Origin of the sequence: Propionibacterium freudenreichii subsp. freudenreichii (genome assembly GCF_000940845.1) — a bacterium.
Taxonomy (GTDB): Bacteria; Actinomycetota; Actinomycetes; order Propionibacteriales; family Propionibacteriaceae; genus Propionibacterium; species Propionibacterium freudenreichii.
Genome location: NZ_CP010341.1, coordinates 1,148,772 through 1,206,442 on the forward strand (window position 1 = coordinate 1,148,772; position 57,671 = coordinate 1,206,442).

Sequence of the window (57,671 nt, forward strand, 5' to 3'; positions counted from 1 at the left end):
AGAATTCGACGACGGCGCCTGCGTGCTGCGCGCGAAGATCGACATGCAGTCCGACAACATGGTGATGCGCGATCCGGTGATGTACCGGATCCGGCATGCCACCCATCACCAGACCGGTAACGACTGGCCGATCTTCCCCACCTATGACTGGGCCCACGGGCAGTCGGATGCCATCGAGGGCGTGACACATTCCCTGTGCACCCTGGAGTTCGATTCGCACCGTCCGCTGTACAACTGGTTCCTCGAGCACCTGCCGTTGCCCGGGGACCAGCCACGCCAGATCGAGTTCGCGCGACTGGAGCTGACCTACACCGTCACCTCGAAGCGCCGACTGGCCAAGCTGGTGGCGGACGGCGTCGTTTCGGGCTGGGACGATCCGCGCATGCCCACCCTGCGTGGCCTGCGTCGCAGGGGATACCCGGCGGCCGCAGTGCGTGACTTCTGCCGCGATATCGGCACCACGCGCACGAACTCGCGCCACAACATCGAGGAGCTCGAGTCCTTCGTGCGCCGGGAGCTGAACAAGACCGCCCAGCGTCGCATGGTGGTGACGCGTCCGCTCAGGCTCGTGATCGACAACTGGCCGACCGACGAGCACGGGGCCCCCGAGGTCGACTGGTTCGACGTGACGAACAACCCCGAGAACCCGGCCGACGGGACGCGCCGGGTGCCCTTCAGCGGGGAACTGTTCATTGAACGCGACGACTTCGCCGAGGTGCCGCCACCCAAGTTCTTCCGGCTATCCATCGGGCGCGAGGTGCGCCTGCGCGGTGCCTACTTCGTCACCGCCACCTCCGTGGTCACCAATGAGGCCGGTGAGGTCACCGAGGTGCATGCCACCTATGATCCGGCGACCCGCGGCGGGGACGCCCCGGATGGCCGCAAGGTGAAGTCGACGATGCACTGGGTCAGCGCGGCCCACGCCGTCGACGTGAAGGTGGCCCTGTACAACCGGCTGTTCACCACCCCGGCCCCCGGCGAGCGGACGGGCGAACCCCTCGACGACCTGAACCCGGACTCCGTCGAATTGCTCACCGATGCCAAGGGCGAGGGCGTGATCAATGAGGTGGAGCCGGGACAGGTGGTGCAGTTCGAACGCCTCGGGTACTTCTGCGCGGACCTCGACGAGCCCCGCCTGTTCCACCGCACCGTGGGACTGCGCGACGAGTGGGCCGCCCAGCAGCGTCGTGCCGCCAAAGCAGCCAAGAATGGTTGAGCCGGCCAGGAGGGGTTGAGCCGGCGGGGCACCTGCGGGCGCGGTCAGACCCCGGAGGCCACCAGGGTGCTCACTGCCGCCAACGGCTCCACGTCACCGACCAGCTCGACCCGGGCATGGCGTCCGAACATCCACAGGGCCAGCTGCGGTGCGGAACCCCTTGCGGTGACGATCGGCAGGCCGCGCCGGGCGATGATCCGGGACGGGTGCGGGGCATCGAGGCGCTCCAGCTGCACCCCGGCGGGGGAGCCCCTCAGCAACATCGTGGCCAGCGGCGGCATCCGGTGCCACAATTCGTCGCGCAGGCGCTGCGATAGCCCACGGTCGGATCCCACCGGGTCGTTGCCGCCGTGGGGGACCGCGTCGGTCACGTCGTGGAGGTGCACGAAGTACTCCAGCGCGTTGCCGATGCGATCGAGCTGCGGCGCGCGCCACACGGACCATGGCCGTGGACCGGCCCGGAACAGGTCCACCACCCCCTGATAGCCATGGCGCGTCAGGGCCCGCTCCATGCTCCGGGTGGTCAGCCGCTGGGCTGCCGGCCCGGCGGGGCCGGGTAGTCCGGCGATGCCGGGCAACGACAGCGGGTCGTTCTCGCGAACGTACAGATGGGCCGCCAGGTCGGCCGTTGTCCACCCCGTGCACAGGGTCCTGGCGTCCGGTCCCGCCTGGGTCAGGGCGTCGGCGAGCGCCAGCCGGAAGACATGGGCAGCGTCATATCGAGGATGGATTGCCACGTAATCACTGTAGGCGGGTCGGGACGTCCACCGGCCGCCATCTGGCGTGGACATCGGAGGGCTGGCCCGATGGGGAACAATGGAGGCATGTCGACCAACTCCGCCCGATCCACTCGTCTCGACGCGTCCGCCCCGACGCAGGCGGACACGGGGGTGCCGACCCTGGACCCGTCGATAGCGCAACGTCTGAAGCGCAACGAGGCCGGTCTCGTGCCGGCGATCGCCCAGGAGGCGACCAGTGGTCGCGTCCTCATGATGGCGTGGATGAACGACGATGCCCTGGCCCGCACGCTGGCCACCCGCAAGGCCACCTATTGGTCCAGGTCGCGACAGGAGTTGTGGGTGAAGGGTGAGACGAGCGGGCACACCCAGGCCGTCCGCGACGTGTGGCTGGACTGCGACGGCGACACGGTGCTGCTGAGCGTCGACCAGGTGGGCGCCGCCTGCCACACGGGTGCCGATACATGTTTTGATGCCGGCGGTCCGCTGCCGCTGGCGGGGGAGTCAGTGATCGCGTCGTGAGCAGGCAGTTGCGCATCGAACCGTCCCTGGAGGGCTTTCGCGAACAGGCCGTGGACCGCCGCGTGGTGGGTGTACGCACCCGCCTGCGGGCCGACGACCTGACGCCGATCGCCCTGTACGAGCAGCTCACCGGCGAGGCCGAGGGCAGCTTCATCTTCGAATCAGTGGAGCAGGGCACCTGGTCACGCTGGTCGTTCATCGGCGTGCGGTGTCCGTCGATGCTCGTGGGGCGTGGCAACACCAGCGAATGGTTGGGCCGACCGCTGGAGGGCATCCCCCGCCACGGTCCGTGCCTCGATGTGCTCGCCGCGACGCTCCGTGCACTGCACACCCCCGCCGATCCGGAGCTGCCACCGTTCAGTTCGGGCCTGGTGGGCTATCTCGGGTGGGACGTCAAGCGCCAGGTGGAGCCAAGCCTGGGCGAGCCCAATCCCGATGACATCGGCGTACCCGACTCCGTGATGATGCTCGCCACCGACATGGCGGTGCTGGACCATCACCGTGGCGAGGTCTGGCTGATCGCCAATGCCATCAACTTCAATGACACCGCCGAGGGCGTCGACGAGGCATACCGCGACGCCGTCGAACGGGTGCACCGGATGGCCACCAGGCTGACCAGCCCGCGGCCCGCCCTCCTGGCGAGCATCGAGCCCGATGCACGTCCACAGGTGACCGAACAGCGGGCACCCGGCGAGTTCGAGGCGATGGTGGAGAAGGCCAAGGAATACGTGATGGCCGGCGACATCTTCCAGGTCGTGCCCGGGCAGCGCTTCGATGTGGACGTCACCGCCTCGGGCTTCGACATCTACCGGGAACTGCGGGTGGCCAATCCCAGCCCCTATCTGTTCCTGCTGAAGCTGCCCGGCTTCGACCTCATCGGGTCCAGCCCGGAGGCCCTGGTCACGGTCAAGGACGGCGTCGCGACGACGCATCCGATCGCCGGGACACGTCCCCGCGGCGACACCGAGGCAGAGGACCGGCGCCTTGAGGATGAGTTGCTGGCCGACGAGAAGGAACGCGCGGAACACCTGATGCTCGTCGACCTGGGACGCAACGACCTGGGTCGGGTCTGCATCCCGGGGACCGTGACCGTCACCCAGTTCATGCACGTCGGGCGCTACAGCTATGTGATGCACCTCGAAGCCGCCGTGACCGGCAGCGTCGAGCCGGGATTGTCAGCGCTCGACGTCGTGATGGCCTGCTTCCCGGCAGGCACCCTGTCGGGCGCACCCAAGCTGCGGGCCATGCAGATCATCGACGAACTCGAGTCGACCGCCCGGGGACCCTACGGCGGAGTGGTCGGCTACTTCGACTTCGCCGGAAATGCCGACACCGCAATCTGCATCCGTACCGCCCTGGTCAAGGACGGCGTGGCCCATGTCTCGGCCGGGGCCGGCATCGTGGCGGACTCGGTGCCCGCCAACGAGAATGCGGAGAGCCACAACAAGGCCGCCGCAGTCCTCGTGGCGCTGGCCCGGGCCAATGCCTCCCACCGGATCACCCCACAGACACTTCTGGAGCAGTCATGACCACCGTGCTCGACGACATCATTACCGGCGTGCGCGCCGACATGGCGGCCCGGATGGCCGTGGTGGCGCCCAGCCAGCTCAAGGAACGCATCCGATGGATGGGGCCGACCCTGGACCCGCGCCCCGGGTTCGGCGGGGACACGATCTCGGTGATCTCAGAGGTCAAGCGCTCGAGTCCCTCCAAGGGCGCCCTGGCGACCATTGAGGACCCGGCGACGATCGCCTCGGCCTATGAGGCCGGCGGCGCGGCAGCCATCTCGGTGCTCACCGAGAGGCACCGCTTCAATGGCACCCTGGACGACCTGCGCGCCGTGCGTGAGGCGGTCGGGATCCCGGTGTTGCGCAAGGACTTCGTCGTCGACCCCTACCAGGTGCTGGAAGCCCGCGCCTTCGGTGCCGACCTGGTACTGCTGATCGTGGCGGCACTCGATGACAAGCAACTCGCCGGCCTCTACGACCTGGCCCTCTCGTTGGGCCTGCTGCCCCTCATCGAGGTGCACACGGCCGAGGAGATGCGTCGGGCCGCACTGCTCAAGCCCGAGCTGGTGGGCGTCAACAACCGCAACCTCAAGACCCTGGACGTCGACCTCGCCCAATTCGAGCGCCTGGCACCACTGGCGCCCCACGATGCCATCGTGGTGGCCGAGTCGGGCATCCGCGATGCCGCCGATGTCCAGCGGGTGCGTGCGGCCGGAGCCGATGTGGTGCTGGTGGGCGAGGCCTTGGTGACCAGCGGTAATCCGCGTGAGGCCGTGCAGACGATGATCGAGGCGACCAGGCCGGGCCGCGGGCCCGCAGGATCGCCGGGGAGGGCGACAGTGATGAACGACGACAGGCAGGGGGAGAGCAATGAGTAGCACTGCAAGGGAGCTGCCTGATGAGCTCGGCCACTTTGATTTCTTCGGTGGCCAGTTCGTACCAGAGGCGTTGAAGGCCGCCCTGGAGGAGCTGACGGCGGCCTTCCGCGACGCCCAGGACGATCCGTCGTTCGCCGAGGAGCTCAAGGACCTCCAGGTCAACTACGCGGGACGCCCCAGTCCGATCACCGAGGCCCGGAACTTCGGTGACAAGTACTGCGGCGGGGCCCGCATCCTGCTCAAGCGCGAAGACCTGAACCACACCGGCTCACACAAGATCAACAATGTCCTGGGCCAGGGGCTGTTGACGCGTCGCATGGGCAAGAAGCGCGTCATCGCCGAGACCGGCGCCGGCCAGCACGGCGTGGCGACCGCCACGATCGCAGCCCTGATGGGCTTCCAGTGCCGCATCTACATGGGCAAGGTCGATACCGATCGACAAGCCCTCAATGTGGCACGGATGCAGCTGCTGGGTGCCGAAGTGGTGGCCGTCGAGGCCGGCAGCGCCACCCTGAAGGACGCCATGAACGAGGCATTGCGTGACTGGGTGACCAATGTGGCCACCACGCACTACCTGATCGGCACCGCATCGGGCCCCCATCCCTTCCCGATGATGGTGCGCGAATTCCAACGCATCATCTCCACCGAGTCACGCGCACAGATGCTCCAGCGCTTCAGCCAGCTGCCCGATGCCATCTGCGCATGCGTGGGTGGCGGATCGAACGCCATCGGCTCGTTCGCCGACTACATCCCCGACGAGAACGTCGCCCTGTACGGATTCGAGGCCGGTGGGGAGGGAGTCGAAACCGGCCGGCATGCCGCCTCCATCAACGGGGGCTCCCTGGGGGTGCTGCACGGCACCCGCACCTTCGTCCTGCAGGACGATGACGGTCAGACGATCGAGTCCCATTCCATTTCGGCCGGACTCGACTATCCCGGCGTGGGCCCCGAGCATGCCTATCTGTCACGCACCGGACGGGCCCACTACGAGCCGGTCAACGACGACGAGGCCATGGAGGCCCTCGACCACCTGACCCGCTGCGAGGGCATCATGCCCGCGATCGAGTCCGCGCATGCGGTGGCCGGCGCCGAACGCGTCGCCAAGCGCATGCTGGCCGAGAACCCCGACCATCGCCCCACCTTGCTGGTCACCATCTCGGGACGTGGCGACAAGGATGTGGACACCGCCATGAAGTACTTCGGGGTCCGGGGCACCGTCGACGCGACGACAGGGAGCATGTCATGAGCACTACCGACCTCACCAAGCCCTTCCCCGACGAGAACCGGTTGGGCATCTCTGGCAAGATGGTGGCCGCCTGTCGCGAGCAGGGCAGGCCCGCGCTGGTCGGCTACCTGCCGGTCGGCTATCCCGACGTCCCGGGATCCATCGAGGCCATGCAGGCCCTCACCAGCGGAAGCCAGGGACAGGGTGTCGATGCCGTCGAGATCGGCATGCCCTACTCGGACCCGATGATGGACGGCCTGGCCATCCAGCATGCGACGACGAAGGCCCTGGCACGGGGAGTGCGCACCAGGGACGTGTTCACCGCCGTCGAGGCCGTCGCCCACACCGGCGCGACCCCCATGGTGATGATCTACTGGAACCTGGTGGAGCACTACGGCAGCCACGGTCGGACCACCCACCCGGAGGAATCCGTGCGTGGCTTCGCCCGCGACCTGGCCAATGCCGGGGGAGCCGGACTCATCACCCCCGACCTCACGCCCGATGATGCCGCCATGTGGGCGGCCGCCTCCGACGAGTTCGGCCTCGACCGGGTCTACCTGGTCGCGCCGTCGTCGACGGAGCGTCGCCTGAAGATGACCACCGACGCCTGCCGCGGATGGGTCTACGCCACCAGCGTGATGGGAGTGACCGGGGCCCGTGCCAGCACTTCTTCGGCGGCACCACAGCTCGTGGAGCGGGTGCGCCGCGCGGCCCCCGACCTGCCGGTTGGCATCGGACTGGGCGTCTCCAATGGCGAGCAGGCCGCCGAGATCGGCTCGTTCGCCGACCTGGTCATCGTCGGGTCCGCGCTGGTCAAGCGACTGCTGGACGCCGAGGACGCTGGGACACGCGACTTGGGTCCGCTGCGGGCAACTGTCGACGACCTCGCCGCAGGGGTGAGGAAGGCTTGGTGAGCCCGCTGTTCATCCCCAGCCCGCCGATCAGCAGCTTCTCGCTGGGACCGCTGACGATCCACTTCTACGCCCTGTGCATCCTGGCCGGCATCGTGGTCGCCGCCGTGCTGGGCAATCGTCGCCTGGCGCGCCAGGGCGCAACGCGTGAGCAGTTCGAGTCGATGCTGCTGTGGGTGGTGGTCATCGGGATCATCGGGGCACGTGCCTACCACGTGATCACCGATCACGAGCTGTACTTCGGACCCGGACGCCACCCGATCGACGCCCTCAAGATCTGGAACGGCGGACTCGGCATCTGGGGCGGGGTCGCCGCTGGCGCGCTCACCGCCTGGGTGTGGTGCCGACGCAACGGAATGCGATTCGGCGTGGTGGCCGATGCCCTTGCCCCGGCCGTGATCTTCGCCCAGGCCCTGGGGCGCCTGGGGAATTGGTTCAACCAGGAATTGTTCGGCCGCCCCACGACCCTGCCCTGGGGCCTCCTCATCGATCCCGAGCACCGGCCCGTGGGCTATGAGCAGTTCGCCACCTTCCACCCGACCTTCCTCTACGAATTGATCTGGGACGTGCTGGGTGGCTTCCTGCTGTTGTGGTTGGGACGCCGGTTCGCCATGGGGCGGGGCAAGCTGTTCACCTGCTATGTCATGTACTACTGCCTGGGTCGGTTCTTCATCGAGGCCCTGCGCATTGACCCGGCGAACACCATCGGTGGATTCCGCATCAACAACTACACCTCGGCCATCGTGTTCGTGCTCGCCACGATCCTGTTCATCTGGCAACTGCGCTTCCGTCCGGGCAACGCGCCCGACGTGTGGCGCGCCTCGCCTGACATGGCAGTGCCGACAGGCGACCACCCGGCGGGGCCCGCACCGATCGCGGACGACGCCCCCACGCAGGTTTCCCCGGGCCCTGACGCGTCCGGGAGCGGGACCCACGTGCCCAACGTCCCACGGGGCGAGTCCTTCAACTGAGCCGCGCGCTCGCCGGCGCGGACACGATCACGGTGCCATCGGGCATGCCCTGCGGGGGTTGCCCGGCCCGTCCGCTCCGTAATCGCCGTGATCAGCACCACGCAGCAGCGATTATTCTCGCGTCGAGACGGAGGGAACATCACATGGCGCTACCAGAAAAGCAGGGTCTGTACGATCCGGCCTACGAGCACGACTCCTGCGGTGTGGCATTCGTTGCCAAGCTGGATGGACACCCGAGCCATGCCACCGTCGAGCAGGGGCTGGAAGCACTGGTCAACCTCGACCATCGCGGGGCCACCGGGGCCGACCCGGCAGCCGGCGACGGCGCGGGGATCCTGGTGCAGATGCCCGATGCCTTCTTCCGCGGCGCGGTGGACTTCATGCTGCCCCCCACCGGACAGTATGCGGCCGGCATGGCCTTCCTCCCCACCGATGAGGAGGAACGGGAGATGGCGATGATCTCCATCGAGAAGATCGCCATCGAGGAACGACTGAAGGTCCTCGGCTGGCGCACCGTGCCGGTGGCAACGTCGACGCTGAGCCCGATCTCCTTGGGGGTCATGCCGCACATGGCCCAGTTGTTCGTGTCGGCCCGTGACGGTTCGGCCGGCATTGACCTCGACCGCAAGGTGTACATGGTGCGTCGCCGCGCCGAGCATGAGACCAACACCTATTTCGCGTCACTGAGCGCACGCACCATCGTCTACAAGGGCATGCTCACCACCACCCAGCTCACGGAGATATATCCCGAACTCCATGATCCGGTGTTCGCCTCGGCCCTGGCGCTGGTGCACTCGCGATTCAGCACCAACACCTTCCCGTCATGGAAGCTCGCCCACCCCTACCGGATGATCGCCCACAATGGAGAGTTCAACACCGTCAAGGGCAACCGCAACTGGATGCGGGCGCGCGAGGCCCTGCTGCACTGCGATGTCATCCCCGGTGACCTGGAGCGTGCCTTCCCGATCTGTACCCCGGGCGGGTCCGATTCGGCCAGCTTCGATGAGGTGCTTGAGCTGCTCCACCTGGCAGGACGCTCGTTGCCCCACGCCGTGATGATGATGATCCCGGAGGCTTGGCAGCACAACGATGCGATGCCTCCCTCGCATCGTGATTTCTACTCGTACCACGCCAGCCTCATGGAGCCCTGGGACGGCCCGGCCTGCGTGGCCTTCACCGATGGCACCCTCATCGGGGCCACCCTGGACCGCAACGGCCTGCGTCCGGCGCGGTACTGGATCACCGACGACCGGGTGATCTTCGCCTCGGAGGCAGGCGTGCTGCCGGTGGAACCCGGCGACATCCGCCAGAAGGGACGCCTGCAGCCCGGCCGGATGCTGCTCATCGACCTGGCCAAGCACCAGGTGATCGATGACCAGCAGGTCAAGGACGAGTTGGCCCGCCAGGAGCCCTACGGCAGCTGGCTGCGCGACGGGCTGGTCAGCATCAACGACCTACCCGAACGCACCCACATCGTGCACTCCCACTCGTCGGTGACCCGTCGCCAGGAGGTCTTCGGATACACCCACGAGTTGTTGCGCCGCATCGTGGCCCCAATGGCCAACCTCGGGCGCGATGTGATCGGCTCCATGGGCAATGACGCACCGCTGGCCGTGCTCTCCGATCGGCCCAAGAGCCTGTTCGACTTCTTTACCCAGCAATTCGCCCAGGTCACGAATCCTCCCCTGGATGCCATCCGCGAGCAGATGGTCACCAGCCTGGAGAGCCGCATCGGCCCCGAGGACAATCTGCTGGATCCGACCGGCGACAGCTCACGCCAACTCGTGATCCCCTACCCGATCATCGACTCCGAGCAGCTCGCCAAGATCGTCCACCTGGGCGAGGCCCCGGACCACACCGGTGGCCAGACCCGCACCATCCACGGACTGTACGAGGTGCGCGGTGGAGCTGACGCCCTGGCGGCCCGCCTGGACGAGATTCGTCGCGAGGTAGATCAGGCGATCGCCGACGACATCCGGGTCATCGTCCTGTCCGACCGGCACGGCAATGCCGAACTGGCGCCCATCCCGTCGCTTCTGCTGACCAGCATGATGCACCAGTACCTGGTGGAGAAGCGTCAGCGCGCACGCATCGGCCTGGTCGTCGAGGCCGGCGATGTGCGGGAGGTTCACCACGCGGCGTTGCTGTTCGCCTATGGTGCGGCGGTCATCAACCCCTATCTGCTGTTCGAGAGCGCCGAGGACCTCGCCCGCCATGAGCTGTACGTGAACGTGTCGCCCGAGCAGGCCATCGAGAACGTGTCTCAGGCCCTGGGCAAGGGACTGTTGACGATCATGAGCAAGATGGGCGTCTCGACGTTGGCGAGCTACCGGGGCGCGCAGCTGTTCGAGGCCGTGGGCCTCAACCATGAGCTCATCGACAACTACTTCGCCGGCACCTCGAGCCGGGTGGAGGGGATCGGCCTGCCGGAGCTGGCCGAGGAGATTCGTTTCCACCACGAGCGCGCCTACCCCGAGAACGGGAACTCCCTGCCCCACCGCACCCTTGAGGTGGGCGGCGAGCTCCAATGGCGCCGTGAGGGCGAGCAGCACCTGTTCGATCCCGAGTCGATCTTCCGCCTCCAACAGGCCACCCGGCGCGGCGACTATGAGCAGTTCAAGCGCTACACCGAACGCATCAACGACAACTCATCGCGGCTGATGACCCTGCGCAGCCTGCTCAAGTTCAGCCACGATCGTCCGGCCGTGCCGCTCGACGAGGTGGAGCCGGCCAGCGAGATCATCAAGCGCTTCAGCACCGGTGCCATGAGCTATGGGTCGATCGGACAGGAAGCCCACGAGACCATGGCCATCGCCATGAACCGGCTGCACGCCCGTTCGAACACGGGCGAAGGTGGGGAGGACCCCGAGCGCCTCCATGACATCGAACGGTGCAGCGCCATCAAGCAGGTGGCCTCGGGCCGATTCGGGGTGACCAGCGAGTACCTGTCCTATGCCAGCGACCTGCAGATCAAGATGGCGCAGGGGGCCAAGCCCGGCGAGGGCGGTCACCTGCCCGGCGAGAAGGTCTACCCCTGGATCGCCCGGACGCGTCACGCGACGCCCGGCGTGGGACTGATCAGCCCGCCGCCGCACCATGACATCTACTCCATCGAGGACATCAAGCAGCTCATCCACGACCTGAAGTGCGCAAATCCCTCGGCGCGCATCCACGTCAAGCTCGTGAGCGAGGTGGGTGTGGGCACGGTCGCGGCCGGCGTCAGCAAGGCAAAGGCCGATGTGGTCCTCATCTCCGGACACGACGGTGGCACCGGCGCAGCACCATTGACGTCCATCAAGCACGCCGGCGGTCCCTGGGAGCTCGGCCTGGCCGAGGCGCAGCAGACCCTTCTGCTCAATGGCCTGCGCGATCGGATCGTCGTCCAGTGCGACGGCCAGCTCAAGACCGGTCGTGACGTGGTGATCGCCGCGTTGCTGGGTGCCGAGGAATTCGGCTTCGCGACCACCGCGCTGGTCTCCATGGGCTGCGTGATGATGCGGGTGTGCCATCTCGACACCTGCCCCCAGGGAATCGCCACCCAGAACCCCGAGCTGCGCAAGGTGTTCGACGGCAAGCCCGAATATGTCATCAACTTCATGGAGTTCATGGCCGAGCAGACCCGCGAGATCCTGGCCGAGCTGGGATTCCGCTCCATCCAGGAAGCAGTCGGCCACGTCGAGGCTCTGGACACGGCACCGGCCGTGGACCACTGGAAGGCGCGCGGCATCGACCTGGCCGCCGTGCTGCATCGCGTCGACGTTCCCGAGGGGACGTCGCTGTACCGCACCACGATGCAGGACCACGAGCTCGCCGGCACCGTGGATGAGCAGCTCGTCGAGCTGGCCCGTCCGGCGCTGGAGCGCGGCGAGCACGTGCACGCGGAACTGGCAGTGCGCAATGTGAACCGCACCGTCGGCACCGTGCTCGGCCATGAGGTGACGATGGCCACCGATGGCAAGGGACTGCCGGACGACACGATCGACCTGGACTTCCACGGCACCGCCGGACAGAGCTTCGGGGCATTCCTGCCGCGCGGGATCACCATGACGCTGGTCGGCGACGCCAACGACTACCTGGCCAAGGGCCTGTCGGGGGGACGCATCATCGTGCGGGCTCCCGCCGAGTCGACATTCGACCAGTCCACCCAGATCATCGCCGGCAATGTGATCGCCTACGGGGCCACCAGCGGCGAGATCTTCCTGCGGGGCCTGGTGGGGGAGCGCTTCTGCGTGCGCAACTCCGGCGCGACTGCGGTGGTCGAGGGGGTGGGCGACCACGGATGTGAGTACATGACCGGCGGCGAGGCCCTGGTGATCGGCCCGACGGGACGTAACTTCGCGGCCGGCATGTCAGGGGGCGTGGTGTGGGTGCTCGACCTGGCGCCCGAGCACTTCAATGCCTCGCTGGCCGACGCGGTGGCGGTGAACGAACTCGACATGGCCCGAATCCGCGAGCTGCTGGCCCGTCACGTCGAGCTCACCGGGTCGGATGTCGCGGCCGCCCTGTTGGAGGATCCACGGTTGGCGGAGCGCATGACCAAGATCGTGCCGCGTGACTACGCCAGGGTGCTGGCCGCCCGTCAGGATGCCGAAAAACGTGGCGCAAGCGAAGAAGAAGTGACCGACGCAATGATGGAGGCTGCTCGTGGCTGACTTCAAGGGATTCATGAAGTACCCGCGCGAGGTCGCCGTGCGCCGACCGGCCGACGAGCGCGTGGACGACTGGGATGAGGTCTACCCGGGCACTCCCGGCGAGGCCGTGCTCCCGCTGATCACCACCCAGGCCGCCCGGTGCATGGACTGTGGCGTTCCCTTCTGCCACAACGGCTGCCCGCTGGGCAATCTCATTCCGGAATGGAATGACCTCATCTGGCGTGGTGAGTGGCAGGTGGCACTTGACCGCCTGCATGCCACCAACAACTTCCCCGAGTTCACCGGACGGCTGTGCCCGGCGCCGTGCGAGACCGCCTGTGTGGAGGGAATCCACCGCGATCCGGTGACCATCAAGAACGTCGAGGTCGCCACCGTCGACAAGGGCTGGGACGACCTGCGGGTCACCCCCCAGATGCCCAACTGGCACACCCTGAAGACGGTGGCCGTGGTGGGATCGGGGCCCTCCGGACTGGCCGTGGCCCAGCAACTGACCCGGGCCGGGCATTCCGTGGTGGTCTATGAGCGTGCCGACGCGCCCGGCGGCCTGCTGCGCTACGGCATCCCCAATTTCAAGCTCGAGAAGTCGGTTGTGGACCGGCGCCTGAAGCAGATGCGACTTGAGGGGACCACCTTCAAGACCGGCGTGACCATCGGCGAGGACATCACCGGTGAGCAGCTGCTCGAGCGCTTCGATGCGATCGTGTTGGCGATCGGCTCGACAACCCCCAGGGAGCTGCCGATTCCCGGCCGCGAGCTGCGCGGCGTCCACCAGGCGATGGAGTTCCTGCCCCAGGCGACCAAGGCGCTGAGCGGCGAGGTTCCCGACCAGATCATGGCCACCGGAAAGGACGTCGTCGTCATCGGGGGCGGCGACACCTCCAACGACTGCCTGGGCACCGCGCTGCGGCAGGGTGCCCGATCCGTGCTCCAGCTGGAGATCATGCCCCATCCGCCCACGACGCGTCCCGACTCCCAGCCGTGGCCCACCTATCCGATGATCTACCGGGTCTCGAGTGCGAACGAGGAGGGCGGGGAACGGCTGTATTCCGCCAGCTCGAGCGAGTTCCTGGGTGACGACCAGGGCAACGTCAGGGCCGTGCGGTTGTCCGAGGTGCGTCGTGAGGCAAATGGTCGCTTCGCCCCGGTGCCCGGCACCGAACGTGAGATCGACGCCCAGCTGGTGTTGTTGGCGATGGGCTTCGTCGGACCCGAGAAGTCGGGACTGGTCAGCGAATTGGACCTTGAACTCGACCGTCGCGGCAATATCGTGCGTGATGAGGACTTCCAGACCACCGTGCCCGGCGTGTTCGCCTGTGGTGATGCCGGACGCGGACAGTCACTGGTCGTCTGGGCCATTGCGGAGGGCCGCAGTTGCGCCCACGGCGTCGACGCCTTCCTGAACGGTCACCCCTCCCCGTTGCCCAGGCCGATTGGCCCCCAGGTGCGCCAGTTGATGCTGTGACGCCCCGACACCCGCGCGGTCAGGCGCGGGTGATCGGCGGGTTCGCGGGTCCCCCGGCGTCGGGCCCCTCATCGGGGACGACGCTGCCCTCGACGACCGTCGGGCCGCCGAATCCGGCATCCCGGGCGGCCCTGCGCACCCCGGCTGCGAAACGACGCAGCTGCACGCCGGCCGCGATCAGCGCGAGGCCGAAGACCAGGACGCCGATGCCCAGCAACATGCCCAGGGCGTCGGCGCCGAATCCGGGACGTGCCAGGAACACCAATCCCAGGACCCCGGCCACTGCACCGGCCGGCAATGACCATGCCCAGCGGCCCGTGGCCCGGCGCACGGCCAGGGAGATCGCCACCACGAAGATGCCGAACATCACCAGGCAGGCCCCCATGAAGCTCACCAGGATGCGGGTGCTCATGCCGGGATGCCACAGCATCACCAGCGACAACACGACGCCCAACACCCCGACGGCCGTCATCAGGCCCGACCCGGGCAGGCTGCGCAGCCGCAGGCTCGTGACCACGGTGCCGGCCCCCGAGAGCAGCAGGTAGAGGCTGAGGATCACGACGATGGAGGTGACGGTGCCACCGGGCCAGAACAGGGCCACGGCGGCGAAGACCACCGCCAGGATGCCGCTGATCAGGGGCAGCAGGCCCAATGTGCGCAGGGACTCGGTCAGGGCGTCGGACAGGTTCATGATGGGCTCCTCGGTGGTCCGTACATCGATCGTGACGCCCCGGGTCCACTGATTCAAGTCGGCGGGCGGCGCGTGCCGCCACGAGCCGCCCCGGCGGTGCCGGGCCTGACTTCGGCGGACTGGATCGGGTGGGTACCCTGTGACCAGCCGACGAGCACCGTGCCCGGGTCCTGTGACGGATCGGGGACGGGCCGCCCGGCCGTGGCGCTCAAGGATTGGAATTCGATGGCTTCGAAGAACTTCGCTCACCTGCACGTGCACACCGAGTATTCAATGCTCGATGGTGCGGCGAGCAACGACAAGCTGTTCGCCGAGGTGGCCCGCCAGGGTATGCCCGCAGTCGCCATGACCGACCACGGCAATATGTTCGGGGCCTACGAGTTCTACCAGACGGCCAAGAAATATGACGGTGAGCAGAACCCGCTGGTGAAGCCGATCATCGGCATCGAGGCCTATGTGGCCCCCTCCACGAGGCTCTCGCGCAGCCAGGAGTTCTGGGGAAACCGTCGCGACACCGGTTCACCCGACACCGAGGGTGGTAAGGATGTCTCGGGTGGTGGGCGCTACACCCACATGACCATGTTGGCCGCGAACGCCACCGGCCTGCACAATCTGTTCAAGCTGAGTTCCCTGGCCAGCTACGAGGGCTACTACATGAAGCCCCGCATGGACCGCGAACTCATTGCGAAGTACTCCGAGGGCATCATCGGGTCCACCGGGTGCCCGTCGGGTGAGGTGCAGACGCGACTGCGCCTGGGGCAGTTCGAGGAGGCCTGCGAGGCCGCGGCCGCCTATCAGGACATCCTCGGCAAGGAGAACTACTACTGCGAGCTGATGGACCATGGGGTCGACATCGAGCATCAGGTGCGCGCCGACCTGCTGCGCCTGGCGAAGCGGCTGAAGCTGCCGCTGCTCGCCACCAATGACTCGCACTATGTCACCGAGGACCAGGCCGACGACCACGACAACCTGTTGTGCATCGGCGTGGGCCGCAACAAGGATGATCCTGATCGCTTCCGGTTCAACGGTTCGGGCTACTACATCAAGACCGCCGCCGAAATGCGGGCCCTGTTCCCGGGTCTCGAGGAGGCGGCCGACAACACCCTGGCGATCGCCGAGCGCATCGAATCCTACGAGGAGGTCTTCAGCTACGTCGATCGCATGCCGCAATTCGACGTGCCGGCGGGCGAGACCCAGGAGAGTTGGCTGCGCAAGAAGGTCAAGATCGGGCTGAAGAAGCACTACGGCGATCATCCCAGTGACGCGGTGATGGAGCGTGTCGAAACGGAGCTGAAGGTCATTGAGCCGCTCGGGTTCAGTTCCTACTTCCTGGTGGTTTCCGATATCTGCGATGCCGCCCGCAAGATGGGCGTCCCGGTGGGGCCCGGACGTGGATCGGCCGCCGGTTCGATCATCGCCTATCTCACCGACATCATCGCGATTGACCCCCTGGAGCACGGCCTGCTGTTCGAGCGGTTCCTGAATCCCGAGCGGGTCAACCCGCCCGATATCGACCTCGACTTCGATGATCGCCAGCGTGACAAGGTGATCGACTATGTGACCCACAAGTATGGCGAGGAATACACCAGCCAGGTCAACACCTTCAACAAGATCAAGGCAAAGGCTGCCGTCAAGGACGCCAACCGCATCCTGGGCTATCCCTTCAGCCTGGGCGATCGCATCACCAAGGCCATGCCACCGGATGTGATGGGCAAGGGGGTTCCGCTCAACAAGCTCTTCGATGAGAGCAACGGGCGCTACTCGGAGGGCCAGGAATTCCGCAATCTGTACAACTCCGACCCCGATGTGAAGCGCGTTGTCGATACCGGTATGGGTATCGAGGGCCTGATCCGTGGATCCGGCGTGCATGCATGTGCCTTCATCCTGTCCAGCGAGAAGCTGCTCAACCTCGTGCCGATGCACAAGCGGGACAAGGACGGCATGATCATTGCCGGCTTTGCCTACCCGCAGCTCGAGGAAATGGGCCTGATGAAGATGGACTTCCTCGGCCTGCGCAACCTGGGCATCATGGATCATTGCGTGAAGAACATCAAGCGCAACCGTGGCGAGGACGTCGACCTGCAGAAATTGCCGCTGGACGATGCCGCCACCTATGAGCTGATGGCCCGGGGCGACACCCTGGGCGTCTTCCAGCTCGATGGTGGTGCGATGCGTTCGCTGCTGCGTCAGATGGGGCCCACCTGCTTCGACGACATCATCGCCGTGCTCGCCCTCTACCGTCCCGGTCCGATGGGTGCCAATGCCCACATCGAGTACGCCGACCGCAAGAACGGTCGCCGTCCGATCGTGCCGATCCATCCCGAACTCAAGGATGACCTGGACGAGATCCTCGCACCCACGTATCACCTGATCGTCTACCAGGAGCAGATCATGGCGATCGCGCGCAAGCTGGCGGGTTACACCCTGGGTGGTGCAGACCTGCTGCGGCGTGCCATGGGCAAGAAGAAGAAGTACATCCTGGACGAGAACTTCAAGCCCTTCCAGAAGGGAATGCGCGACAACGGCTACTCCGATGAGTCGATCCAGGCCCTGTGGGATGTGATGGTTCCCTTCGCCGGCTACGCATTCAACAAGTCACATGCCACCGGATATGCCCTGGTGAGCTATTGGACCGCCTATCTCAAGGCGAACTATCCGGCAGAGTACGGGGCTGCCCTGCTCACCTCCGTGGGTGACGACAAGGACAAGATGGCCCTGTATCTGTCCGACATGCGCGCACAACGCATCAAGGTGCTGGCCCCCGATGTGAATGCCTCGGAGAAGGAATTCACCGCCGTTGGTGAGGACATCCGCTTCGGCTTGGGCGCAATCCGTAATGTCGGCGATTCGGTGGTCGGGGGGATCGTCGAGGCTCGCACCGATCACGGGCCGGCCCACGAATTCTTTGAGTTCCTGGACAATGTGCCGCTGTCGGTGTGCAACAAGCGGTGCATCGAATCGCTGATCAAGGCGGGTGCCTTCGATTCCATGGGCCATTCACGGCGGGCGCTCATGGACGTCTTCGAGACGGCCGTGGACGGGGTGATCGACCTCAAGCGCAACCAGGCCAACGGACAGGATGACCTGTTCGGCGACCTGGGCGGGGGCGATGCCGAGTCCGATCCCGCCATGAACCACACGGTTCCCGATATCCCCGACTGGGACAAGCGCACCAAGCTGGCCTTTGAGCGCGAGATGCTCGGCCTGTACGTCTCCGACCATCCGCTGCGGGGGTTGGAGCATGTGCTGTCCGCCGAACGCACGATCGGGCTGGGACAGATCGCGGAGCAGGGTGCCGAGGCCGACGGACATGTCGAGGTGATCTGCGGCATGATCACCCAGGTGCAGCGCAAGCAGACGAAGAAGGGTGCCTTCTGGGCAATCATCGACGTCGAGGACCTGGACGCCAGCATGCAGGTGCTCATCTTCCCGAAGGTCTACGAAACCTGCCTCACCCAACTGTCGCCCGACACGATCGTGCGGATCCGGGGTCGGGTGGTCAACAAGGATGAGTCGCTGGAGATGCAGGCCGACGAGCTGACCCTGCCCGACATCCGCCAGTCCAGTGGGGGGCCGGTGACGATCAGGTTGCCGCTGGTGCGCTGCACGCCGCCGATCGTCGCCGAGCTGCGGCAGGTGCTCACCGCCCATCCCGGTTCCACCGAGGTGCGGGTGCAGCTGGTGGGGCCTCAATCGGACACCGTGCTGCGCGTGGGTGACGGCCTGCGGGTGACGAACGAGCAACCGCTGGTGGCCGACCTCAAGGCCCTGCTCGGACCCGCCTCCGTGGCCGTATAGCCTGAGCACGATGGCCCCGACTGCCCGTCGGGTCGATCGGGGCCAGCCATGGTGAGCGAAGGGAACGCGTGAGTGAGTGAGTCGGTGGGGACAGCGCCCGAGGCGCCCGGACCAGCCGCGCGGGATGCCGGCGGGCCGCCGCCCGGGGCCGGGCCGTCGCGCGGTCGGGCGTGGCTTGCCTCCCGTCGTCGCGAGCTGGGCTTCCTGGCCCTGTTCGTGGTCATCTGCGCGGTGGCCGGTGCCGTCTGCGCGGTGATCTGGAAGCTCACCGCCCCGGTGCCGACGATCACCGTGTCAAACGACGGCAGCGCCGCGGTGAGCAACCAGGCGCTGTCGGAGTTCTTCGGCGCCGACGCGGACTTCATGATCATCGGCATGTTCGGCGGTGTTGCGCTGGGCACACTCGCCTGGCATTGGTTCAAGGGCTGGGGCTGGCCGGTGGCCATGGTCGCGATCGTCGGGTCCGCCCTTGCTGCCCTGATCACCTGGCGGCTCGGCACCTTGTTGGGGCCCCATGACTTCGCCGGACGGCTCGCCGGGGCGCCGGGGGGGGCAACGATCCCCATTGACCTCACCCTGCGTTCGGCCACGGCCTGGCTGCTGTGGCCATTCGGTGCAACCGTTCCGGTGTTGCTCTACAGCGCGCTGGGTCGCGACGAGGAGAAGGACGAGCACCAGGCGGCCGATCACGACCAGGACGCCGTTGGTGCCCGGGAGGCCCCCGGCCCGAAGCCTGCCACCGGCCTCACCCGCAGCGGACATCGCCTGATCCGCTTCCCGGCATTCGGCAGGCACTGAGCCCCGGCCGGGCTCCCGGTGCTGCCCGGCGGTGCCTCAGCTCCAGTGGAGTCCCGGCCTGGAAATGGTGCCCAGCCGGCCGTGGGTCGCGCGCACCAGGTCATCGGGGGCCATCTCCACGCTCAGCCCGCGACGCCCCCCTGACACGAAGATGGTCGGCGCCGCCGCGGCCGACTGGTCGATGATCACCGGCGTCTGGCGCTTCTGACCCAGCGGGGAGATCCCGCCCCGCACGAACCCGGTCACCCGCTGCGCCACCGCGGGATCGGCCAGCGCCGCCCGCTTGGCCTTGGACAAGGCGGCGATCTGCTTGAGGTCGAGGTGGTTGTCGGCAGGGATCACGGCCGTCACCAGGGGCTCCGGCCCCGACGTCAGCTCGACCACCAGGGTCTTGAAGACCCGTGCCGGATCGACGTGCAGCGCCGCGGCGGCCTCCTCGCCGAAATAGCGTGAGCGCGGGTCATGGACGTAGGGGTGCAGCGTATGGGGCAGCCCCGTGCGGGCCAGCGCCACCGTGGCGGGAGTACCGGTTGACTTGTTCGCAGACTTCGACATCCCTGAACGATTCCTTGGTGGGCGGACACTGATCGGCGGGTCCGGTCAGGTGACCAACCCCACGATAACGACCCCCACCGGGGCCAGAACGAGGGCCGGCACCATCTCGGCGACCGCAAGCCGTGCGATCCCGGCCAGCCGCAGGCCGAGCGCCATCAGGATGATCCCGCCGGTCGCGTCCAGGACGTTCAACTCGGCGGGGGGCAACAGTCCACCCAGCCACCAGCCGAGCACGGTCAGCAGGCCCTGGTAGACCAGCACCACCGCGGCGCCGCCGGCCACCGCGAAACCGAAGCTCGCCGACAACGCCAGTGCCGTGAAGCCGTCCAGGATCGCCTTGACGATCAACTGGTCATTGCCCTGGCCCAGGCCGTCCTGCAGCGATCCGAGGATCCCCATGGGGCCGATGCAGAACACGAGCGTCGCGGTGACGAATCCCTCGACCGACCGCGAGGTCAGTGTCGTCCCTGCCGGGCGGCCACGGTTGAACGTCGAGCGGGCCCATTCACCCAACTGCTCGATGCGCTGCTCCAGGCGCCGAGCATCGTGCCGATGACCAGCGCGAGCAACACGATGACCACGCCGGCCTGTCCCACTGCGCGCGGCACCGATGCGTCGAGGAGCGAGGGGATCGACAGGCCGCCGATGGTCACGACCACCAGCCCGAGCACGGGGGTGACCGCATCGCGCACCCGCGAGGGGAGGTGCTCGCCGAACAAGGTGCCGACCGCGGCCCCCACGACGATGCACAGGGCATTGATGACGGTGCCGGCACCGAGGAAGAGCTGTGCGGGGATCACACAGGTATTCCACCACCAGTGGCACCCGGGGGCCATGTGGGGCCCTCGTGGCGCCCTTGACGTGCCGGCGGACGTCGCCGAGGGGCTTGTGTGCGCGCCGATAGGATGGCGCCGTGTTGCGAATGATTGATGTCACCGGCCAACGACTCGACGACTACACCGCGGTTCTGCCCCGCGGCCACTTCGACGTCGAGCATGCCGTGGCAGCCGTCGAACCGATCTGCCGGGCCGTCGCCGAGGAGGGCGAGACCGCGCTGCGTCGCTTTGCCGAGCAATTCGACCATGTGGTCCCCGAGCAGCTCCGCGTGCCCGAGGAAGCGCTTGACCGGGCCCTGGACGACCTGGAGCCCGGATTGCGGGCAGCCATCGAGGAGTCCATTCGCCGCCGTCGCGAGGTGGCCCGGGGGATCGAGACCGAGGAGGCCTTCCGGGAGATCGAGGTGGCGCCGGGTGCCCGCGTCGCCAACCGGCTCGTACCGGTGGGCCGGGTCGGGCTGTACGTTCCCGGAGGGCTTGCACCGCTCGCCTCCACGGTGTTGATGAACGTGGTTCCCGCCCAGGTGGCCGGCGTGCAATCGATCGCCGTGGCCACGCCGCCACAGGCCGAGTTCGGCGGCCTTCCCCACCCCACGATCCTGGCCGTGTGCCGGCTCCTGGGGGTTACGGAGGTCTACGCGGTCGGTGGTGCGCAGGCCGTCGCGATGTTCGCCTACGGGGTGCCGGGCCTGTGTCGCAGGGCCGACATGGTCACCGGACCGGGAAATATCTATGTCGTGGCGGCCAAGCGCCTGCTGCGCGGACGGATCGGCATCGATGCCGAGGCCGGTCCCACCGAGATCCTCGTGCTGGCCGATGACCGGGCGAATCCGGCCTATGTGGCCGCCGACCTGATCAGCCAGGCCGAGCACGATCCGATGGCCGGCGCAGTACTGGTCACCGACTCGAGCGCCCTGCTCACCCGGGTCGAGGAGGAGTTGGCCGACCAGGTCGAGCGGCTCGCCACCCGGGACCGCCTGAAGGTCTCACTGACCGGTGAGCAGTCAGGCGTGGTGCTGGTGGCCGACATGGACCAGGGCATCGATGTGGTCAATGACTACGCTCCGGAGCACCTGGAGATCCAGACCGTCGATGCTGCGGCGCTGGCCCAGCGCGTGCGTTCGGCCGGGGCAGTGTTCGTGGGCTCCCATTCCCCGGTGCCGTTGGGCGACTATTCGGCCGGCTCGACGCACGTCCTGCCGACCGGGGGAGCGGCACACTTCTCGTCCGGATTGACCACCCGCAGCTTCCTCAAGGCGATGCATATCATCGACTACTCGGCGCAGGCGCTCGGCGCCATCGGCGACGCCGTCGAACAGTTCGCGCACGCCGAGCACCTGCCCGGCCACGCCGAGGCCATTGCGGTACGCACCGGACGAGAGGTCGAATGATGAGCGCAGCACCGCGCGATCCGCGCACCACCCAGCTCCAGGCCTCGGCCGTGCCGGGCCCGGAGATCTCGCTCGCCGAACTGCCATTGCGTCCCGAACTGGTGGGTGAGGAGCCCTATGGCGCCCCCCAGCTCGACGTTCCGGTGGCACTCAACACCAACGAGAACCCCTACTCGCCCAGCGTGCTGGTGCGGGCACAGATGGCTGCTGCCATCGAAAGGGTCGCCCGCACCCTCAACCGCTATCCCGACCGGGAGGCCCTTGAGCTGCGCGCCGATCTGGCCAAGTACCTCGGTTTCGGCCTGCACGCCCGCAACATCTGGGTCGCCAACGGATCCAACGAGGTGATGACCCATGTGTTGTCGGCGTTCGGTGGGCCGGGGCGCACCGTCCTGACCTTCACCCCCACCTACTCGATGTATCCGGAATACGCGCGCAATACGCACACGAACTATGTGACGGTGCCGCGCAAGCCCGACTTCACCCTCGACAGTGAGCTCGTGCTGCAGGCGGTGGCAGAGCACCATCCCGATGTCATCCTGATCACCACCCCGAACAATCCCACCGGAACCCTCACGCCGGTCAAGGTGGTGGAGGAGATCCTGGAGCGCACCGACGCGCTGGTCGTGGTCGATGAGGCCTACCAGGAGTTCACCGAGTTCCCCGAGGACTCGGCTCTGGCCCTGTTGCCGCGCTTCGGACGACTCATCGTGAGTCGCACCATGAGCAAGGCCTTCGCCCTGGCCGGTGGGCGGGTCGGATACCTGGCGGCAGCGCCCGCCGTCGTCGATGCCTGCCGGATCGTGCGCCTGCCGTACCACCTTTCCGCCCAGACCCAGGCCATTGCCCGGGTCGCGCTGGCGAACAAGTCGGAATTGCTGGCCCAGGTGGACGAGCTGCGCCAGGCCTGCCAGGACCTTCAGGACTGGCTGCGCCGCACCGGGTTGGACGTGGTGCCGAGCCAGGCGAACTTCTGCCTGTTCGGCCGCTTCGTCGACCGCCATGCGGTATGGCAGGCCCTGCTGGACGAAGGGGTCCTGGTGCGCGAGACCGGGCCGGAGGGCTTCCTGAGGGTCAGCGCCGGAACCCCCGAGGAGATGGCCGCCTTCCGCGCCGCGCTGGGGCCCATCATCATCCACCAGGGGGTTCTCGCCCCGGGCCTGATGGCCCGGGTGAAGCCCGAGGGCCCCGCAAAGCTTCCGAAGGGAATGAAGAAATGAGTCGTTCCGCGGCCATCCATCGCGTCACCTCCGAATCCGATGTGAGCGTCGAGCTTGACCTCGACGGCACCGGGTCATCCCAGATCTCCACGGGCGTGGGCTTCTACGACCACATGCTCACGTCCTTCTCGAAGCACTCACTGATCGACCTGACGGTGCGTACCACGGGCGATATCCAGATCGACGGCCACCACTCGATCGAGGACACTGCCATCGCGATCGGCCAGGCCCTCGGCGAGGCGCTGGGCGACAAGCGTGGCATCCGTCGCTTCGGCGACGCCATCGTGCCGCTCGATGAGGCGCTCGCACAGGCAGTGGTCGACGTCGCGGGGCGTCCCTATGTGGTGTGCAGCGGCGAGCCCGACTCACAGATCACCGTCCGCATCGGTGGCACCGAGCCGTTGTATCCGGGATCGATGACCTATCACGTGATCGAGTCGCTGGCCTCCAACGCCGGACTGTGCGTGCACCTGAAGCTCCTCGCCGGACGCGAACCGCATCACATCGTGGAGGCCGAGTTCAAGGCCCTGGCGCGCGCCCTGCGGATGGCCGTCGAACCTGATCCCCGGGTGAGCGGGGTCCCGAGCACCAAGGGCCTGCTATGACCGGTCCCACGTTGGCCCCCGGGGCGTTGCGTGAACCCGGGGCACTTGCCGCGTCCCCCAGCGTGGGGGTGCTCGACTACGGCTCCGGGAACCTCCATTCGGCCGTGCGGGCCCTGGCCGCGGCCGGGGCCAGGGTCACCCTGAGCAGCAGCCGCGCGGAGCTGGAAGCCTGCGAACGACTCGTCGTGCCGGGTGTTGGTGCCTTTGCGGCCTGCATGGAACAGCTCAGGTCGGTGGGTGGGGTCGAGCTGGTCCGTGACTGGGCGGCCTCGGGCCGTCCGCTGCTGGGCATCTGCGTGGGTCACCAGGTCTTCTTCCGCCACGGCGTGGAAAAGGGCATCAGCTCCGAGGGGATCGGCATCTACCACGGCACGGTCGAGATGCTCGACGCCGTGCGGCTGCCGCACATGGGCTGGAACACCGTGGAGCCGCCAGCCGACAGCAGGCTCTTCGCGGGGGTCGGGGACAAGCGCTTCTACTTCGTCCACTCCTATGCAAGTCACGCCGTCGAACAGCCCGGCGCGATGGTCACCTGGTGCGAGCACGGCGGTGACCGGTTCGTGGCCGGTGTCGAATGGCGCAATGTCTGCTCCACGCAGTTCCACCCGGAAAAGTCGGGCGCGGCCGGAGCACGACTGCTGGCCAACTGGCTGGCCATGTCGCCCGCGGCTTGAGCGGGCGTCGCGGCATCGCGTGGCGGGGCAGTAGGGTCCCGCCCGTCCCGGTGAGCTAGGGTTTCGGCGTGACCACCGCACTGACGATCCTGCCTGCCGTTGATGTCCAGAACGGACAGGCGGTGCAATTGGTACAAGGTGTTGCCGGCACCGAGAAGGTGTTCGGCGACCCGCATCAGGCAGCCAAGCGATGGGCCGAGCAGGGGGCTTCCTGGCTGCACCTGGTCGATCTTGATGCGGCCTTCGGGCGGGGTTCGAATGCCGAACTCCTGGCCGAGGTGATCGCCGGAGTCGACCTCAACGTGGAACTGTCGGGTGGAATTCGCGACGACGCGAGCCTGGAGCGTGCGCTGTCGACCGGCTGCAAGCGCGTCAACATCGGCACCGCCGCCCTGGAGAACCCGCAGTGGTGCCGCAAGGTCATTGCCGCCTACGGCGAGCGGATCGCGATCGGCCTGGACGTCAAGGGCACGAAGCTCGCGGCGCGGGGCTGGACCCGCGAGGGCGGTGACCTGTTCGAGACCATCTCGGCGATGGACGAGGCCGGGTGCCAGCGCTATGTGGTCACCGATGTGGCCAGTGACGGCATGCTCACCGGCCCGAATGTGACGCTGCTCAGGCAGGTCTGCGAGCACACGGACGCTGCGGTCGTCGCCTCCGGCGGCGTCGGTTCCCTGGACGATGTCAAGACGCTGCGGACCCTGGTTCCCGAAGGCGTCGAGGGAGTCATCATCGGCACCGCCCTCTACCTCGGCAAGGTCAAGTTGCCCGAGGCCCTGGCGGCGGCGCGATGACGCCGGAATGGGCTGAGGCGTTCGTCGACGACGTCCTCGAATGGAGTTTCATGGGCTTCGACGACCTCGAGGAGGTCGCCGAACTGCGTGCCGCGATCGAATACTTTGACGATCCCGTGCAGACCATCAGCTATGCCGACTTCGTCGCGGCGTGGAACCGGCCGGGGGCCCACGCAAGCCATCATGCGGTGGTCGGCCGCGAACGCAGTGGCAGCATCGTCGCCTACGGGTGGAACCATCCGGGACTGCCCACGGACGCCAATCCCTCGGTGTGGTTCGACATCGGCGTGCATCCGGCGTGGCGCCACCAGGGGATTCGCCACAGACTGACGATGTGGTTGATCGGACGCGCGCAGCAGTGGTGGGAACATATTCGCACCGCGCAGACCGGTGCCCTGTGGGTCGGCACGACGGTTGACGAGAAGCGTGGCGGACTCACCCGCTCGATGATCGAGGCCGGGCTCACCCCGCAGCGCTGGTTCTTCGACATGCATCGTCCCCTGGAGGCGGGGGATTCCCTGCCGCCGCTGCCGAAGCTGACCGATGTCTCCATCGTGCCCTTCGATGACTCACTCAGCGAGCTGGTGCGCCAGGCCCACAACGAGGCCATGGCCACGCGGCCGGGATCGAGCCCGGTGAGTGCCCAGGCATGGGAATCGTCGATCAACAACCATCCGGAGAACTCACAACTGTCCTGGGTGGCCCTGGTCAACCGTGACACTCCCGCCCACGAGGGCGCGGCACACGGTCGGGTGGTCGGCTATGCAATGAACCTGGCCTATGACGACGAGACCAGTGAGGGGTGGACCGAGCGGCTCGGCGTGTGCCCGTGGTGCCGCAAGAAGGGCATTGGTCGTGCGCTGGTGATCGCCTCGATGCGTGGATTTGCCGACGCCGGCCTGACCAGCGCCGGCGTGGGGGTCGACACGGAAGACCCCAATACCGCAGCCCGCTTCTTCGGGGTTCTGGGCTTCGAGGAGACCGAGCGCGTGGTGGTGTATGGACGTACTTTCAGGGTCGAACAGCCGGACTGACCGGCCTTGTCCCCGGCAGGCCGGCATGGTCGGGGAGGTTCGTGTAGGGGCGCCGCTGGGCACAGATGACCCGGAGCCGGCGCTGTCGGTAGAATCGTGATGTTGTCGCGCCGCCCGACAGGGTGTTGCGTGTTGCACATCTGAGGAAGAAGGGTTCGGGTAGATGAGCGGTCATTCCAAGTGGGCCACGACCAAGCACAAGAAGGCTGCGATTGACGCCAAGCGCGGCAAGCTGTTCGCCAAACTGGTGAAGAACGTCGAAGTCTCGGCCCGCGTGGGTGGCGGCGACCCATCCGGAAACCCGACGCTGTTCGACGCGATCCAGAAGGCCAAGAAGAACTCGGTGCCCAATGACAACATCGATCGCGCCGTCAAGCGCGGTTCCGGTGAGGGCGCTGACGCGGTCAGCTACGAAGACATCATGTACGAGGCCTATGGCCCCGACGGCGTGGCCATCCTCATCGACTGCCTCACCGACAACCGCAACCGCGCCATTGCCGACGTGCGCACCACGATCACCCGCAACGGGGCCACACTGGCCGACGGCGGCTCGGTGCGTCGGCTCTTCGAGCGCAAGGGCGTCGTGCGGGTCCCCAAGACCTGGGAGGTCGAGGAGGGCCGCAAGTCGGTCGAGAAGAGCGTTGACGAGGACCAGTTGATGGAAGCCACCATCGACGCCCCCGTGGAGAACATCGAGGACCAGGGCGAGGGGTTCGAGATCACCTGCGATCCCAATGACCTGGTCGAGGTGCGCAAGTCCGTCCAGGCCGCCGGCATCGACTACGAGTCGGCCGAGGTGGCCTTCGTGCCCAGCTTCACCCAGGCGGTGGACGACCTCGAGGTCGCCCAGAAGATCGAGAAGCTGGTCGACCTGCTCGACGACCTCGACGACGTGCAGGAGGTCTACACCAACGCCGAGTACAGCGAGGCGGTCGAGAAGGGCCTCGAGGAAGCTGACGACTAGTCCCTGACAGGGCCCGTACGGGCCCCTGCCACCACGCCGGCCCCGGGATGCGTCCCGGGGCCGGCGTGTCTGTTGTCCCGGCGTGTCTGTTGTCCCAGGTGGGCATCTGGCCCTAGGCTGTCGAACAGTTGTTCGGATAGGCCGCCGGTGGCCGGATCGACGCACGGCTCGTGGCGCGGGTCCGCAGCCCGGGAGCCCGGCCGGGGCGAACGGGTGGGGGTCATTGTCGGGTGTGGATCATTGGAATGGGGGCACTGGAGTGCGCGTAATGGGCGTTGACCCGGGCCTGACGCGTTGCGGTGTCGGAATTGTCGACGGAACCCCCGGCGCGCGTCCCCAGTTCGTGGCCGTGGGCGTCATCCGCACCGATCCGCACACCGAGCACGCCTATCGGCTGCTGGCCATTGAAGAGGGCCTGGGGGAGTGGTTCGACCACTACCAGCCGCAGGCGATCTCCATCGAACGTGTCTTCGCCCAACACAATCTCAGCACCGTGACGGGGATCGGGCAGGTCGCCGGCATCGCCATGATGCTCGGCGCGCGCCATGGCATTGACGTGGCCCTCCACACGCCCAGCGAGGTCAAGAGCGCCGTGACCGGTTCCGGTCGGGCCGACAAAGCCCAGGTGGGCGTGATGGTGGCCCAGGTGCTCCACCTCGCCAAGGCGCCCACGCCCGCCGACGCAGCCGATGCCCTGGCCCTGGCGGTCACCCACCTGTGGCGGGGCAGCGCCCAGAACCGCTATGCGACCGCTGCCCTGCAGGGTCGTTCGTCCGCCGCCGTGGCGCGCGCCCGCCGATCGGCGGCCATTGCCCGCGCCGCGCGGTCACGCACCGAGCGGCAGGCATCCAGTACTCGTGGAACCCGGGGGAGTTCGTGATCGCACAGTTGCACGGAAAAGTTGCCGCCATCGGCGCAAACTGGCTGGTCATCGATGTGGCCGGGGTCGGCTTCCAGGTGTCCACCACCCCGAACACGACCTCTGCCCTGCGCACCGGCCAGACGGCCACCGTGTTCACGAGCCTGGTCGTGCGCGAGGATGCCATGAAGCTCTATGGCTTCGGCGGCACCGACGAGCGTGATTGCTTCGAGCTGTGTCGCACCGCCTCGGGAGTGGGTCCCAAGCTCGCCCTGGCGATCGTCAGCGTGCTGACGCCCGAGGAGTTCGCCACGGCAGTGCGTACGGAGGACCTCCCACGACTGTGCACCGTTCCGGGAATCGGCCGGAAGGGGGCCCAGAAGATCGTCATCGAGCTGAAGGACCGGGTGGATGCGCTGTTCGTGGCGCCCACTAACGGCTCGGCGAGCGTGGCGCCGGTCACCCCGGCCTGGCAGGAGCAGGTGATGGCGGGACTGGAGAGCCTCGGCTGGTCGAGCAGGGATGCCGAGGCGGCCTGCGAGACCGTGGCACCCCTCGCCGAGGAGGATCCCGAGGCGACGGTGGCCGCACTCATGAAGGCGGCGCTCGCGTCACTGGCCAGGGTGTGAGGGGCCGGACCGGAACAATGGTGTCGATGTCGTTTTCACACTCCCCCCTAGGCTTGGGTCATCATGGAACACTCTGCGGTTGATCCCTGGCCAGAGCCCGAGGAACGGGCCGCCGAAGCGGCCCTCCGGCCCTCCACCCTGGAGGAGTTCGAGGGCCAGCCGCGGGTCAGCGATCAGCTGGGCTTGGTGTTGTCGGCCGCCAAGCATCGCGGCACCACGCCTGACCACGTCCTCCTGTCGGGCCCGCCCGGACTGGGCAAGACCACCCTGGCAATGATCATCGCCTCCGAGATGGGCGTGCCACTGCACATCACCTCCGGCCCGGCGATCCAGCACCCCGGCGACCTGGCCGCCATCCTGTCGGGCCTGGTCGAGGGGGAGGTCCTGTTCCTCGACGAGATCCATCGCATGTCGCGTCCGGCCGAGGAGATGCTCTACCTGGCGATGGAGGACTTCCGGGTGGATGTCGTCGTCGGCAAGGGGCCCGGGGCCACCGCCATCCCGATCGAGATCCCGGCCTTCACGCTGGTGGGGGCCACGACGCGTGTCGGCCTGTTGCCCAGCCCGCTGCGTGACCGCTTCGGGTTCACCGGCAACCTGGACTTCTATGAGGTCGACGACCTGCAATCGATCGTCACGCGGTCCTCGGCCATGCTGGGGGTCGGGCTCGACGAGGCCTCGGCCCACGAGATCGCCAGCCGTTCGCGTGGCACGCCCCGCATCGCGAACCGCCTGCTGCGCCGGGTGCGGGACTACGCCCAGGTGAACAACCAGGGCAGGGTCGACCTGGCACTGACCCGGGCCGCCCTGGAGCTCTATGAGGTGGACCCGCTCGGCCTGGATCGCCTCGACCGGGCGGTCCTGGAGGCCATCTGCACCAAGTTCGGTGGGGGGCCGGTGGGCCTTTCGACCCTGGCGATCTCGGTGGCTGAGGAGGCCGAGACCGTCCAGGAGGTGGCGGAGCCTTTCCTGGTGCGGTTGGGTTTCCTGATGCGCACGCCGCGCGGACGGGTGGCCACCGAGGCGGGCTGGCGCCATCTCGGGCTCACGCCACCCAGCAGCGGTGACAACCCTGATCTGTTCACCTGAGGCCCGCGGTCCCATCCGGCCCCGGTGTGGGATAAGAGGATCACACCCGGAGCCGCTAGACTCCTTGGGGCATGCCATCTGGGCACGCCTGATGAGGTGAGGACGACTGCATGAACGGCCCATATCTGATCATCGCCTTCGTTGCGTTGATCGCCCTGTTCTATTTCATGACGATCAGGCCGCAACGCAAGCAGGCTGAGAAGCAGCGCGAGATGCACAACGCCATCGAGCCCGGCACGCGCGTCATGCTGACCAGTGGGATCTATGGAACCGTCACGGCAATCGGCGACAAGCAGTTCGTCCTGGAACTTGCCCCGGGCGTTGACATCACGGTGCTGAAGCAGGCGATCGTGCGGGTCGTGCAGCCCGATGACGAAGAATTCGAGTTCGCTGATCCCGGCGTCGAGATCAGCCGGGGCGATGACGAGCAGGGCGACCATGAGCTGGAGCCGGGCGCTTCATCCACCGACTCGGTGACCGATGCGCCCGCAGCCGGGCAGGCTGCCCCGTCCGACACCTCGCATGACGACGCCAGCACGGCCGATCCCGGGAATCCCTCGAGCGACCACGAGCCCGGCACTGACAACAAGTCGGCTGACGCCGAGCAGAAGTAGAACCCCCTCCAGGAGAAGTCTCGGCACATGGCCGCCAGCAATCGAAACAAGCACACACATCCGGGTAGGCGATTGATCGTCTTCGCCCTGGTGATCGTTTTCCTCTACGGATTGATGGGTCTCACGAAGACCTGGACCCCGCGGTTGGGCCTCGACCTTCGGGGCGGCACCACGATCACCCTCACGGCGCGCAACAATTCCGATGGTTCGGCGCCCAGCAAGGACAATCTCGAGACCGCCCGATCGATCATCCAGAAGCGCGTCGACGCGCTGGGTGTCGGCGAGAGCTCGGTGACCGTCCAGGGCGACCGGCAGATCGAGGTCGCCGTGCCGAATGTGAGCAGCGACGAGCTGGTGAGCCTGGTCGGCACCACCGCCCAACTGGGCTTCCGCGATGTTTACTCGGTCACCCAGTCGAGCGGTGCCGCCTCCGGCTCCAGCTCCTCCAGCCCGGCCGCCACCAGCAATCCCACCGATGTGTCCACGGCGCTCCCCTCCTCGCCAGCGCCCAAGGCAACTCCGCGGGCCAGTGGTGACTCCACGGGTGCTGCCGACTTCGATTCGGCCCTCAAGTGGACGCCCAGCGCCCAGGACAGCACCGATTTCGCGGCATGGAACTGTGGTGAGCCCGAGAACGTGGCACCCGATCAGCCGCTGTTCGCCTGCGATGAGCAGGGCCAGCTGAAGTACCTGCTCGGTCCTGAGCTGATCAACGGCCAACGCATCACAGATTCCAGTGCGGCCATCCCGCAGGGCGAAGTCGCCTGGGTGGTCACGATGAAGTTCGACGGCACCGGGGCAGACCAGTTCCAGAAGGCCACCACCCAGCTCGCCACGCAGTCGTCGCCGAAGAACCAGTTCGCCATCGTGCTTGACGGCAAGGTCGTCTCGGCACCCTCGGTGTCCACGGCCATCAGCGGCGGCAATGCCGAGATCAACGGCGCCAACATCAATGAGACGAGCGCCAAGGAGCTGGCCAACCAGCTCAAGTTCGGCGCGCTGCCGGTCAGCTTCGATGTCTCCAGCGTCGACGCCGTGTCGGCGAGTCTGGGCGACGAACAGCTGCAGGCCGGCCTCATTGCCGGCCTGATCGGCCTGATCCTCGTGCTGGCCTACAGCTTCTTCTACTACCGCGGACTGGGCATCGTCGTGGTCGGTTCCCTGTTGGCCGCGGTGATCATCACCTGGGGCACCATCGTCCTGCTCGGCCAGACCGTCGGCTTCGCCATGAACCTGCCCGGCATTGCCGGCGCGATCGTCGCCATCGGCGTCACCGCGGACTCGTTCATCGTGTACTTCGAACGGATCCGCGACGAGATCCGCGACGGACACTCGTTGCGCCACTCCATCCAGAGTGGTTGGAACAAGGCGCGCGGCACCATCGTGATGGCCGACTCCGTGCAGCTGCTCAGCGCCGTCGTGCTGTTCATCCTGGCCATCGGCGCCGTCAAGGGCTTCGCCTTCACCCTGGGCGTGACCACCGCCATCGACCTGTTCATCGTGTTCTTCTTCACCCATCCGCTGGTGACCCTGCTGGGACGCACGAAGTTCTTCGGTGAGGGTCACCGCTTCTCCGGCTTCGAGCCCGAGCACCTCGGTGTCAGCCGGGCCTCGCTGATCGGACGCAGGCGTGCACGTTCCCGTTCCGGGCGGCGGACCTCCGGGTCGTCGCGCACCGGGAGCGACACGGATGCCCCGGGCGACGACGAGGGCGACAAGCCAGCCAGTGGAAGCAAGGAGTCCTGATGTCCGAATCCACCAGCACGCTTGATCGGCCGGCCGACCATGGCACCGACAAGGCCCGCAAGGGCAAGTACACCGGGAACTTCGCCCACCGGCTCTACACCGGTGAGTTCGAGTTCAACTTCGTCGCCCGGCGCAAGCTGTGGTACTCGATCTCGATCGTCCTGATCGTCATCTCCCTGGCGGCGTTGCTGTTCCGCGGACTGAACCTCGGCATCGAGTTCAAGGGCGGCTCGGTGTTCACCGTCCCGGTGAGCTCGACGAGTTCGCAGTCGGTCGACCAGGTGCGCAAGGCCGTCGACGAGTCGAAGGTGCCCGACCTCACCGGCGCCCAGGCCACCGCCGTCGGCACCGGCACGGTGCGCGTGCAGGTGCGCAGCCTGTCCACCGACGAGGTCACCCAGATGCGTGACGCCCTGGCCTCCACCGTCAACACCACGCCCGACAAGGTCGGCTATTCACTGATCGGTCCCTCGTGGGGCGGCCAGATCACGATGAAGGCCTTCCAGGCGCTGATCGTCTTCCTGGTGTTGGTGGCGCTCATGATCTGGGCCTTCTTCCGGGAATGGAGAATGGCCATATCGGCGCTGGTCGGCCTGATCCACGACCTGATCGTGACGGTCGGGCTGTATGCACTGATCGGCTTCACCGTCACGCCCTCCACGCTCATCGGCGTCCTGACGATCCTGGGCTATTCGCTCTACGACAACGTCGTGGTGTTCGACAAGGTCCGCGAGAACACGGTGGACATCACCAAGCAGGATCGCACCTTCTCCGAGGCGGCGAACGCTGCCGTCAACCAGGTGCTCGTCCGGTCGATCAACACCACCGTCATCGGTGTCCTGCCGGTGATCGCGCTGCTGATCGCCGGTGTTGGCTTCCTCGGCGGGGACGGACCCCTGGCCGACCTGGGCCTGGCCCTGCTGATCGGCATGGTGGCGGGCGCCTATTCGTCCATCTTCATTGCCACGCCCCTGCTCACCCAGCTCCGCGAGCGCGAACCCGACATGAAGAAGCACGTGGAGGCATTGGCCAAGCGTCGTGCCCGGGCCGCCGCCGAACCGCAGATCCGGGTCTCGGCCACCACGGTGCCCGGTGGCGCCACGGTCTCCAGCGTCGAGGGGACCGCCGACCATGACGTCTCGGCGTCCGCCCACGAGGGTGGGGGCCCGACGGCCCGCCAGATGCGTGATGTGGGCGACGGGCGGGCACAGCCCGTACGCACGCCGCGAAGCAAGCGAAAGAAGTGACGATGCGTCCCGACCCGCGCGTGACGCGGATCCATTCACTGGTCCGCACGATTGCCGACTTCCCGAAGCCGGGCGTCCAATTCCGCGACATCACCCCGCTGCTGGCCGATCCCGAGGGACTGGCCGACACGATGGCGGTGCTGGTCGACATGGCGCCCGACGAGGTTGACGTGGTCGCCGGCATCGACTCGCGCGGCTTCCTGTTCGGGGCGCCGGTTGCCGTGGCCATGGGCACGGGCTTCGTGCCGGTGCGCAAGCCGGGCAAGCTGCCCGGACCGGTCTTCGAGGAGGCCTTCGACCTGGAGTATGGTTCCAGCACGCTGGCCATCCACCAGGACGCGCTGCGGCCCGGTCAACGGGTGTTGTTGGTGGACGATCTGCTCGCCACCGGTGGCACCCTCGGGGCCGCCGTGAAGCTGATCCTGCGGGAGAAGGCGGTGCTCACCCACGTGGAGACCGTCATTGAACTACCCGACTTGGGTGGGCGCGCCAAACTGGAGTCATTGGGTGTGACGAGCTTCTCGTCCATCCTCCAGTTCTGATCCGGGCGGTTCCCACAGGCCGACTACGGTTGGGCTACTGAACAGAGGTAGGAGGCCTGCAGATGCCGAGCGACGGAGTTTACGGACCCTATGCGCGAAGTGCGGTACCTGCCACCGACCCGAACACGCCCACCAGGGCCGCTGACGAGCGCATCAGTACCGGCCCGGAGCAGCCGCGGCTGCGCATGAGGGAGCGCCTGGCCCGATTGGGCGGGGTGAAGGCACCCCAATCGGCGGTGCTCGACCCCCTCTTCTCGGTGGTGAGGGCCACCCATCCCAAGGCGGACCTGTCGATGGTGGAGCGGGCCTACCGCACCGCCGAGCACTACCACTCCGGCCAGACGCGCATCAGCGGTGATCCCTACATCACCCATCCGCTGGCCGTGGCGACGATCCTCGCCGAGCTCGGCATGACCGAGCCCACCCTGTGCGCCGCGCTGTTGCACGACACCGTGGAGGACACCAGCTACACCCTGGAGCAGCTGCGGGCCGACTTCGGCGACACGATCGCCGCGTTGGTCGACGGGGTCACCAAGCTCGACAAGGTGCAGTACGGCGATTCGGCCAAGGCCGAGACCATCCGCAAGATGGTGATCGCCATGAGTCGCGACATCCGCGTGCTGGTGATCAAGCTGGCCGACCGGTTGCACAATATGCGCACCCTGGGCTTCCTGCGTCCCGACAAGCAACATCGCATCGCCCGCGAGACCCTCGAGATCTACGCGCCGCTTGCCCACCGCCTGGGCATGAATGCGATCAAGTGGGAGTTGGAGGACTTGTGCTTCTCCACCCTGCAGCCCAAGGTCTACGACGAGATCGTCCGCCTGGTGGCCGAGGCCGCCCCGAAGCGCGAACAGCAATTGCGCGAGGTGATCGACCAGGTGAAGGTCTACCTGGATGACGCCAAGCTCACCGCCACCGTCTACGGGCGACCGAAGCACTACTACTCGATCTACCAGAAGATGGTGGTGCGCGGTCGTGACTTCGAGGACATCTATGACCTCGTGGGACTGCGGATCCTGGTCGACACGACACGTGATTGCTACGCCGCCCTCGGCGTGATCCACACCCATTGGAACCCCCTGCCCGGGCGTTTCAAGGACTACATCGCGATGCCGAAGTACAACATGTACCAGTCGTTGCACACCACGGTGCTCGGCCCGGGCAGCCGACCCGTCGAGTTCCAGATCCGTACCCACGAGATGCATCGCCGGGCCGAATTCGGTGTGGCCGCGCACTGGAAGTACAAGGAGGACCCCAACGCGCAGGGCGGCAAGATCGACCCCGAGGGAACCGACCTGGCCTGGGTGCACCAGCTGAACCAGTGGACCAAGGAGCAGGACGATCCCGAGGAGTTCCTCGATTCGTTGCGCTTCGAGATCCAGACCAGCGAGGTCTACGTCTTCACGCCGAAGGGCGATGTGCTGGCGCTTCCCTCGGGTGCGACTCCGGTCGACCTGGCCTATGCCATCCATACCGAGGTCGGCCACCGGTGCATCGGCGCGCGGGTCAACGGAAAGCTGGCCTCGCTGGAGAGCCAGCTGGCCAACGGCGACATCGTGGAGATCCTCACCTCGAAGGCTGAGAACGCCGGGCCCAGCCGCGACTGGTTGAACTTCGTGGTGAGCCCGCGGGCCAAGAGCAAGATCCGTCAGTACTTCACCCGCGAGCGCCGCGAGGAGGCGATCGATCAGGGCAAGGATGAGCTGGCCAAGCAACTGCGCAAGACTGGATTGCCCATGCAACGCCTGCTCACACTGGAACACCTCAGTGCCGTGGCGGACAGCTTCCGGCTCGCCTCCGTCGACGCGCTCTACGCCGCGATCGGCGAGGGGAACATCGGCGCTCCCGGCGTGGTGCAACGACTCATCGGCACCGAGGGCGGCCTGGACGGTGCCGCCGACGAGAGCCTCGAGGAGACCACGGTGCTGCCCAAGCGGGGCACCGTGCGCCACACCGGGCAGGGCAATCCCGGCATCGTCGTGGAGGGCGACCCCGACATGTGGGTCAAGCTCGCGAAGTGCTGCACCCCGATGCCCGGCGACGAGATCCTCGGCTTCGTCACGCGGGAGAACGGGATCTCCGTGCACCGACGCGACTGCACGAATGCTGCGAACCTGTTGACCCACCCCGAGCGCATCGTCGAGGTCTCGTGGGCGCCGAACAGCTCCTCGGGTTATCTGGTGAGCATCCAGGTGGAGACCCTGGACCGTCCGGGGGTGCTCGCCGACATCACGCGCACGCTGGCCGACGAGCAGGTGAACATCTCCTCGGCGACGGTGGCGGTCTCGAAGAACCAGCTGGCGAAGCTCAAGATGACCTTCGAGTCAACCGATCCCACCCATCTCCACCACGTGATGGCCACCATCCGCAAGGTGCCGGGCGTCTATGACGCCTACCGGATCAAGCAGTAACCGCCGGCGACCAACCAGCGCACACCGATCCGGCCCCACAACCATGGTTGTGGGGCCGGATCGGTGCTTAACGCGTGGTCTCAGGCGCTGAACTCGTCGAGGGCCTTCTGGGCCTGCTCAAGCCAGCTCTGGTAGGTGGTCACCGAATCGCGCAGTTCCTTGGCCTTCTTGGCGTCGCCGCGCGCATCGGCTGCCTCGGCCTGACCAATGATCTTCTCGATCTGGCTGGTGAACATGGCAACGGTGTCGGCCGCACGTTCGCGGGCCTCCGGATCGGTGCGCTTCCATTCCTTCTCCTCGGCGCCCTTGATCGCCTGCTCCAGGGCGCGCACACGGGAGTCAATGGGACGGATCGCATTGCGGGGGACACGTCCATAGGCGTTGAACTTCGCCAGGAACTCCCGCAGCTGGGTGCGGGCCCCGGCAACGTCGGTCACCGGCAGCAGCGTCTTCTCGGCCTCATCGAGCAGGGCCTCCTTGGCCTGCTGATTCGCCTTGTATTCCTCGTCCTGCTCGGCGAACACCGCGTTGCGTGCCTCGAAGAAGGTGTCCTGGAGGCCACGGAACCGCTTCCACAGCTTCTCGTCGACATTGCGGGGTGCCGCCCCGGCGGCCTTCCACCGCGTCATGAGGCTGGCGAACTCCCGGGCCGTCTCGCTCCATTCGGTGGAATCGGCCAGCTGTTCGGCCTCCGCGATGATCTCCTGCTTGAGCTTCTTGGCCTCGTCACGCTGGGCGGCGTTGCGGGCGAACTGCGTCTTGCGACGCCTGGTGTACGTGGTGCGGGCCGAGCTGAAGCGGTGCCACAGCTCGTCGTCGGTGGTGCGGTCGATGCGCGGCAGCGCCTTCCACTTCTCGAGCAGTTGACGGAATCGGTCGACTCCACCGCGCCAGTCACTCCCGGCAGCCAGCTTCTCCGCCTGGGCCACCATCGCTTCCTTCTGCTGCTTGGTCTCGGCGTGCTGGCGGGCGCGCTCCTCCTTGCGTTCGGCCGACTGGGCCTCCAGCAGGGGATTCAGCGAGTCGAGGCTGGCCAGCAGCCCGTCCAGGTCGCCCACCGCATTGGCCTCGGGGATCGACGTGCGCAGCGCGTTGAGCTGCTTGCGTGCCTCCTCCGGGCTCAAGGACTTTGACTGCACCCGCTGCTTCAGCAATGAGGCCTCTGTCTCAAGGGCCTGGAAACGGCGAACGAAGAATGCCATGGCCTCATCGGGGCCCACATCGGGAACCTGACCGACTCGGCGTTCGCCGGCGGATGTGATCACATAGACCGTTCCATCGGCGTCGACGCGTCCGTGACTTGTCGGACCTGCAGTAGTGCTCATGCCTCTTATCTTGCCCGATAGGCTGGCCAATGTGTTCATCGCCTACTTCGTTACCGGTGCCTGGCAGTCCAATTGCTATGTGATCGCCGACGAGGATGCCGGCCTTGCCGTGGCCATCGACGTCGGTATGGACGCCGCACGGACCGTGGAGGAACTGCTCGCCCAGCGCGACTTCCAGCTGGCCGGGATCCTGCTGACCCATGGCCATATCGACCACTGCGCCCAGGCGGCCGTCCTGGCCGATGCGCACCAGGCCCCGGTGTGGGTGCACCCGGCCGACCGGGAACTGATGACCCATCCCGCCGAGGGGCTGTCGCCGCAGATGGCGGGCCAGCTCCATCAACTGATCGGTGATGCCCCACTCCATGAGCCGCGCGACCTGCGGACCTTCGAGGCCGGGGTGCCGGTGCGCTGTGCCGGCTTCGAGTTCAGCGTCACCCCGGCGCCGGGACACACCCCCGGTTCGGTCCTGCTCGGCCTGGAGGGCGACGAGCACATGATCGTCTTCACCGGTGACGTGCTGTTTGCCGGTAGCATCGGACGGTCCGATTTCCCGGGGGGTGACGACCACACCATGCGTGCCGTGTTGCGTGACGTCGTGTCGACACTGCCCCCGCAGGCCCGGGTGCTGCCCGGGCACGGTCCCTTCACCACGGTGGCCGACGAGCTCGCCACGAATCCCTATCTCACTGACGCCTATCTGGAGGTACAGAGCTGATGGCTCGCCCCAAGCCGCTGTCGGGTTTCCCCGAATTCCTTCCCCGCGAGAGGCTCATCGAACTGGAGGTGCTCGACACCCTGCGCGAGACCTTCGAGCTGCATGGCTTCTCCAATGTCGAGACCAGGGCCGTGGAGCCACTGAGCCAGCTCAGCCGCAAGGGCGACATCACCAAAGAGGTCTACACGGTGAGTCGCCTGCACGCCGACGAGCACGACAAGTCCGAGTTGGGGCTGCATTTCGATCTCACGGTGCCGTTGGCGCGCTGGGTGCTTGAGCATGCGGGGCACCTCGAATTCCCCTTCCGCCGCTATCAGATCCAGAAGGTCTGGCGCGGCGAGCGCCCGCAGGAGGGCCGCTACCGGGAATTCACCCAGGCCGACATCGACATCGTCGGGCGCGGCGAGCTGGCCGCCCACCACGACATCGAGGCTCCGCTGGTGATGTTGGAGGCCCTCGAGAAGCTGCACGACCGGATCGGGCTCCCACCGGTGCTCATGCACGTGAACAACCGCAAGCTCTCGGAGGGCTTCTACCGGGGCCTGGGCGTCGAGGACACCCTGTCGGTGCTGCAGATCGTGGACAAGTACGACAAGATCGGTGCCGATGCCACCGTCGAGCTGCTCGGCTCGGAGCTCGGCCTTGACACTGACACCGCCCGTCGTTGCGTTGCGCTGGCGTCGATCCACTCACTGGACACCGGCTTCGTCGACCAGGTGCGGGCCCTGGGCGTGAGCGACCCGCTCCTCGATGAGGGCCTGTCCGAACTCGTGACCCTGATTGAGGAGGCGAATCGGCGCGTCCCCGGCCGCATCATCGCCGACCTGAGCATCGCCCGCGGCCTCGACTACTACACCGGCGCCGTCTACGAGACCCAGCTCGTGGGCCACGAGTCCATGGGCTCGATCAGTTCCGGGGGACGCTACGACTCGCTGGCCAGCGACGGGAAGAGCACCTATCCGGGCGTGGGGATCTCCCTGGGGGTCACCCGCCTCATCGCCCCGCTCATCGCGGCCGGCGAATTCAGCGTCACGCGGTCGGTGCCCACCTGCGTGGTCGTCGCCGTCGACAGCGAGGAGACCCGGGAGACCGCCATGGACGTGGCTGCGGCCCTGCGTGCCCGTGGGGTCAGCTGCGAGGTGGCGCCCAAGGCCGACAAGTACGGCAAGCAGATCCGCTATGCGGACCGTCGTGGAATCCCCTATGTGTGGTTCGGGGGGCCGATCGGGGAAGTGAAGGACATCCGCTCGGGTGACCAGCAGCCCGCCGACGCGAACATCTGGATGCCAAGCCGCGACGACCTGCGTCCGGGCGTGCACGCGGCCGAGTGAGGCCTGTCCGCACCGTGCCCGCGAGATGACCGTGCCGCGAGATGGCGGCCCGGGTCGCTGACCGCGGGCACACCTACACTCGAGGTGGATGTGCAAGCCATCGGGAGGCGACCATGACAACCACGGCCAAGAACACGGCAACCTCGGACCCGCAGGGCCACAGGCGTCCCGCCCGCGGTGCGGCACCCCGTGCCCATCGTGCCCGGCACAGCCCGGTGGTGCGCCATGAGGTGTTCCAGACCTCACTGATGAGCGCACTGCTCGACGGCATCTATGACGGCGACATGACCCTGGCCGAGCTGCTCGGCCACGGCAACTTCGGGTTGGGCACCTTCGAGGCGCTCGACGGCGAGATGATCATTCTCGACTCCGTGCCCTGGCAGTTGCGCGTGGACGGCTCGGTGACCCGGGCGAGCCTCGACCAGCTGACGCCCTTCGCCACGGTCACCAATTTCGTGCCCAGTATCAGCGAGGAGATCAAGGGGCCCCTGACCCGCGCCGAGCTCAGCGAACTGGTCGACCACCTGGGTGTCTCGGCCAACTACCTGTACGGGCTGCGCATCACCGGTGACTTCGAATGGATCACCACGCGCACCGTGCGTCGCCAGAAGAGGCCCTTCCCCCCGATGTCGCAGACCACCAGCGACGAGCCGGTGGTGCGCCAGACGCAGACCAGCGGTGTGATGGCCGGATTCCGCACGCCGTTGTTCGAGCAGGGCATCAACGTGGCCGGGTGCCATGTGCACTATGTCAACAATGAACACACCCACGGCGGACATGTCGTGGACTTCGTCATGAACTCCGGGCTGATCGAGGTCTGCCTCGGCACCGATCTTCGCGTGCGGCTGCCCCTGTCGGAGGCCTTCCAGGATGCCGATCTGGCCCCCGACGACCTCGACGAGCAGGTCAGGGCGGCCGAACACCACTGACCCGTGTCGGCGCTCGGGCGGGCCGGTTGCGGCAGGACTATCGTTGTCGGGCGTGTCAGGCGTAAAAACCTGGCCCACGCGTCCCCAGGACGTGTGAACCGTCCCCCGGCTGGTTACATTAAGGCCAGGGGGTGTGCGTGTGGGCAGGTCGCCCTGCCCGCAGCGCCTTCCGAATCAGAAGTCACTTCGAGGACAACGGAGTTCCAGCATGGGTATTGCCATCAAGTACGGCGCAATGGTTGACGATCCGATTGTTGATGACGACGGGAAACTGGCCATTCGCGGCGGCGCGGGTGCCCTGGTGGAGCGTCTCCTCAAGATCTATCCGGGTGCCTGCCTGGTCGGTTATGAGGATCGTCAGTGCGACGGGTTCGAGATGAAGCGCGACATCAACCTTGACGCCGAGAAGGATCTGGTGATCAACCTCGACGTGATGGATTCGGTGGGCGTCTTCCAGGTGATGCACCGCCACGGCGCGGAGCCGATGATCATGAACCTCCAGTGGCTACCGCCACGTCACTACCACCACAAGGTGAACTTCGCCGCCATGGGATTGAGCTATGCACTCTTCCCGACCCTGTGCTCGGGGGAGCGCACCGCTGCCGAGGTCTCGGAGCTCACCCACCGGTGGACCATCCCGGCGCTTGCCAATTCGGCACAGATCGCCTGGTTCCAGCCCGGCATCCGTGACGACCTGCTGCAGCCCCGCGTGGACACCGAGGTACCCGAGGTGCTGTATCCCAGCATCCACCTCGACGCCGAGAAGCATCCCCAGCAGTTCATGCAGATCGTGACCGAGGTCGCCGCGAAGGTGCCCCTCCAGATGGTGGCCCGGTTGGCCCCCCGCGATCTGGTCAGCCTCCAGGCGATGCGGATGTCGTCGGCGAAGTGGACCACCGTGGGCCCGCTGTCGGCCGACCGTGAGGGCTACTGGGGCACCCTGGCGCACACCACCGCGTTCCTGTCGACCGCCACGGCCGAGGCCTACGGGCTGGAGGAACTGGAGGCCCTCGTGGCCGGGGTCATCGGCGTCATGCCGAAGCTGCCCTGGGCCGAGGTGCTCGTCCCGACGGGGTATCCCTACCTCTACAATTCCGACGCCGAGGCCGCGATGATGCTCGAGAACGTGCTGCGTGACCCCAAGGCGGCCCGTCGGGCCATCGATGAGTCCGCCGGTGGGTCCATCAAGGACTGGGTGTTCGCCAAGCACGCGCGCGCCGCCGGCAACGAGGCCATCGAGAACCAGGTCAAGGAATGGTTCCCCAAGGCGCTGGAGGACTGACCACCCCCACATGTCGTGATGCGGCCGTCGGCTCCCTGCAGGGGCCGGCGGCCGCGCCATGTGGGGCCCGGCCACCAGCCGGTCCGGGTGTCGGCGCCGACGTCCGGCCGGCGCCCGCAACAAGAAATCGATCGGCGATCGTGGAAGAATGCCACAGGCCCGAGCACTGTCTATGCCGGGGCAAGAAGGGAATATCACCGTGATCCGAACCCACGATGCGGGAACGCTGCGCGCCTCCAATGAGGGCGAAACCGTCACACTGGCCGGCTGGGTGGCCCACCGCCGAGATCATGGGGGAGTGGCCTTCATCGACCTGCGCGACGCCAGCGGCGTTGCCCAGGTGGTCATCCGCGATGAGGTGCTCGCTTCCTCGGGAGCCCACGACCTGCGCAATGAATACTGCATCGCCGTCACCGGCGTCATCGAGCACCGGCCGCAGGGCAATGAGAACCCCGAGATGCCCACCGGAGACATCGAGGTGAACATCTCCGACCTCGAGGTGCTCAACGCCGCCGCCCCGCTGCCCTTCCCGGTCGACGAATACACCAACGTCGGCGAGGACACGCGCCTGCGCTACCGCTACCTCGACCTGCGTCGTCCCCGCATGCACGATGCCCTGGTGTTGCGCTCGCATGTCACCCACGCCATCCGGGGGGTCCTGGAGGGACGCGACTTCTACGACATCGAGACCCCGACCCTGACGCGGTCGACCCCCGAGGGTGCCCGCGACTTCCTCGTGCCGGCACGCCTGTCGCCCGGATCGTGGTACGCGCTGCCCCAGAGCCCCCAGCTGTTCAAGCAGCTGCTCATGGTGGCCGGCATGGAGCGCTACTACCAGATCGCGCGCTGCTACCGCGACGAGGACTTCCGGGCCGATCGCCAGCCCGAGTTCACCCAGCTCGACGTCGAGATGAGCTTCGGCGACCAGGACGATGTGATGGCCCTGGGCGAAGAGGTCATGGCTGCCTGCTGGAAGCTGGTCGGTGTCGACCTGCCCCGTCCCATGAGGCGGATCACCTGGCATGAGGCCATGGACCGCTACGGCTCGGACAAGCCCGACCTGCGCTTCGGGAACGAGATCACCGAGGTCACCGACTTCTTCGCCGACACCCCCTTCCGCGTCTTCCAGGCCCCCTACGTGGGCGCCGTCGTGATGCCCGGGGGCGCCGCGCAACCGCGCCGCCAGTTCGACGCCTGGCAGGAATGGGCCAAGCAGCGCGGTGCCAGGGGACTGGCATACATCGTCGTGACCGATTCCGGGGAGCTCAGCGGACCGGTCGCGAAGAACATCTCCGACACGGAGAAGGCCGGCATCGCCGAGAAGGTGGGTGCCAAGCCCGGCGACGCCATCTTCTTCGCCGCCGGCGCCCGTACGGTCAGCCAGGAGCTGTTGGGTGCCGCCCGCCTGGAGATCGGCGCCCGCTGCGAGCTCTACGACCCCAAGGACTGGGCGTTCTGCTGGGTCGTCGACGCCCCGCTGTTCAAGCCGACCTCGGAGGCGGTCGCCGAGGGCGATGTCGCCGTGGGGGCCGGTGCCTGGACGGCGGTGCACCACGCCTTCACCTCGCCCAAGCCCGAGAGCATGGACAGCTTCGACACCGACCCCGGGTCGGCGCTGTCGTATGGCTATGACTTCGTTTGCAACGGCAACGAGGTCGGTGGCGGATCCATCCGTATCCACCGCCGCGACGTGCAGGAACGTGTCTTCAAGGTGATGGGCCTGTCGCAGGAGGAGGCTCAGCAGAAGTTCGGCTTCCTGCTGGACGCCTTCAAGTTCGGCGCCCCGCCGCATGGCGGCATTGCCTTCGGCCTGGACCGCCTCGTCATGCTGCTGGGGGGCTTCGACACCATCCGTGACGTCATTGCCTTCCCGAAGACCGGCAACGGCTTCGACCCGCTGACCCAGGCACCCGCCCCGATCTCGGCGCAGCAGCGCCGGGAGGCGGGCGTGGATGCCAAGCCGGCCCCCAAGAAGGACGGTGCCTCCGACAAGGACGGTGTGCCCGAGGAGGGCGCCGGGGCTGATCTCGACACCAGCGCCGAATAGTCGCCACGACCCCTCGACAGGGCAGGGTCCGGACCACCACGGTCCGGGCCCTGCCCTGTCCGGTTGACGTGTCCGGTTCCGTGCCCCATGTCGGGCAGGGGCGCACGGCGATAGGCTTCGACCGATGAGTGAGGACCTTTTCGGCAACCCCGTCGCCGACCCACACGGGGGTGGAACCGCTGCCGGCATCGGGGGTTCCCTCGGGGACGCCGTCAACCCGTCCGCACCCCTGGCGGTACGCCTGCGGCCCCGCTCACTCGACGAGATCGTCGGGCAGCAGCACCTGCTGGGCCCCGGGTCGCCCCTGCGCCGGCTCGCCGAGGGCCACGCGGCCATGAGCGTCTTCCTGTGGGGACCACCCGGAGTCGGCAAGACGACGATTGCCGCCGTGGTCTCCCGGGCCACCAACCGCCGCTTCGTGGAAATGTCGGCGGTCACCGCCGGGGTCAAGGATGTGCGCCGTGAGCTCGACATCGCCCGGCGCGAGTTGGCCCGCGGACGACCCACCGTGTTGTTCGTCGACGAGGTCCACCGCTTCTCCAAGGCGCAACAGGACGTGCTCCTGCCGGCGGTGGAGAACCGCATCGTGACGCTCATCGCGGCGACGACGGAGAATCCGTCCTTCTCGGTGATCTCACCGCTGTTGTCCCGCTCCTTGTTGCTCACCCTGAAGCCCCTGACCGCCGACGACATCTCGATCCTGCTCGACCGGGCACTCACCGACGAGCGCGGCCTGCGCACACCCGAGGGCAGGGAGTACACGCTGGACGACCAGGCACGTGCCGACCTGCTGAGGCTCGCCGGTGGCGACGCCCGGCGCGCGCTGACCTACCTGGAGGAGTCGGCCGCCGGCGCCAGCGCCGCCGATTCGGCCACGATCACCACCGACTCGGTGGCCAGTGCCGTCGATCGTGCCGCCGTTCGCTACGACCGGGACGGCGACCAGCACTACGACGTGATCAGCGCCTTCATCAAGTCGGTGCGTGGTTCCGACGTGGATGCCGCCCTGCACTACCTGGCACGCATGATCACCGCGGGGGAGGATCCCCGCTTCATCGCCCGCCGGCTGGTGATCCTTGCCAGCGAGGACATCGGCATGGCGGCCCCCTCGGTGTTGCAGACCGCCGTGGCCGCCGCCCAGGCCGTGCAACTGATCGGCATGCCCGAGGCACAGCTCAACCTGGCCCAGGCCACCATCGCGGCCGCCACCGCACCCAAGTCCAATGCCGTCTACCTGGCCCTGACCGCGGCCATGAACGACGTGCGGGCGGGCAAGGGCACGGGAGTGCCCGCCCACCTGCGCGACGCCCACTATGCGACGGCCCAGGACTACGGACACGGGGTCGGATACCGCTATGCCCACGACTGGCCCCATGGCGTGGCACCCCAGCAGTACCTTCCCGACGATCTGGAGGGCACCAGCTACTACCAGCCGACCGACCACGGCAATGAGGCGGCCATCGGGGAGCGGCTGGCCACGATTCGTGAGATCCTGCACGAGCAGGACGAGCCGGGATCCGGCGCGGCGTCGCGCGGACCCACGGGCTGACACATCGGTCGCCAGCAGGTCGTCGGCGCATCCACCAACGAGGAATAGAGGGTCATGAGGTCGAACAAGCTGGTCGTCACCGGTGCCGGGCACGTCGGATCGCAGGTGCTCACCGAGGCCCTCCACATGGGCCTGTTCGGCGAGATCGCCGTCATCGACACGAACGAGTCGGTCGCGGTCGGGGAGGCGCTGGATTCCCTGCAGGCCACGGGCGCACCACACATGGCAGCCATTGACGTGCACTCCGGGGGAATTGAGGACTACAAGAACGCCGACGTGGTGATCTGCGCCGCCGGGCCGAGCATCATCCCCGACCCGGACGATCCCACGGGTCGACCGGATCGTTCACTGGTCACCACGGTGAATTCGAAGGTGATCCGCCAGGTGATGGGCGACATCGCCTCCCAGACCCGCGAGGCGATCGTCATCCTCATCACCAATCCGCTCGACACGATGGTCTACATCGCCGAGAACGAATTCGGTTATCCGCCCGATCGTGTCTTCGGAACCGGCACCATGCTCGACTCCACCCGCCTGCGCCAGATCATTGCGGCCCACTGCATGGTTGCTCCCAGCAGCGTGCAGGGCTACATGATGGGTGAGCACGGCCTCACCGCGTTCCCGGTGCTGAGCCGACTCACGGTGGGGGGCTACCGATTCGACGAGTTGCCCGCGGTGTTCCCGATCAATCCGGACCTGAGCGCCGATGACATCCGCGAGGAGGTCGTGCAGGCCGCCTACGACGTCTTCAACTCAAAGGGCTGGACCAATGCGGGAATCGCCCAGTCGGCGGTGTCACTGGCCCGCACCGTCATGCTGGACGAACGGGCGATCCACCCGGTCTGCTCCACCCTGCGTGGTGAATACGGCCACCTCGACGATGTCGCGCTGTCGATGCCGTGCATCATCGGACGCAATGGAATCGAGCGTCGCCTGCCGGTGGAACTCAATGCCTGGGAGTCCGCCCACCTCGAGACCACGATCGCCCAGATCAGGGCGACGATGGTTGAGGCCGGCACCCCGCGCGTCCGGTAGCCGTGACCCGGCACCGGCCCCGTAGTTGCGAGCCCGTCGCGGTCCGCTGGCGCGCCGCCCCACATCGGGCAGACGGGCCGGGCGGGGGCGTGTCCGCGCGCTAGTCTTGACCAGCGGTTCGCGCCCGGCGAGCCGACTATTGCCATGCGCGGGAGAAATACATCATGAAAGCAGCTGAGATCGGTCGCCGTTTCGTCGACTTCTTCGTGTCGAAGGGCCATACCGAGGTGCCCAGCGCATCCCTGCTCTACAACGATCCGACGCTGCTGTTCGTCAACGCTGGCATGGTGCCGTTCAAGCCATATCTGATGGGTGAGCTCCCCGCGCCCTGGAAGCGCGCCACGAGCATCCAGAAGTGCGTGCGCACCCTGGACATCGAAGAGGTGGGCAAGACCACCCGGCACGGCACCTTCTTCCAGATGCTGGGCAATTTCAGCTTCGGGGACTACTTCAAGAAGGAGGCCATCGAGTTCGCCTGGGAGCTCGTCACCGGCCCCCTGGCGGAGGGACGCCTCGGTTTCGATCCGAACATGGTGTGGGTCACCGTGCTGGGTCCGGGATTCCATCCCGACTATCCCGAGGGTGACACGGAGGCACGTGATACCTGGCTGTCACTGGGCGTGCCGCCCGAGCACATCCAGGGCCGTGGACTGAAGGACAACTACTGGCACATGGGCGTTCCCGGCCCGGGTGGCCCCTGTTCCGAGATCTACATCGACCGTGGCCCCAAGTACGGCGCCGAGGGCGGCCCGGAGGCCGACGAGGATCGCTTCCTGGAGATCTGGAACCTGGTCTTCGAGACCGAGGAGCTCAGCACCGTGCGCTCCAAGGAGGATTTCGACATCGCCGGGCCGATGAAGACCCGCAACATCGACACCGGCGCCGGCCTCGAGCGCATCGCCCTGCTCATGCAGGGCGTGGACAACATGTACGAGACCGACGAGGTCTTCCCGGTGATCGAGCGGGCCGCCGCGATGGCCGGCAAGCGCTACGGCGCCGATCACACCGACGACGTGCGTCTGCGCGTGGTGGGCGACCACGTGCGTTCCTCCCTGATGCTGATGACCGACGGGGTGACCCCGGGCAATGAGGCCCGCGGCTATGTCCTGCGACGCCTGATGCGCCGCACGATCCGCTCCATGCGGTTGTTGGGGGTCGAGAAGGTCTCGCTCACCGAACTGCTCGACGTCAGTCGTCAGTGCATGCATGCCACCTACCCCGAGATCGACGACCAGTGGGAGCGCATCAAGGACATCGCCGACAACGAGTCGGAGAGCTTCGAGCGCACGCTCAACTCGGGCACCCAATTGTTCGACATGGCAGTGGCCGAGGCACGTGCGGCGGGTTCCAACGAACTGGGCGGCGACAAGGCCTTCCAGCTGCATGACACCTACGGTTTCCCCATCGACCTCACCCTCGAGATGGCCTCCGAGCAGGGCCTGCACGTCGATGAGACCGCCTTCCGCACGCTGATGGACCAGCAGAAGGCACGCGCCAAGGCCGACGCGAAGGCGAAGAAGGGCAATCTGCAGGACGCCGAGAGCTATCGCGAACTGCGCGACCGTGGTGAGACACCCTTCGTGGGCTATTCCGAGCTGACCGTCCCGACCAGGGTCCGCGGACTCGTCGCGGACGGCCACGTGGTCGACCACCTGCGGGCCGGGCAGCTTGGCGAGGTCGTCCTCGAGGAGACCCCCTTCTACGCCGAGATGGGCGGTCAGGATGCCGATGCTGGCGTGCTGCGGTCGGACGCGGGCGAATTCGAGGTCATCGACGTCCAACGTCCGGTCCCCGGCCTCGTGGTGCACACCGTGCGCGCCGGCGGCGAGCTGCGCCCCGGTGATGAGGTGCAGGCGATGGTTGACGCAGTGCACCGCCAGGGTGCATGCCAGGCCCACTCGGCAACGCACATCATCCATGCGGCGCTGCGCGAACTGGTGGGACCCACGGCCACCCAGGCCGGGTCGTACAACAAGCCCGGCTACCTGCGCTTCGATTTCAATTCCTCCCATGGCCTGTCGGCGGCCCTGAAGGCCGAGATCGAGGCCCGCTGCAACGCGGCGATCCGCGACGACCTCGAGGTGAGCGCCACGCAGATGCCGCTGGCGCAGGCCAAGGGCATGGGCGCCATGGCGATGTTCGGGGAGAAGTACCCCGACATCGTGCGCGTCGTGGAGATGGGCGGGCCCTGGAGCCGCGAGCTGTGCGCCGGAACGCATGTGCTGCACGCCAGCCAGATCGGCATGTTGAACCTGCTCGGCGAGCAGTCGGTGGGAGCCGGCACCCGCCGTGTCGAGGCCCTGGTGAGCACCGACGCCTTCGAGCACATGGCGGCCGAGCGTGCCCTGGTGAATCAGCTCACCGGGACGCTCAAGGTGCAGCCCGACCAGCTGACCGACCGCGTGGGCGCCCTGATCGAGGAGCTCAAGGTGGCCCAGAAGCAGATCGCGGAGTTGAAGGCGGCCCAACTGCTGGCCGGTGCACCGCAGCTGGTGTCGGATGCCAAGGACATGTGGGGTGTCTCGTTCGCCTCCAAGCGCTATCACGATGTCGACGCCGGCGCGCTGCGCACGCTGGCCGGCCAGGTGAGGGACCAATTCGGTGACCGGTCGGCCGTGGTGGCCCTGGTCGGCGGCTCGGCCACCAAGCCGGCGCTGGTCGTGGCAACCACCCGGGCCGCGCGTGATCGCGGGTTGAACGCCGGCGCGTTGGTCCGCGAGGGCGCCGGCGTGCTGGGCGGCAATGGCGGTGGCAAGCCTGACCTCGCCCAGGGCGGCGGCACCGATGCCGGCAAGGCCGACGAGGCGCTGCGCACGGTGGAATACGCCATTGGCCATGTCGTCCAGGGCTGAGGAACCGATCGACCCCGACCCCGGCCCGGAGCACACCTGGCGCCCCGGCGTCAGGTTGTGCCTGGACTGGGGCAAGGCCCGCATCGGGGTCGCCGCCTGCGACCGTGACGGCCTGCTGGCCTATCCGGTCGAGACGGTGGCGAACGGATCGGGCACGATGAAGCGGTTGAAGGCGCTGGTGGACGAGTACGAGCCCTTCGAGATCATCATGGGCATGCCCACCGACCTGCGCGGTCGGCAGGGGATCGCCGCCTCAGCCATGATCGACAACGCCCGCCGTGTCACGCGGGCGTTGCACCGCGACGTGCGATTGGTCGACGAACGACTCACCACGGCCGCCGCGACACGTAGGCTGGCTGCGGCGGGCCGTGATTCGCGGCACCGTCGATCGGTGATTGACCAGGCGGCCGCAGTGGCCATCCTGGAGCAGGCCATCGAGATGGAAAAGAGATCCGGGCACGCGCCGGGAGAACTGGTGAGTCACGAGACGGAGGAATCGCAAGGTGGCGGGACCCAAGCGGGCGGCTGACGAGGACGCCGAGGACCTGTATCTTCCCGCGAGCCGTGGCGAGGAACCCGAACCGATCCGATCCGGGGCGGCCACCGAGGGGCCCCATGGCCCGGCGGCATCCGGTGGGGAACAACCTCCCCTCATTACGATGACGCGGGACTACCACCGCACGCCGGGATCGTGGCTGAAGTCGGTGATCGCCGTGCTCGTGAGCCTGGCGGTGATCGGCGGTGGTGGCTTCCTGATCTACCACAAGGTCACCGAATATCAGGGCGCCGATTACACCGGTGCCGGGCAGAGCGACGTCACGGTGACGGTGAAGTCGGGTGAATCGGTGTCGCAGATGGGCGACCTGCTGGTGGCCGAGGACGTGGTGGCCTCCCGCAATGCCTTCATGCGCGCCGCCAAGAAGGAGAAGCGCACCAACAACATCCAGGCCGGCACCTACAAGATGAAGACCCGGATGCCCGCGGCCGACGTCGTCGCAGTGCTCGTCGATCCGTCGAACATCGTCAACAATCGCTTCACGGTTCCGGAGGGCCTGCGCAACACCCACGTGCTGGAACAGGTGAGCTCGGCCACCGGCATCGCGCTGGGACAACTGACCGCGGCCTCCAAGGATCCCTCGCTGCCGGTGCCGTCCTATGCCCAGGGCAGTTCCGAGGGCTTCCTGTTCCCCGACACCTACACCTTCGAGCCCGACTTCACCGCGTCCCAGGTGCTGACCCGGATGGTCGATCGGTTCAACCAGGTGGCCGCTGACGAGAACCTGGAGAAGCGTGCGGCTGCGGCCGGTCGGTCGCCCCATGATGTGTTGGTGGTGGCCAGCATCATCGAGCGGGAGACCTCCGACCACAAATATGCCCCGCTCGTGGCCGAGGTGATCTACAACCGGCTCGCCCAGGGCATGCGGCTGCAATCGGACGCCACGGTTGCCTACGCCAACAACCTGGAGGGCAAGGTCACCACCACCGACGAGGAGCGGGGGCTCAACTCGCCCTACAACACCTACATGGTCGACGGGCTCCCGCCGACGCCGATCTCCAATCCCGGCAAGGCTGCCATCGATGCGGCGCTGGCGCCGGCGAGCGGCGACTATCTCTACTTCGTCACGGTGAACCTCGACACGGGGGAGACCAAGTTCGCCTCGGATTCGGCGGGTCACGACCAGAACGTCAAGGAGTTCCAGACCTGGTGCCAGGCCAACTCGGATCACTGCAAGTAGAACAACACTGCAAGTAGAAGAACAGGGCACGCAGCAGAACCGGGCAGCTCGAAGAACAGGGCACCTGGGAAACCCGACCCGGCGCGGGCCACGGACGCGATCGCGGGACGGGCAGCGCAGCTGGGATAATGGGAGCCATGTTGCGCTATCTCACCGCTGGTGAATCCCACGGCCGTGCCCTCGTCTCGACAATGGACGGCCTGCCGGCCCATGTGCGCATCTCCACGGCAGACCTGCAGACCGCACTGGCACGTCGCCGGCTGGGTGCCGGGCGGGGCGCCCGCATGAAGTTCGAGGCCGATGAGGTCACGATGCTCGCCGGGGTGCGCCACGGCGAGACGCTGGGTTCCCCGATCGCCGTGATGATCGGCAACACGGAATGGCCCAAGTGGGAACAGGTCATGAGCCCCGATCAGGTCGACCCCGAGGTCCTGGCCTCGCTGGCGCGCAATGCGAAGCTCACCCGTCCGCGTCCGGGTCACGTCGACCTCGCCGGGATGCAGAAATACGACTGGGACGAGGCGCGCCCCGTGCTGGAACGGGCAAGCGCCCGCGAGACCGCGGCGCGGGTGGTGCTGGGTGAATTCGCCAAGCAGTTCCTGGCCCAGGGCTTCGGCATCACCGTGCTCAGCCATGTGGTGCAGATCGGTCAGGTCAGGGCCCACGTCGCCGAACCGCCGCGGATGGCCGACCTGGCGCACATCGATGACGATCCGGTGCGCTGCCTCGACCGCGAGGCGAGCGCTGCCATGCAGGCCGAGATCGAGCAGTGCCGCAAGGACGGCGACACCCTCGGCGGGGTCGTCGAAGTACTCGCCTGGGGCTGCCCGCCCGGGCTGGGCTCCATGCGTGAGGGGGACACCCGTCTGGACGCACGGTTGGCGAGCGCCCTGATGGGCATCCAGGCGATCAAGGGCGTGGAGATCGGCGACGGCTTCGACCTCGCCTCGGTGCGCGGCAGTCAGGCGCACGACGAGATCGAGCCCGGGCCCCACGGCATCCGGCGCATCAGTGGTCGCGCCGGGGGCACCGAGGGGGGCATCAGCACCGGTGAGGTGCTGCGCGCCCGCGCCGCCATGAAGCCGATCGCCACCGTTCCCCGCGCCCTGCGCACCCTGGACGTCACCACCGGTGAGGCCACGACCGCCCACAACCAGCGCTCCGACGTCTGTGCGGTGCCCGCCGCCGGGGTCGTCGCGGAGGCGATGATGGCCCTTGTGGTGGCACAGGCCTGCCTGGAGAAGTTCGGCGGCGACTCGCTGTCCGAGACGCGGCGCAACTACCTGGCCTACCTCAAGCGCCTGCGCGATCGTGGACTGGGCGTGGCCGAATCCCTATGAGCCACCCAACGCCACGACCCCGCAAGCAGCCCGGGGTCATTCGACAGGTCATCCTCGTGGGATTGCCCGGCGTCGGAAAGACCACGGTCGGGCACCTGCTCGCCCGCCGACACGGCCTGGACTTCGTGGATGTCGACGATTTCCTCGAGCGGCAGCAGGGCATGACCGTGGCCGAGATCTTCGCCCAACAGGGGGAGCAGGCCTTCCGTGACCTCGAGGCGCAGGCAACCGCCGAATTGCTCGACGACGCGGGCGTCATCGCGCTGGGCGGGGGAGCAGTCGTCAACCCCGTGGTCCGTGGCGCCCTGGCCGGGCGATGCGTGGTCTGGTTGACCGCCTCGGTGGCACAGGGCGTGGAACGTATCGGCCAGACGACACACCGCCCGCTGATGCGCGGCGATGTGTCCTCGACCCTTGAGCGACTGCGCCACGAACGAGAGCACTTCTATGCCCAGGTGGCTCGTCATCGGGTCGATACCGATGCACGCCCCGCTGGCGAGGTGGCCGATCAGGTGGCCGCCCTCGTCGGGCTCGATGGAGAGGAAGCACCCATGACCGTCGCCCATTTCGCCACGGACCGTCCCTATGACGCCCGGATCCGACCGGGCGCGCTCGACGACCTCACAACCCATCTCGGGGGTGCCACGAAGGTGGCGATCTTCTTCCCCGAGGTCCTGGGTGGGGCCGCCGCGCGTGCATCTGACGTGGTGCGTGCCGCCGGTGCCGAACCCACCATGATCGAGCTGCCCGAGGGGGAGCAGGCCAAGACGCCGGTCGTGCTGGCCGACTGCTGGGGACGGCTGGCCGACGCCGGCCTGACCCGCACCGACCTTGTCATCGGGATCGGGGGCGGCGCCACCACCGACCTGGCCGGCTTCGTGGCGGCCACCTGGCTGCGGGGCATCCGGTGGATCAGCGTCCCGACCACCGTGCTGGCGATGGTTGACGCCGGCATCGGGGGAAAGACCGGAGCAGACCTTCCCCAGGGGAAGAACCTGATCGGAGCCTTCTGGGAACCCTCGGTGGTGCTCGAGGACACCGACCTGCTGGTCGGCCTACCCGCCCGCCAGGTGCGCAGCGGCCTGGCCGAGGTGATCAAGCACGGGTTCATCGCCGACGAACGCACCCTTGAGCTCGTGAGCGGTGACCCGGCACAGGCCCAGGACGTCACCAGTGGGCGGCTCGCCGAGCTGATTGCCCGTTCGGTGCAGGTGAAGGCGCGCGTGGTGTCATCCGACCTCCGCGAATCCACCTCGGTCGGTGATGACGTCGGACGCGAGCAGTTGAACTACGGACACACCCTGGGCCACGCCATCGAGGCCGCCGAGCACTTCACCAGGCCCCACGGGGAATGCGTGGCGCTCGGCATGGTCTTCGCAGCGGAGCTGGCCCACCGGGTGATCGGGCTGGACGAGGCCACCGTGGCGCGCCATCGCCGGGTGCTGGGTTCGGTCGGGCTGCCCACCAGCTACCACGGGGTTGCCTGGCCGGCGCTGCACGAACTGATGATGCGGGACAAGAAGACGCGTGGCTCGGTGCTGCGCTTCGTCGGGCTGCGGGCACAGGGCGAGCCGACCATCATCGTCGACCCCGATCCGCAGGCCCTCCGGGGCGCGTGGCAGGCCCTGACCGCAACCACCGACTGAACCGTCACCGGACCCGTCTGCAGGGGTCCGGTGACCGGACGGGGGTCCATGCCCGTCCGGGCCGATCCGGGTATCGGTGACATTCGGGTAGAATGGCTGGTCGCGGCCTCATGCCGCCCATGATCAACGGACGCAGCGGTGTCCGAGACCCACCCGCCATGACGAAAGGCTGTTACGTGGCAACGACGAACGACATCAAGAACGGCACAGTGCTGAACCTGGATGGTCAGCTGTGGCAGGTGCTGTGGTTCCAGCACCACAAGCCCGGCAAGGGCAATACCGTCGTTCGCACCAAGATCAAGAATGTGCTCAACGGCAAGGTCGTCGACCGCACCTTCCCGGCGGATACCAAGATCGAGATGGCGCAGGTCGACCGTCGCGACATGCAGTACCTCTACGACGATCCCAGCGGCTATGTGTTCATGGACACTGACAACTACGAGCAGCTGACCATTCCCGCCGACGTGATCGGTGATGACAAGGACTACCTGCTCGAGGGCATGATCGTCACCGTCGCCACCAACGAGGGCACGCCGCTCTACATCGACCTGCCGGCCAGCGTGGAACTCGAGGTCACCTACACCGAGCCCGGCCTGCAGGGCGATCGCTCCACCGGCGGCAACAAGCCCGCCACCGTGGAGACCGGCAAGACCGTGCAGGTGCCGCTGTTCATCACCACCGGCGAGAAGATCAAGGTCAGCACCGACGACGGTGGCTACCTCGGCCGCGTGCAGAGCTGATGAGCCAACCCGACGACGAGATCATCCCGCTGGCACACGGAGAGCACCCCCCGGTGCCCGACGCGGTGAAGATCGCGAGCACCGACTTCGCGGAGGCCCACCACTCCACGCGCACCAAGGCCCGCAAGCAGGCGCTCGACGTGCTGTTCCAGGCCGACCTGCGCAACGAGGCGGTCCATCGCACCATGGCGCGGCGCACCGAGCAGGGGGAGCCCGCGCTACGGGACTTCACCCGACAGATCCTCGACGGCTATTCGGAGCACGGCCACGAGATCAACGAGCACATCGATCGGGCCCTGACCGGTGACTGGACCCTGGAGCGCATGTCGCGGGTCGATCGGAACCTGGCCCGGATCGCCGTGTGGGAGCTCGACTTCACCACGATCGACCTCAAGGTTGCGATCAGCGAGGCCATGGAACTGGCGAACGAGCTGAGCAACGACGAATCGGTCACCTTCCTCAATGGCCTGCTGGCCCGCATCGCCGAAGAACGGCCGGCCATCCCGACGGCCCCGGGTGCCGGGGTCCCCGATGCGGGACCCGTCGAACCAGCCGGTGACGCCTCTGCCGAGCCCGCTGACAACGGCGCGGTTGCCGAGCAGGACAGCGAGAACATCGGCCAATGAGCCATGGATGGGTTGACGTCGAGGTGTCGATCCATTTCCTTTTCCGGTCCGTTCGGGCCGGCATTCTGCAGACCACGGATGAGTCTGGGCGAGCCCGGCCGGCTGATAAGCTCAACGACGGATATCCGGCCTCGGCCTGCGTACTCAATCCTGCCCGTCGGGGCGGGGAAGGACGGTCATGAGCGCGAACGACAACAGCGCGATCTTGGTTCTCGAGGACGGCAGGTCTTTCACCGGCCGCGCCTTCGGGGCCATTGGTGAGACTTTCGGCGAAGCGGTGTTCTCCACCGGCATGTCCGGTTACCAGGAGACCCTCACCGACCCCAGCTACTACCGACAGGTGGTCGTGGCGACGGCACCCCATATCGGCAACACCGGGTGGAACGACGAGGATGACGAATCCTCCCGCATCTGGGTTTCGGGCTATGTCGTGCGCGACCCCTCCCGGATGCCCAGCAACTGGCGTTCGGCCAGGCCGCTGGATGAGGAGCTGGAGGCCCAGGGGATCGTCGGCATCTGCGACATCGACACCCGCGCCCTGACCCGACACCTGCGCGAGCGGGGTGCCATGCGCGTCGGCATCAGTTCGGTGGACACCGACGTGGCGACGCTGCTCGCCCGCGTCCAGGGTTCCCCCCAGATGGCGGGAGCCGATCTGGTGGGCTATGTCACCACCGACAAGCCCTATGTGGTGCCCGCGGTGGGCGAGAAGAAGTTCACCGTGGCCGCGATCGACCTGGGGATCAAGCGCATGACCCCCCGTCGCATGACGCAGCGCGGCATGGAGGTGCACATGCTGCCCGCCACCGCGACCTGGGCCGATGTGGTCGCCACCGGGGCTGACGGATTGTTCTTCAGCAACGGGCCGGGTGACCCCTCGACGCTCACCTCCCCCGTGGAGCTGTGCCGCACGGCGCTGGCCGAGCAGATGCCACTGTTCGGCATCTGCCTGGGCAACCAGATCTTCGGACGCGCGCTGGGCTTCGGCACCTACAAGCTCAAGTACGGCCACCGCGGGATCAACCAGCCGGTCCTGGACCGGGCCACGAACCGCATCGACATCACCGCCCACAACCACGGCTTCGCGGTGGACGCGCCGCTCGGCGTGGACACGACCACGCCGTTCGGTGAGGTCGCCGTGTCCCACGTCTGCCTCAACGACGACGTGGTCGAGGGCCTCAGCCTGACGCGCGATGGGCGCACCCGGGCCTTCTCGGTGCAGTACCACCCCGAGGCGGCCGCCGGCCCGCACGATGCCAGCTATCTGTTCGACCGTTTCGCCGACATGATGGCCGCCCATCGTGGCGACGACCCGGCGATCAACACACATGTCAACCAGAGCAACGCGGGAGAGCAGAACTGATGCCCAAGCGCACCGACATTTCGTCCATCCTGGTCATTGGTTCCGGCCCGATCGTCATCGGCCAGGCCGCTGAATTCGACTATTCGGGCACGCAGGCCTGCCGGGTGCTGCGCGAAGAGGGCTATCGCGTCATCCTGGTCAATTCCAACCCGGCAACGATCATGACCGATCCGGAGTTCGCCGACGCCACCTATGTGGAGCCGATCACCCCCGAATTCGTCGAGAAGGTGATCGCTGCCGAGAAGCCCGATGCGCTCCTGGCCACCCTGGGCGGGCAGACGGCCCTCAACACCGCCATCTCCCTGCACGAGAACGGCGTTCTCGAAAAATATGGCGTTGAGCTCATCGGCGCCAATGTCGATGCGATCCAGCGCGGCGAGAATCGTGAGAAGTTCAAGGAGATCGTCGAGAACCTGGGCGAGTTCTCCGGTTCGCGTCCGGAGGTGGCCCGCTCCCACATCTGCCACAGCGTGGATGATGTGATGGCCGCCGCCAAGGACCTCGGTTTCCCGGTCGTCCTGCGTCCCAGCTACACGATGGGTGGGGTGGGGTCGGGCTTCGCCAACGACC

The 57,671-nt window shown here is 67.2% G+C and carries 46 protein-coding genes and 1 pseudogene (2 of these 47 cut by a window edge); 42 read left to right on the plus strand and 5 right to left on the minus strand.

Features of this window, described 5'->3' with window-relative positions:
- On the plus strand, positions 1-1,216 hold the 3' portion of the coding sequence (locus RM25_RS04910) for a glutamine--tRNA ligase/YqeY domain fusion protein (protein ID WP_013161090.1). 497 nt of this gene lie to the left of the window's left edge; only the last 1,216 of its 1,713 coding nucleotides appear in the window; its start codon lies beyond the left edge, outside the window; the stop codon is at positions 1,214-1,216.
- Between the two features lie 44 nt (positions 1,217-1,260).
- On the opposite strand, the gene RM25_RS04915 is transcribed toward RM25_RS04910, so the two are convergent.
- Entirely contained in the window at positions 1,261-1,953 is a 693-nt protein-coding gene (locus tag RM25_RS04915) for a TIGR03085 family metal-binding protein (protein ID WP_013161089.1), read from the minus strand.
- 87 nt (positions 1,954-2,040) lie between these two features.
- Between RM25_RS04915 and hisI the strand changes: the two genes are divergently transcribed.
- From hisI to RM25_RS04955, 8 genes are all read left to right on the plus strand, one after another.
- Positions 2,041-2,475 (plus strand): phosphoribosyl-AMP cyclohydrolase, encoded by a 435-nt coding sequence (gene hisI, locus RM25_RS04920; protein WP_230579874.1) that lies wholly within the window; start codon positions 2,041-2,043, stop codon positions 2,473-2,475.
- Positions 2,472-4,004 carry an anthranilate synthase component I gene (locus RM25_RS04925; RefSeq protein WP_080713547.1) on the plus strand — a complete coding sequence of 511 codons (1,533 nt, stop codon included), beginning with the start codon at positions 2,472-2,474 and terminating at the stop codon, positions 4,002-4,004. Before hisI ends, RM25_RS04925 begins: the two co-directional genes overlap by 4 nt.
- Entirely contained in the window at positions 4,001-4,861 is an 861-nt protein-coding gene (gene trpC / locus RM25_RS04930; protein WP_013161086.1) for an indole-3-glycerol phosphate synthase TrpC, read from the plus strand. Before RM25_RS04925 ends, trpC begins: the two co-directional genes overlap by 4 nt.
- Positions 4,854-6,107, plus strand: a complete 1,254-nt coding sequence (gene trpB / locus RM25_RS04935) for a tryptophan synthase subunit beta (protein ID WP_013161085.1) — start codon at positions 4,854-4,856, stop codon at positions 6,105-6,107. Before trpC ends, trpB begins: the two co-directional genes overlap by 8 nt.
- A 59-nt stretch (positions 6,108-6,166) precedes the next feature.
- Positions 6,167-7,000, plus strand: a complete 834-nt coding sequence (gene trpA / locus RM25_RS04940; RefSeq protein ID WP_044636706.1) for a tryptophan synthase subunit alpha — start codon at positions 6,167-6,169, stop codon at positions 6,998-7,000.
- Positions 6,997-7,968: a prolipoprotein diacylglyceryl transferase gene (gene lgt, locus RM25_RS04945; protein ID WP_036941146.1), complete on the plus strand. Its 972-nt coding sequence runs from the start codon at positions 6,997-6,999 to the stop codon at positions 7,966-7,968. The genes trpA and lgt overlap by 4 nt, the downstream gene beginning before the upstream one ends.
- Before the next feature lie 143 nt (positions 7,969-8,111).
- Entirely contained in the window at positions 8,112-12,620 is a 4,509-nt protein-coding gene (gltB, locus tag RM25_RS04950; protein WP_044636136.1) for a glutamate synthase large subunit, read from the plus strand.
- The gene (locus tag RM25_RS04955; protein ID WP_036941140.1) at positions 12,613-14,082 is read left to right on the plus strand and encodes a glutamate synthase subunit beta; all 1,470 of its coding nucleotides are present in this window, start codon (positions 12,613-12,615) and stop codon (positions 14,080-14,082) included. Before gltB ends, RM25_RS04955 begins: the two co-directional genes overlap by 8 nt.
- Positions 14,083-14,101: 19 nt before the next feature.
- Here the strand turns inward: RM25_RS04955 and RM25_RS04960 are convergent, their stop codons facing one another.
- Positions 14,102-14,773 (minus strand): HdeD family acid-resistance protein, encoded by a 672-nt coding sequence (locus RM25_RS04960; protein ID WP_055344081.1) that lies wholly within the window; start codon positions 14,771-14,773, stop codon positions 14,102-14,104.
- A gap of 225 nt (positions 14,774-14,998) precedes the next feature.
- Here RM25_RS04960 and dnaE point away from each other — a divergent pair, with 225 nt between their 5' ends.
- Both dnaE and RM25_RS11845 read left to right on the plus strand, forming a co-directional pair.
- Positions 14,999-18,571: a DNA polymerase III subunit alpha gene (dnaE, locus tag RM25_RS04965; RefSeq protein WP_036941371.1), complete on the plus strand. Its 3,573-nt coding sequence runs from the start codon at positions 14,999-15,001 to the stop codon at positions 18,569-18,571.
- Positions 18,572-18,643: 72 nt separating this feature from the next.
- Positions 18,644-19,369, plus strand: a complete 726-nt coding sequence (locus RM25_RS11845) for a hypothetical protein (RefSeq protein ID WP_052809114.1) — start codon at positions 18,644-18,646, stop codon at positions 19,367-19,369.
- A gap of 36 nt (positions 19,370-19,405) precedes the next feature.
- Here the strand turns inward: RM25_RS11845 and ybaK are convergent, their stop codons facing one another.
- Together ybaK and RM25_RS13220 are read right to left on the minus strand one after the other, a co-directional pair.
- Entirely contained in the window at positions 19,406-19,924 is a 519-nt protein-coding gene (gene ybaK, locus RM25_RS04975) for a Cys-tRNA(Pro) deacylase (protein WP_013161077.1), read from the minus strand.
- Positions 19,925-19,969: 45 nt separating this feature from the next.
- A pseudogene (locus RM25_RS13220) lies at positions 19,970-20,760 on the minus strand (DUF554 domain-containing protein).
- Between the two features lie 77 nt (positions 20,761-20,837).
- On the opposite strand from RM25_RS13220, the gene hisD reads away from it, so the two are divergent.
- The 15 genes from hisD (at position 20,838) to RM25_RS05055 (ending at position 36,582) form a co-directional block, all read left to right on the plus strand.
- Positions 20,838-22,151, plus strand: coding sequence for a histidinol dehydrogenase (gene hisD / locus RM25_RS04985; RefSeq protein ID WP_013161075.1), 1,314 nt, complete (start codon positions 20,838-20,840; stop codon positions 22,149-22,151).
- Complete coding sequence (locus RM25_RS04990) at positions 22,148-23,371, plus strand: histidinol-phosphate transaminase (protein ID WP_013161074.1); 1,224 nt, start codon at positions 22,148-22,150, stop codon at positions 23,369-23,371. The genes hisD and RM25_RS04990 overlap by 4 nt, the downstream gene beginning before the upstream one ends.
- Positions 23,368-23,976: an imidazoleglycerol-phosphate dehydratase HisB gene (gene hisB / locus RM25_RS04995; protein ID WP_013161073.1), complete on the plus strand. Its 609-nt coding sequence runs from the start codon at positions 23,368-23,370 to the stop codon at positions 23,974-23,976. Before RM25_RS04990 ends, hisB begins: the two co-directional genes overlap by 4 nt.
- Positions 23,973-24,650, plus strand: coding sequence for an imidazole glycerol phosphate synthase subunit HisH (gene hisH, locus RM25_RS05000; protein WP_013161072.1), 678 nt, complete (start codon positions 23,973-23,975; stop codon positions 24,648-24,650). Before hisB ends, hisH begins: the two co-directional genes overlap by 4 nt.
- 68 nt (positions 24,651-24,718) lie before the next feature.
- A complete protein-coding gene (priA, locus tag RM25_RS05005; protein WP_013161071.1) occupies positions 24,719-25,444 on the plus strand; it encodes a bifunctional 1-(5-phosphoribosyl)-5-((5-phosphoribosylamino)methylideneamino)imidazole-4-carboxamide isomerase/phosphoribosylanthranilate isomerase PriA in 726 nt (241 codons plus the stop codon).
- On the plus strand, positions 25,441-26,478 hold the full coding sequence (locus RM25_RS05010) for a GNAT family N-acetyltransferase (RefSeq protein ID WP_013161070.1): 1,038 nt from the start codon (positions 25,441-25,443) through the stop codon (positions 26,476-26,478). Before priA ends, RM25_RS05010 begins: the two co-directional genes overlap by 4 nt.
- A 163-nt stretch (positions 26,479-26,641) precedes the next feature.
- A complete protein-coding gene (locus RM25_RS05015) occupies positions 26,642-27,442 on the plus strand; it encodes a YebC/PmpR family DNA-binding transcriptional regulator (protein ID WP_013161069.1) in 801 nt (266 codons plus the stop codon).
- Between the two features lie 268 nt (positions 27,443-27,710).
- Positions 27,711-28,322, plus strand: coding sequence for a crossover junction endodeoxyribonuclease RuvC (gene ruvC / locus RM25_RS05020; RefSeq protein WP_013161068.1), 612 nt, complete (start codon positions 27,711-27,713; stop codon positions 28,320-28,322).
- The gene (ruvA, locus tag RM25_RS05025) at positions 28,319-28,930 is read left to right on the plus strand and encodes a Holliday junction branch migration protein RuvA (protein WP_013161067.1); all 612 of its coding nucleotides are present in this window, start codon (positions 28,319-28,321) and stop codon (positions 28,928-28,930) included. The genes ruvC and ruvA overlap by 4 nt, the downstream gene beginning before the upstream one ends.
- Positions 28,931-28,993: 63 nt before the next feature.
- Complete coding sequence (ruvB, locus tag RM25_RS05030) at positions 28,994-30,019, plus strand: Holliday junction branch migration DNA helicase RuvB (RefSeq protein ID WP_013161066.1); 1,026 nt, start codon at positions 28,994-28,996, stop codon at positions 30,017-30,019.
- A gap of 110 nt (positions 30,020-30,129) precedes the next feature.
- Positions 30,130-30,633 (plus strand): preprotein translocase subunit YajC, encoded by a 504-nt coding sequence (gene yajC, locus RM25_RS11860; RefSeq protein WP_013161065.1) that lies wholly within the window; start codon positions 30,130-30,132, stop codon positions 30,631-30,633.
- 75 nt (positions 30,634-30,708) lie between these two features.
- Positions 30,709-32,379, plus strand: a complete 1,671-nt coding sequence (gene secD / locus RM25_RS05040) for a protein translocase subunit SecD (RefSeq protein ID WP_230579878.1) — start codon at positions 30,709-30,711, stop codon at positions 32,377-32,379.
- A complete protein-coding gene (secF, locus tag RM25_RS05045) occupies positions 32,379-33,626 on the plus strand; it encodes a protein translocase subunit SecF (protein WP_044636137.1) in 1,248 nt (415 codons plus the stop codon). Before secD ends, secF begins: the two co-directional genes overlap by 1 nt.
- Complete coding sequence (locus RM25_RS05050) at positions 33,623-34,168, plus strand: adenine phosphoribosyltransferase (protein WP_375710156.1); 546 nt, start codon at positions 33,623-33,625, stop codon at positions 34,166-34,168. Before secF ends, RM25_RS05050 begins: the two co-directional genes overlap by 4 nt.
- A 62-nt stretch (positions 34,169-34,230) precedes the next feature.
- Positions 34,231-36,582, plus strand: a complete 2,352-nt coding sequence (locus RM25_RS05055) for a RelA/SpoT family protein (RefSeq protein ID WP_013161061.1) — start codon at positions 34,231-34,233, stop codon at positions 36,580-36,582.
- A gap of 80 nt (positions 36,583-36,662) precedes the next feature.
- Here the strand turns inward: RM25_RS05055 and RM25_RS05060 are convergent, their stop codons facing one another.
- The gene (locus tag RM25_RS05060) at positions 36,663-37,907 is read right to left on the minus strand and encodes a DUF349 domain-containing protein (RefSeq protein ID WP_013161060.1); all 1,245 of its coding nucleotides are present in this window, start codon (positions 37,905-37,907) and stop codon (positions 36,663-36,665) included.
- Between RM25_RS05060 and RM25_RS05065 the strand changes: the two genes are divergently transcribed.
- The 16 genes from RM25_RS05065 to carB all read left to right on the plus strand — a co-directional run.
- Positions 37,906-38,625: an MBL fold metallo-hydrolase gene (locus RM25_RS05065; RefSeq protein ID WP_080516190.1), complete on the plus strand. Its 720-nt coding sequence runs from the start codon at positions 37,906-37,908 to the stop codon at positions 38,623-38,625. The genes RM25_RS05060 and RM25_RS05065 overlap by 2 nt on opposite strands.
- The gene (gene hisS, locus RM25_RS05070; protein ID WP_013161058.1) at positions 38,625-39,956 is read left to right on the plus strand and encodes a histidine--tRNA ligase; all 1,332 of its coding nucleotides are present in this window, start codon (positions 38,625-38,627) and stop codon (positions 39,954-39,956) included. Before RM25_RS05065 ends, hisS begins: the two co-directional genes overlap by 1 nt.
- A 113-nt stretch (positions 39,957-40,069) precedes the next feature.
- On the plus strand, positions 40,070-40,885 hold the full coding sequence (budA, locus tag RM25_RS05075; RefSeq protein WP_013161057.1) for an acetolactate decarboxylase: 816 nt from the start codon (positions 40,070-40,072) through the stop codon (positions 40,883-40,885).
- A gap of 208 nt (positions 40,886-41,093) precedes the next feature.
- Entirely contained in the window at positions 41,094-42,167 is a 1,074-nt protein-coding gene (locus RM25_RS05080; protein ID WP_013161056.1) for a hypothetical protein, read from the plus strand.
- Positions 42,168-42,366: 199 nt separating this feature from the next.
- Complete coding sequence (aspS, locus tag RM25_RS05085) at positions 42,367-44,214, plus strand: aspartate--tRNA ligase (protein WP_044636138.1); 1,848 nt, start codon at positions 42,367-42,369, stop codon at positions 44,212-44,214.
- Between the two features lie 124 nt (positions 44,215-44,338).
- Positions 44,339-45,763, plus strand: a complete 1,425-nt coding sequence (locus tag RM25_RS05090) for a replication-associated recombination protein A (protein ID WP_013161054.1) — start codon at positions 44,339-44,341, stop codon at positions 45,761-45,763.
- 54 nt (positions 45,764-45,817) lie between these two features.
- Positions 45,818-46,798 (plus strand): lactate/malate family dehydrogenase, encoded by a 981-nt coding sequence (locus RM25_RS05095; RefSeq protein ID WP_013161053.1) that lies wholly within the window; start codon positions 45,818-45,820, stop codon positions 46,796-46,798.
- A gap of 164 nt (positions 46,799-46,962) precedes the next feature.
- On the plus strand, positions 46,963-49,650 hold the full coding sequence (gene alaS, locus RM25_RS05100; RefSeq protein WP_013161052.1) for an alanine--tRNA ligase: 2,688 nt from the start codon (positions 46,963-46,965) through the stop codon (positions 49,648-49,650).
- 7 nt (positions 49,651-49,657) lie between these two features.
- The gene (gene ruvX / locus RM25_RS05105) at positions 49,658-50,179 is read left to right on the plus strand and encodes a Holliday junction resolvase RuvX (RefSeq protein WP_041704603.1); all 522 of its coding nucleotides are present in this window, start codon (positions 49,658-49,660) and stop codon (positions 50,177-50,179) included.
- A complete protein-coding gene (gene mltG / locus RM25_RS05110) occupies positions 50,154-51,386 on the plus strand; it encodes an endolytic transglycosylase MltG (protein WP_013161050.1) in 1,233 nt (410 codons plus the stop codon). The genes ruvX and mltG overlap by 26 nt, the downstream gene beginning before the upstream one ends.
- A gap of 137 nt (positions 51,387-51,523) precedes the next feature.
- Positions 51,524-52,726 carry a chorismate synthase gene (gene aroC, locus RM25_RS05115; RefSeq protein WP_036941336.1) on the plus strand — a complete coding sequence of 401 codons (1,203 nt, stop codon included), beginning with the start codon at positions 51,524-51,526 and terminating at the stop codon, positions 52,724-52,726.
- On the plus strand, positions 52,723-54,372 hold the full coding sequence (gene aroB, locus RM25_RS05120; RefSeq protein WP_044636139.1) for a 3-dehydroquinate synthase: 1,650 nt from the start codon (positions 52,723-52,725) through the stop codon (positions 54,370-54,372). Before aroC ends, aroB begins: the two co-directional genes overlap by 4 nt.
- Before the next feature lie 158 nt (positions 54,373-54,530).
- A complete protein-coding gene (gene efp, locus RM25_RS05125) occupies positions 54,531-55,112 on the plus strand; it encodes an elongation factor P (RefSeq protein WP_036941122.1) in 582 nt (193 codons plus the stop codon).
- On the plus strand, positions 55,112-55,738 hold the full coding sequence (gene nusB, locus RM25_RS05130; protein ID WP_048734804.1) for a transcription antitermination factor NusB: 627 nt from the start codon (positions 55,112-55,114) through the stop codon (positions 55,736-55,738). Before efp ends, nusB begins: the two co-directional genes overlap by 1 nt.
- Before the next feature lie 178 nt (positions 55,739-55,916).
- The gene (carA, locus tag RM25_RS05135) at positions 55,917-57,101 is read left to right on the plus strand and encodes a glutamine-hydrolyzing carbamoyl-phosphate synthase small subunit (RefSeq protein WP_044636140.1); all 1,185 of its coding nucleotides are present in this window, start codon (positions 55,917-55,919) and stop codon (positions 57,099-57,101) included.
- Positions 57,101-57,671, plus strand: partial view of a carbamoyl-phosphate synthase large subunit gene (gene carB / locus RM25_RS05140; protein WP_044636141.1) — the start only. It continues 2,771 nt past the right edge of the window; 571 of the gene's 3,342 nt are visible here — the first part of the coding sequence; the start codon lies at positions 57,101-57,103; the stop codon falls past the right edge of the window. The genes carA and carB overlap by 1 nt, the downstream gene beginning before the upstream one ends.

Excerpts from the sequence above, each read along its gene's own strand:
- hisI (WP_230579874.1), top strand. The coding sequence starts at position 2,041 with ATGTCGACCAACTCCGCCCGATCCACTCGTCTCGACGCGTCCGCCCCG.
- trpC (WP_013161086.1), top strand. The coding sequence starts at position 4,001 with ATGACCACCGTGCTCGACGACATCATTACCGGCGTGCGCGCCGACATG.
- trpB (WP_013161085.1), top strand. The coding sequence starts at position 4,854 with ATGAGTAGCACTGCAAGGGAGCTGCCTGATGAGCTCGGCCACTTTGAT.
- trpA (WP_044636706.1), top strand. The coding sequence starts at position 6,167 with ATGGTGGCCGCCTGTCGCGAGCAGGGCAGGCCCGCGCTGGTCGGCTAC.
- gltB (WP_044636136.1), top strand. The coding sequence starts at position 8,112 with ATGGCGCTACCAGAAAAGCAGGGTCTGTACGATCCGGCCTACGAGCAC.
- RM25_RS04960 (WP_055344081.1), bottom strand. The coding sequence starts at position 14,773 with ATGAACCTGTCCGACGCCCTGACCGAGTCCCTGCGCACATTGGGCCTG.
- dnaE (WP_036941371.1), top strand. The coding sequence starts at position 14,999 with ATGGCTTCGAAGAACTTCGCTCACCTGCACGTGCACACCGAGTATTCA.
- ybaK (WP_013161077.1), bottom strand. The coding sequence starts at position 19,924 with ATGTCGAAGTCTGCGAACAAGTCAACCGGTACTCCCGCCACGGTGGCG.
- RM25_RS04990 (WP_013161074.1), top strand. The coding sequence starts at position 22,148 with ATGATGAGCGCAGCACCGCGCGATCCGCGCACCACCCAGCTCCAGGCC.
- hisB (WP_013161073.1), top strand. The coding sequence starts at position 23,368 with ATGAGTCGTTCCGCGGCCATCCATCGCGTCACCTCCGAATCCGATGTG.
- hisH (WP_013161072.1), top strand. The coding sequence starts at position 23,973 with ATGACCGGTCCCACGTTGGCCCCCGGGGCGTTGCGTGAACCCGGGGCA.
- RM25_RS05010 (WP_013161070.1), top strand. The coding sequence starts at position 25,441 with ATGACGCCGGAATGGGCTGAGGCGTTCGTCGACGACGTCCTCGAATGG.
- RM25_RS05015 (WP_013161069.1), top strand. The coding sequence starts at position 26,642 with ATGAGCGGTCATTCCAAGTGGGCCACGACCAAGCACAAGAAGGCTGCG.
- ruvC (WP_013161068.1), top strand. The coding sequence starts at position 27,711 with ATGGGCGTTGACCCGGGCCTGACGCGTTGCGGTGTCGGAATTGTCGAC.
- ruvB (WP_013161066.1), top strand. The coding sequence starts at position 28,994 with ATGGAACACTCTGCGGTTGATCCCTGGCCAGAGCCCGAGGAACGGGCC.
- yajC (WP_013161065.1), top strand. The coding sequence starts at position 30,130 with ATGAACGGCCCATATCTGATCATCGCCTTCGTTGCGTTGATCGCCCTG.
- secF (WP_044636137.1), top strand. The coding sequence starts at position 32,379 with ATGTCCGAATCCACCAGCACGCTTGATCGGCCGGCCGACCATGGCACC.
- RM25_RS05055 (WP_013161061.1), top strand. The coding sequence starts at position 34,231 with ATGCCGAGCGACGGAGTTTACGGACCCTATGCGCGAAGTGCGGTACCT.
- RM25_RS05065 (WP_080516190.1), top strand. The coding sequence starts at position 37,906 with ATGCCTCTTATCTTGCCCGATAGGCTGGCCAATGTGTTCATCGCCTAC.
- RM25_RS05060 (WP_013161060.1), bottom strand. The coding sequence starts at position 37,907 with ATGAGCACTACTGCAGGTCCGACAAGTCACGGACGCGTCGACGCCGAT.
- hisS (WP_013161058.1), top strand. The coding sequence starts at position 38,625 with ATGGCTCGCCCCAAGCCGCTGTCGGGTTTCCCCGAATTCCTTCCCCGC.
- budA (WP_013161057.1), top strand. The coding sequence starts at position 40,070 with ATGACAACCACGGCCAAGAACACGGCAACCTCGGACCCGCAGGGCCAC.
- RM25_RS05080 (WP_013161056.1), top strand. The coding sequence starts at position 41,094 with ATGGGTATTGCCATCAAGTACGGCGCAATGGTTGACGATCCGATTGTT.
- RM25_RS05090 (WP_013161054.1), top strand. The coding sequence starts at position 44,339 with ATGAGTGAGGACCTTTTCGGCAACCCCGTCGCCGACCCACACGGGGGT.
- RM25_RS05095 (WP_013161053.1), top strand. The coding sequence starts at position 45,818 with ATGAGGTCGAACAAGCTGGTCGTCACCGGTGCCGGGCACGTCGGATCG.
- alaS (WP_013161052.1), top strand. The coding sequence starts at position 46,963 with ATGAAAGCAGCTGAGATCGGTCGCCGTTTCGTCGACTTCTTCGTGTCG.
- aroC (WP_036941336.1), top strand. The coding sequence starts at position 51,524 with ATGTTGCGCTATCTCACCGCTGGTGAATCCCACGGCCGTGCCCTCGTC.
- aroB (WP_044636139.1), top strand. The coding sequence starts at position 52,723 with ATGAGCCACCCAACGCCACGACCCCGCAAGCAGCCCGGGGTCATTCGA.
- efp (WP_036941122.1), top strand. The coding sequence starts at position 54,531 with ATGACGAAAGGCTGTTACGTGGCAACGACGAACGACATCAAGAACGGC.
- nusB (WP_048734804.1), top strand. The coding sequence starts at position 55,112 with ATGAGCCAACCCGACGACGAGATCATCCCGCTGGCACACGGAGAGCAC.
- carA (WP_044636140.1), top strand. The coding sequence starts at position 55,917 with ATGAGCGCGAACGACAACAGCGCGATCTTGGTTCTCGAGGACGGCAGG.